This is a genomic window from Pseudomonas sp. GL-B-26, assembly GCF_019947405.1.
Taxonomy (GTDB): domain Bacteria; phylum Pseudomonadota; class Gammaproteobacteria; order Pseudomonadales; family Pseudomonadaceae; genus Aquipseudomonas.
Genome location: NZ_JAGYGJ010000003.1, coordinates 168,900 through 215,980, shown reverse-complemented (window position 1 = coordinate 215,980; position 47,081 = coordinate 168,900). Strand labels below are relative to the sequence as shown.

Genomic DNA, 47,081 nt, shown 5'->3' with positions numbered 1-47,081 from the left:
GGGCTTCATCTCACATTACAACCATCGCCGTTGCCATTCCGCTTCGAACCACCTGCCGCCTGCGCTGTTTGAGCAGCAAGCGGCTTAATGCTCCTACAGAGCGGTTCAAAAAAACTGAACCACTACACCGTAGGCTGCGATCTTTTGATCTTTTCGGCATAACCCCTATTCAAAACCAATCTCCCCACAAACGGCATTCCGTCTATTCGTTAGCGTCCTATCTGGAGAATCTGGCTGATCGGAACTAAATTTCACTTGGCGCCAGTCAGGCACTGAAGCTTCACCTGCGAAAGGATGGAATCGGCTATGAACAGGTTGCTACGCGTTGTATTGCTATTGAAGGTGTTGGTGATGCTGTCTCTCGGCAGTGCGGCGGCGTTGGCCGAGTGTGAGGATCACGAGACGCAGGCGTCGAGCGGGCTGGGTGGGCATGGCGAACTGATGATCGCCAAATCCGAATCGGAGCCCGGTGATCAGGGGCAGGGCGGCAGCGCGGACGATGACGACTCGACCACCGAGGAACCGGACAGCGACGACGAAGCCGGGGCTTAAATGACAGGCAAAAGAAAACCCCTCCTGCCGGACTGATGCGCAGCCCAGGTAGAAGGGGTGTGGTCAACTAGTACGAACGCCGCAAACCCTGTGGGAGCGGGCTTGCTCGCGAAGAGGCCGTGTCAGGCGACATCACTGTTGAATGACACACCGCTTTCGCGAGCAAGCCCGCTCCCACATTTTTATGCCGCGCCGTCGAGGAACTGCTCGGCATAGTGGCAAGCCACCTGGCGGGTGTCGACCAGGCGCAGGAGCGGTTCTTCCGTGCTGCAGCGCTCGGTCGCGTACGGGCAGCGCTTGTGGAAAGCGCAGCCGGACGGCGGGTTCAGCGGGTTGGGCAATTCGCCGACGATCTTGATTTTCGGCTTGTTCGGGTCCGGGTGAATGGTCGGGGTGGCCGACAGCAGCGCCTGGGTGTACGGGTGCAGAGGACGCTCATAGATGTCGTTCTTCGGACCCATTTCCACCGGGCGACCGAGGTACATCACCATCACGTCATCGGCGACGTGTTGCACCACCGCCAGGTTGTGGGAGATGAACACGTAAGCGGTGTTGAACTCTTGCTGCAAGTCCATGAACAGGTTCAGCACCTGCGCTTGAATCGACACGTCCAGCGCCGAGGTCGGCTCATCCGCGACCAGCACTTTTGGTTGCAGCATCATTGCGCGGGCCAAAGCGATCCGCTGACGCTGACCACCAGAGAACATGTGCGGATAACGCTGGTAGTGCTCGGGACGCAAGCCCACCTGCTTCATCATCGCCTGGACTTTCTCGCGACGTTCGGCGGCGGAAAGGTTGGTGTTGATCAGCAGCGGCTCGCCAAGCTGGTCACCGACTTTCTGCCGTGGGTTCAACGACGCGTAAGGGCTCTGGAACACCATCTGCACGTCTTTACGCAGTTGCTTGCGCTGAGCCTTGTCGGCACCGGTGACTTCCTGCCCGGCGATTTTCAAGGAGCCGGAGGATGGCTCTTCGATCAGCGTCAGGGCACGGGCCAGGGTGGATTTGCCGCAGCCTGATTCGCCGACGACAGCGAGGGTCTTGCCGGCTTCCAGTTCGAACGACACACCGTTAAGCGCACGTACGGTCGCATGGCCCTTGAACAGGCCGCGGGACACTTCGTAGTGACGGGTCAGGTCGCGGGCGGTAAGTACGACGGCCATTACGCCACCTCCTGATTCAGCGGGTAGAAGCAGCGGGCGAGGCTGTTACTTTTCGGGTCGAGGGTTGGACGTTGTTGACGGCAGGTGTCCTGCACATACGGGCAACGCGGCGACAGCAGGCAACCCTGCGGACGGTCATAACGACCGGGCACGATGCCCGGCAGCGTCGCCAGGCGGGTGGCGCCCAGGCTGTGTTCCGGAATCGCCTTGAGCAGCGCTTCGCTGTACGGGTGCGCCGGAATGTCGAACAGCTGTGGCACCTGACCCACTTCGACCGCTTGGCCGGCGTACATCACGCACACGCGCTGAGCGGTTTCGGCCACGACCGCGAGGTCGTGAGTGATCAGCACCAGGCCCATGTTCTGCTCTTTCTGCAGGGCCAACAGCAGGTCCATGATCTGCGCCTGAATCGTTACGTCCAGTGCCGTGGTCGGTTCGTCGGCGATCAGCAGTTTCGGTTCGCCGGCAATCGCCATGGCGATCGCAACACGCTGGCTCATGCCGCCGGACAGTTGATGCGGGTAAGCATTCATACGGCTGGCGGCGCCCGGGATTTCAACTTTTTCCAGCAGTTCGATGGCGCGTGCGCGGGCTTGCTTGCCGGACATTTTCAGGTGCAGGCGCAGCACTTCTTCGATCTGGAAACCGACGGTGTAGCTCGGGTTCAGCGCGGTCATCGGGTCCTGGAAAACCATCGCCAGGTCTTTGCCGACAATCTGCCGACGCTGACGGTTGCTCAGCTTGAGCATGTTCTTGCCGTCGAAATTCAGGGCGTCGGCGGTGACGATCCCCGGGTGCTCGATCAGGCCCATCAGCGCCATCATGGTCACGGACTTGCCGGAACCCGATTCGCCAACGATGGCCAGCACTTCGCCCTTGTCCACGGTAATGTCGAGACCGTCGACCACCGGAACGGCGTTCTTGTCGCCGAAGCGAACGTTGAGATTCTTGATTTCTAACAGTGACATTTGAATCTCCTCAGGCGGCGTTCTTGAGTTTCGGGTCCAGCGCATCGCGCAGGCCGTCGCCCATCAAGTTGATTGCCAGCACGCTGAGCAAAATGGTCAAACCAGGCAGACTTACCACCCACCAGGCGCGTTCGATGTAGTCGCGAGCCGAAGCCAGCATGGTGCCCCACTCAGGGGTTGGCGGTTGTACGCCAAGGCCGAGGAAGCCCAGTGCGGCGGCATCGAGGATCGCCGAGGAGAAACTCAAGGTCGCCTGAACGATCAGCGGCGCCATGCAGTTAGGCAGCACGGTGACGAACATCAGGCGTGGCAGACCGGCACCGGCCAGGCGCGCGGCAGTCACGTAGTCGCGGTTCAGTTCGCCCATCACCGCGGCGCGGGTCAGACGAACATAGGACGGCAACGAAACCACGGCGATGGCAATAATGGTGTTGATCAGGCCAGGGCCGAGGATGGCGACAATTGCCACTGCCAGCAGCAGAGACGGCAGGGCCAGCATGATGTCCATCAGACGCATGATGGTCGGGCCGAGCAAGCGCGGGAAGAACCCGGCGAACAGACCCAAAAGGATGCCCGGAATCAGCGACATTACCACCGACGACAAGCCGATCAGCAGGGACAGGCGCGAACCGTGGATCAGCCGCGACAGCAGGTCGCGACCCAGTTCATCGGTGCCGAGCAGGAACTGGATTTGCCCACCTTCCAGCCAGGACGGCGGGGTCAGCAGGAAGTCGCGGTACTGCTCGCTCGGGTTATGCGGCGCAACCCAAGGGGCGAACAGGGCGCAGAAAATTACCAGCAGCATGAACATCAGGCCGGCGACGGCGCCTTTGTTCTTGGAGAACGCTTGCCAGAATTCTTTGTATGGAGACGGATACAGCAGGCTTTGATCGACTGCTACCGCTGGAATTGAAGTGGTCATGGTCATAATAATCTCAGCGCTGGTGACGAATGCGTGGGTTGGCAAAGCCGTAGAGGATGTCCACCACGAAGTTGACCAGAATCACCAGGCAGGCGATTAACAGGATGCCGTTTTGCACCACGGGATAGTCCCGTGCGCCAATGGCTTCGATCAGCCATTTGCCGATGCCGGGCCAGGAGAAGATGGTTTCGGTCAGGACCGCACCGGCCAGCAATGTGCCGACTTGCAGGCCGACCACGGTCAGTACCGGAATCAGCGCGTTACGCAGGCCGTGAACGAACACCACGCGCGACGGCGACAGGCCTTTGGCGCGGGCGGTACGGATGTAGTCTTCACGCAGCACTTCGAGCATCGAAGAACGGGTCATCCGCGCGATCACTGCCAGCGGAATGGTACCGAGCACAATGGCCGGCAGGATCAGGTGATGCAGGGCATCGAAGAACGCACCGACGTCATCGGCCAGCAGCGTGTCGATGAGCATGAAGCCGGTCCGCGGCTCGATGTCATAGAGCAGGTCGATCCGCCCGGACACCGGGGTCCAGCCCAGTGACACCGAGAAGAACATGATCAGGATCAGGCCCCACCAGAAGATCGGCATCGAGTATCCCGCCAGGGAGACGCCCATCACCCCGTGGTCGAACAGGGATCCTCGCTTGAGTGCCGCGATCACCCCGGCCAGAAGGCCCAGGATGCCGGCGAACAACAGGGCGGCCATGGACAGTTCCAGGGTCGCGGGGAATAGAGAAGTGAATTCGCTCCAGACACTTTCACGGGTACGCAGGGATTCGCCAAGGTCGCCATGGGCCAGTTTGCCAACGTAATCCAGGTATTGGGCATACAGGGGTTTGTTCAGCCCCAGGCGTTCCATTGCCTGAGCATGCATTTCGGGGTCGACTCGACGTTCGCCCATCATTACTTCCACGGGGTCGCCTGGAATCATGCGAATCAACGCGAAAGTCAGCAAGGTGATGCCGAAGAACGTGGGGATCAATAACCCCAATCGGCGGGCAATAAAACTAAACATCTTGTGGTGTACCTCATCAGCCGGTTAGGCGTGCCTGGCGTCCCTGGGGTCAGGGACGCCGGGAGTTTTCTTATCTACTTCACCTGGGTGGTGGCGAAGTTATTAGTGGTGAGCGGGCTAATGTGATAGCCCTCTACGTTGTTGCGCATTGCGGTGAACATACGGGTGTGCGCCATGCTGATCCAAGGCTGGTCCTGGTTAAAGACTTCTTGGGCTTGCTCATAGAGCGCTGCGCGTTCCGCCGGGTTTACTTTGGCCCGGGCTTCATCGATCAGCGCCTGGAACTTTTCATTGCACCAACGTGCGTAGTTTTCGCCGTTTTTGGCGGCCTCGCAACTGAGCATAGGCGTCAGGAAGTTATCCGGGTCGCCGTTATCGCCCGCCCATCCGGCAGAAACCATGTCGTGCTCGCCGTTTTTCGCGCGCTTGAGCATTTCGCCCCACTCCATGACGCGAATATCGACCTTGATCCCGACCTGGGCCAGGTCAGCCTGCATCATCTGTGCGCCGAGCATCGGGTTCGGGTTGGTTGGACCGCCTCCGTTACGGGTGAACAGGGTGAATGTGGTGCCTTCCGGTACACCGGCTTCCTTGAGCAGGGCGCGAGCCTTGTCCAGATCACGCGGCGGATTCTTCAGGTCGTGGTTGTAGCCCAGCAGGGTGTCCGGGTACGGATTGACCGCCACGGTCGCATTGCCTTTGCCGAACAGCGCGTTGACGTATGCGGCCTTGTCGAAGGCGATATCGATGGCTTTACGTACGCGCACATCGCTCATGTACTTGTGCGAGGTGTTCATGGCGATGTACGAGACCGTCATCGCGTTCAGTTCATCGACACTCAGTTTGGCGTCTTTCTTGATGCTCGGGATGTCATCTGGCTTGGGATACAGCGCAATCTGGCATTCGTTGGCTTTCAGTTTTTGCAGGCGCACGTTGTTGTCTGTGGCGATGGCCAGGATCAGCGAATCAGCCGGTGGCTTGCCACGGAAGTAATCCGGGTTGGCCTTGAAGCGGACTTGAGCGTCCTTGTTGTAACGCTGGAAAACGAACGGGCCGGTGCCGACAGGCTTGTTGTTCAGGTCGCCGGTCTTGTTGGCCTTGAGCAGTTGGTCAGCATATTCGGCAGAGTAGATCGAGGAGAAGGCCATGGCGATGTCGGCCAGGAACGGCGCTTCGCGGCGGGTCAGGGTGAAGGTGACCGTGTTGTCGTCGATCTTCTCGACACTTTTGAGCAGTTCCTTGAAGCCCATGCTTTCAAAGTACGGGAAGCCCACGCTCGACAGTTTGTGCCACGGGTGATTCGGGTCCAGCTGACGCTGGAAGCTCCAGACCACGTCGTCGGCGTTCATGTCGCGGGTCGGCTTGAAGTATTCGGTGGTGTGGAACTTGACGCCTTTGCGCAGGTGGAACGTGTAGGTCAGACCGTCTTCGCTGATGTCCCAGGAGTCGGCCAGTGCCGGAATCACTTCAGTGGTGCCAGGCTTGAAGTCCGCCAGACGATTGAAGATGGTTTCGGCCACCGCATCGGCTGTGACTGCAGTCGTGTACTGGACCATATCGAAGCCTTCCGGACTGGCTTCGGTGCAGACCACCAGGGGTTTGGCCGAGACGCCAACAGCGACACTCAGCAACGCGGCCGCGATGGCCGCACGTAGGGGAAGCATTTTCATCAAAGAACCCTCTGCAATCGGTTAAAGGACAAAAGCCGAACGGCCGATTCGTCACTGAATCAGCCGTTCGGCAGGTGCATTACAGGATGTTGAACGGGATGGTGGTCACGAGACGGAACTCGTTGATGCTGCCGTCACCCTGGTTTTCACTGGCGCGGTGAGCGGTGTAGGTCGCGCGAACAGTGGTGGCCTTGAGTGGGCCGCTCTGAATGGCGTACGTAGAACCGATGCCGTATTCGTAGTGGGTCTCGCCGTCCATGTTTTTCACGTCATAGGCGGTACCGGTGTAGTGAGTACCGTCGATGCCCCAGCCACGCGCCTGGTAGATGTTGAACTTCAGGCCTGGCACGCCGTATTCAGCCATGTTCAGGCCGTAGGCGATCTGGAAGGATTTCTCGTTCGGGCCGTTGAAGTCCGACAGCAGGGAGTTGGCCAGGTAGATGCCGTTGGTTTCGTGCAGGTAGTCGAAGTACTCGTTACCGTTAATTTCCTGGTACGAGAAGCTCAGGGTGTGAGCCTGGTGAGTCAGGCCGAACGACAGGGAGCCAGCTTGGTTGTCGATTTCGCCCAGCAGTTTTTTGCCTTCGTCGACGGTTTTGTAGTAGTTCAGGCCGGTGGTCAGGCTCAAAACCGAACTGTCACCCAACACGTGGCTGGCGCCGAAGTAGTACTGGTTCCACAGGTCTTCAGCCTGGGTGCCCCAGAGGCTGGTGGTCAGGCTGGCGAACGGCTGGTAGGTGATACCGCCGGTGTTGACGTGATCGGTTTCAGCGTTGGAGTCGCCGTATTCGGAGCGGAATTTGCTCAGGCTTTCTTCGGTACGCGGCGAAACGCGGTCAAAGGTCCCCAGGTCGAAAGCCAGGTTATTCAGCTCTTCGCTGTGGATCGCCACACCTTCGAAGCTCGAAGGCAATGGACGGTTGCCGATCACATCGACTTGCGGGCTGCTGAAGTTCATGCGGCCGGCGGTCAGGGTGGTGTTGGAGACACGGGCCTTGACGTTGGCCAGGCCGATTTTGCTCCACTGACCTTGAGCGTCGCCGCCTTCTTTGGTCAGGGTACGGTTGTTGCCCGCGCCTGGACGCGTGCCCGGTGCGCCGCCGTTGTTGGACGCCAGGTTCTCGCGGTCACGTTCCAGAGCAATGGCGTTGTAGGCCGCTACTTCTGTGCTGAAACCCACGGTGCCTTCGGTGAAGCCCGAGTTGTACTTGACGATGGTGCCCTGGAGCCAGTTGATACGACGATCAGTCGGGGTCGCTACACCGTCTTTACGGTAAGTGAACTTGCCACCACGTTTCAGTTGTTCGTTGGCGTACCAGTTACGCGTGGTGCCGGTGACCGTACTGCCTTCGATAAAGCCTGTTGCATCGGCTTGAGCGCTTTTGGTGTTGACCGTAACCGGGGTGAATTCCTGGCTTTGGGTTTCTGCGTACGCCGAGGCGGTTACGCTGCTGATGGCCAGGGCCAATAACGCGGTGCTACTCAGTTTCATGGGGTGAAGCTCCTTTCTTTCTTTTATTAATGCCGGTCTTTTTTGGTGATCCGGCTATTTGGTTTGGAACTCATACAAGGCATCGCAAACGTTTGCTGTAGGCCGAATTGACGAATTACGGCAATACGCTTGCGTGAGGGCGAAATGCGCCCCCAGCGTTTCTGGCTAATCGGTTATTTTTCTATGCTGACGCCCGAGAACACGTTACGACCGAAAGGACTCACCTTGAATCCTTCGATTTTGGCGCTCAACGGCTGGTTGACCGTCGAGTGGGCGACCGGCGTAATCGGCACCTGCTGCTTGAGGTACTGTTGCGCCTGTTTGTAAAGCACGGTGCGCTGGTCGCGGTCAGTGACGACCTTGGCCTGCTTGATCAGCTTGTCGTAAGCCGGATCACACCACATGGAGTAGTTGTTGCCGCCAATGGCGTCGCAGCTGTAAAGCGTGCCGAGCCAGTTGTCCGGGTCCCCGTTGTCACCGGTCCAGCCAATCAGGCTGACGTCGTGCTCGCCATTCTTGGTGCGCTTGATGTACTCGCCCCATTCGTAGCTGACGATCTTCACTTTGAGGCCGATTTTTGCCCAGTCAGCCTGGAGCATTTCGGCCATCAACTTGGCGTTGGGGTTATACGGGCGCTGGACCGGCATGGCCCAGAGGGTAATTTCAGTGCCTTCCTTCACACCGGCAGCCTTGAGCAATTCCTTGGCTTTTTCCGGGTTGTAGGCGGCGTCTTTAATGGTCTCATCGTAGGACCATTGGGTCGGTGGCATGGCGTTGACCGCCAGTTGACCGGCACCTTGATAGACGGCGTTGAGAATCCCTTGCTTGTTCACCGCCATGTCCAGCGCCTGGCGCACTTCGAGCTGGTCGAAAGGCTTGTGACGCACGTTGTAGGCGATGTAGCCGAGGTTGAAACCGGGCTTCTCGATGAGCTTGAGTGTCGGGTCGTTCTTCAGCGCGGTCACGTCGGCAGGGCGCGGGTGCAGGGTGATCTGGCACTCGTTGGCCTTGAGCTTCTGCACCCGCACCGAAGCATCGGTGTTGATGGCGAAAATCAGGTTTTCAAGCTTGACCCGGTTCGGGTCCCAGTACTGCTTGTTGCCGGTGTAACGGATGTTGGAATCTTTCTGGTAGCTCTTGAACACGAACGGCCCGGTGCCGATCGGCTTCTGGTTGATGTCGCTCGGCTTGCCTTCGGCCAGCAGTTTGTCGGCGTATTCGGCGGACAGGATGGCGGCGAAGCTCATGGCGATGTTCTGGATGAACGCGGCGTCCACGCTGTTGAGCGTCATGAGCACGGTCAGCGGCCCGGTCTTCTCGACCTTGGCGATGTTCTTGTTCAGGCTCATCCCGTTGAAATACGGGAACTCGGTCGGATAAGCCTTTCGGAAAGGTTGCTGCGGATCGAGCATGCGATTGAACGTGAACAGCACGTCATCGGCATTGAAATCACGGGTCGGCGTGAAGTATTTGGTTGTGTGAAATTTCACCCCTTCGCGCAGGTGAAAAGTGTATTTGAGGCCGTCCTCGGAAATATCCCAGCGAGTGGCCAGGCCTGGTACGACGTTGGTGGCGCCTTTTTCGAACTCTGCCAGTCGGTTGTACAACGGCTCGGCGGCGTCATTGTCGGTCGCGGTCGTGTACTGCGCGGTGTCGAAGCCAGCGGGGCTGCCTTCGGAGCAGAACACCAGGCTGTTATTGGCGGCCTGGCTGATGGAAGTGGCGGCCAGCAGACCGGTGCCCAGCAATGCGGATAAAACCAAGGTATGGCGCATGACGCTCCCTTTTCTCTTTCTCTAAGTGTTTTTCAATGACCCGCCACCTCGTCCGGGGACGTGGAGGCATCACTGATCTCAAGCCATGACAGGCAGCAAAAACCGAGAGCCCACGCACGAACTGGTCAGATCCCGACGGTAGGAGCCGTGGGTCTGGCAGTAAATGCGTAGAGTCCTAAAGACTCGTAGGAAAAGGCAACGCGTCCGACGCCGCTGCTGTAATACTCAGCGGAATTGGATGTAGGTGGTTTCCTACTTTCTCGGCAGATAAAACAACGGCGACGTCAAAAACGTCGCCGCTGCAAAACCTTATTTGCTGACGCTGACGCCGTAGAAGGAGTTCAAGCCAAACGGGCTGATCTTGAAGTCCTGCACGTTGTCGCGCATGGGTTGGAACACCGTCGAGTGAGCGATAGGTGTCATTGGAACGGCATCTTTGAGGACGTGTTGCGCCTGCTTGTACAGTTCGGTGCGCTTGGACTGATCGGTCGTGCGCTTGGCTTCTTTCACGATGCCGTCAAACTTCTTGTCGCACCACTTGGAGAAGTTGTTGCCTTGCAGAGAGTCGCAGCCGAACAGCACGTTCAGCCAGTTGTCCGGGTCACCGTTGTCGCCGCTCCAGCCAATCAGCATCGCGCCGTTTTCGCCGCCTTTGGAGCGCTTGATGTACTCGCCCCACTCGTAGGTCACGATCTTGGCCTTGATACCGACCTTGGCCCAGTCGGACTGCAGCATTTCAGCCATCAGCTTGGCGTTCGGGTTGTACGGACGCTGCACCGGCATCGCCCACAGGTTGATCTCGGTGCCTTCCTTGATGCCAGCTTCCTTGAGCAGCTCTTTGGCTTTCTCAGGGTTGTACGGCGCATCCTTGATGGTGGTGTCGTAAGACCACTGGGTTGGCGGCATGGCGTTGACGGCCAGTTGACCAGCACCCTGGTAAACGGAATCGATGATCTGCTGTTTGTTGACGGCCATGTCCAGTGCCTGACGCACTTTCAGTTGGGCCATCGGGTTCGGCTGATCGCTGCCCTTGATCTTGTCCATCACGTTGTAGGCGATGTAACCCAGGTTGAAACCAGCCTGGTTAGGCACTTTCAGAGTCTTGTCTTCCTGAAGAGCCTTCAGGTCGGCCGGACGTGGGAACAGAGTGATCTGGCACTCGTTCTTCTTCAGCTTCTGGATACGCACCGACGGGTCGGTGGTGATGGCGAAGATCAGGTTGTCGATCTTGACGTCGTCAGGCTTCCAGTAGTCCTTGTTCCCGGTGTAGCGGATGTTGGAGTCTTTCTGGTAACTCTTGAACACGAACGGGCCAGTGCCGACCGGCTTCTGGTTGATGTCGGCGGCTTTGCCTTCTTTCAGCAGCTGGGCGGCGTACTCGGCGGACTGGACGGAAGCGAAACTCATGGCCATGTTCTGGATGAACGCGGCATCAACTTCTTTCAGGGTGAACTTGACAGTTTTGTCGTCGACTTTATCGATCTTGGTGATGTTGGTGTCCATCCCCATGTCGGTGAAGTACGGAAATTCGGTTGGGTACGCCTTACGGAACGGATCATCCTTGTTAATCATGCGATTAAAGGTGAACAGCACGTCGTCGGCGTTGAACTCACGAGTCGGCTTGAAGTACGGGGTGGTATGGAACTTGACGCCTTCACGCAGGTGGAAGGTGTAAGTCAGGCCGTCATCGGAGATGTCCCACTTGGTCGCCAGACCAGGAATGACAGCAGTGCCGCCACGTTCGAACTGAGTCAAACGGTTGAACATGGTTTCTGCAGAGGCGTCGAAGTCGGTTCCGGTGGTGTACTGACCAGGATCAAAACCGGCCGGGCTCCCTTCGGAGCAAAACACCAGGTTAGTCGCCGCTTGGGCGAAAGGTGCGCTAGCTAACAAGCCTGCGCCGACTAAAAACGGAATGACCGCGTGTTTAAGCATGGTGGCCTCATGATTTGTTGTCATTTTTGGAATTAGAGGACGACCTCGTGAGTCGTGCCTGCGGATACTTATGCAGGGGCCATACCCATTGCAAGATCCGGAGCGACCACAGGCGTTAAACAGTGGCACGAACGTACCTTAATGTCGCATTTGTATAAAATCAGGCGCATTTGACCGTTTGCGCAGGTTTTTTTCAGTGCAAATCGCGCACCGACAGAGGGCAGCCGGGGCGCCTGGCGCACCCGGTTGGAGCGTGGTGTTACTTATTTATACCCACACCATAGAAGGGTGTGAGGCCGAACGGGCTGATTTTGAAGTCGGTGACTTCCTTGCGCAGCGGCTGGAACACCGTCGAGTTGGCAATCGGTGTGATAGGTACTTGTTGCTTAAGGATTTGTTGTGCCTGTTGGTACAAATTGATCCGTTGCTGTTTGTCCGTGGACACTTTGGCCTGCTGAATCAATTTGTCGTACGCCGGGTCGCACCACTTGGCGTAGTTGCTACCTTTCACCGCGGCGCAGCTGTAGAGCACGCCGAGCCAGTTATCCGGATCGCCGTTGTCGCCGGTCCAGCCGTAAATCATCGCGTCATGTTCGCCGCTCTTGGCGCGCTTGATGTACTCGCCCCATTCATAGCTGACGATGTTGGCCTTGATCCCGACTTTCTCCCAGTCCTGCTGGATCATCTGCGCCGACATCCGGGCGTTGGGGTTAGATGCGCGTTGCACGGTCATGGCCCACAAATTAATAGTGGTACCGGGTGCAACCCCTGCTTCTTTCAGTAGCGCCTTCGCTTTCGTCGGGTCGTGAGGCGCGTCCTTGATGCTCGGGTCATACGACCATTGGGCAGGAGGCAGGGCGTTCTGCGCCAGTTGGCCGGCACTTTGGTAGACGGCTTTGATGATCGCGGGTTTGTCGATGGCCATGTCCAGCGCCTGGCGGACCTTGAGCTGGTCCAGCGGTGGATGAGTCACGTTGTAAGCCAGGAAACCGAGGTTGAAGCCGGCTTGCTTGAGTACGGTGAGATTCGGGTCATTCTCCATGACTTCGATGTCTGCCGGACGTGGGTAACCGCTGACCTGGCATTCGCCGGCCTTGAGTTTTTGCAAGCGTACGGCGGCGTCGGGGGTGATCGAGAACACCAGGTTGTCGAGTTTCACGTCCTCGGGTTTCCAGTAGGCCTTGTTGGCGGCGTAGCGGATCTGCGAATCCTTTTGATAACGCTTGAACACGAACGGGCCGGTGCCGATCGGCTTTTGGTTAATGTCCGCCGCTTTGCCTTCTTTTAACAACTGCGCGCCGTACTCGGCGGATTGCACCGAAGCGAAGCTCATGGCCAGGTTTTGGATGAAGGCGGCGTCGATGTTGTTCAGGCTGAAACGCACGGTGTGGTCGTCGATTTTGTCGACGCTCTTGATCGTTTTGTTCAGGTCCATGTCGGTGAAGTACGGCGACTCGGCGGGGTAGGCTTTGCGGAACGCACTTTCTGGATCGAGCAGGCGTTGGAAAGTGAACAGCACGTCATCGGCGTTGAAGTCGCGGGTCGGGGTGAAGTAGTCGGTGGTGTGGAACTTCACGCCGTCGCGCAGGTGGAAGGTGTAGGTGAGGCCGTCCGTGGATACTTCCCATTTTGTTGCCAGACCGGGTTCGACTTCGGTGCCGCCGCGTTTGAATTGGGTGAGACGATTGAAGATGGTTTCGGCCGAGGCATCGAAGTCGGTGCCGCTGGTGTATTGGCTGGGGTCGAAGCCGGCGGGGCTGGCTTCGGAGCAGTAGACCAGGGTGGTGGCGGCTTGGGCCAATGGGGCGGTTGTTGCGAGGGCAAGAGCGAGCAGGAGTGGTTTGACGGTGGTTCTTTCCATGGAGTCCCCGAGGGTTTGTGCGGTGGTGTTTTCCTGAGAGTAGCGGTGTTGGCGGGAGTCGCGGAAATACCCGTTTGTGAGGGGGACCCCTCTATCTCGGCATATTCAAGCGGGTTGTTGGCTTGGCGGCCTTATTGCCGAGTAATATTTTTCTGCTGTGTTCGATTGATCGTTCCCACGTTCTGGTCTGCACCCCAAAAGTTGGACACAACTGATGGGGTTTGGTCTGGCATAAAAAACGGCGATCACTTCGGTGATCGCCGTTTTTGTGTTCGGGTTATCGAATCAAGGCATCAACACTTCAATCGAACCATCCGCCGTCATGCTGACCTGACTCGTACCAGCTTCAACTTCCGGCGTCACCGGCGCTCCATCCATGCTCGCCGCTTTCATCATCATCGGCGCGCGCATGTACGGTTGTGGATAACCGTTGCTGTTCAAGTTCAGGCTAACGATTTTGTAACCCTTGCCACCCAATGCATCGGTCGCCAATTGCGCACGGGCCTTGAAAGCCGTCACGGCTTCTTTAAGCAGCGCATCTTCGCTGGCCTTGCGGGTTGGTGTGGCGATGGCGAAGTCCATGCCACCCATTTTCAGGTCGGTGAGCAGTTCGCCGGTCAGTTTCGACAGCGCGGCGAAGTCGGAGCTTTCCAGGCGCAGTTCGGCGCGTTCGCGCCAGCCGGTGATTTTCTGGCCCTTGGTGTCGTAGATCGGGTAGCTGTTGCGGCTGCCCTGGCGCAGGGTGACTTCCTTGACCTGTTTGGCCTGGGCCAGCGCTTTGTTCATGGTAGTGCTGACGTCGGCGGCGAGTTTGGCCGGGTCGGTGTTTTGTTCTTCGGTGTAGAGGGTCACGATCATCAGGTCGCGGGCCACTTCCTGACTGACTTCGGCACGCAGGGCGATCTGGTTGTAATGAAGTTCGTCGGCGGCCAGGGCCGGGAGGCTGGCGACGGCGCCAACGCTGAGGGCAAGAAGGGCGGCGCTGCGGCGGAAACTGTGCATGAAAACTCCTTGGACGATGCGCAGGGGTTAAGGTCCGAGCCTGCGTGAAACCATCAGACTCTAGCTTTTATGATCCGGTTCGCACAGTTACAACTTCTATACAGATCGACGCGATCTCTTGTAGCAGCTGCCGAAGGTTCGGGCCGCGTTCGGACGTTCGAGCGCGAAGCGGTCGCCATTGGGCTGACGCGTTTTGCATGAAGGAATGAGGTCTCAGGTTTTATGACCGCTTCGCAGCCGAACGCAGGCTTCGCCAGCTGCTACAAGGGCTTTGTGTTGCCTGAAGGCCTGTGGCCGTTTGCCGCACTTTTGCCTGCCAGCCCCCGTGCTTGGTTATACTCCGTGCGATCCGCCTGGAGCGCTCATCAGGAGAGCTCATGCTCGCCCCCGTTCAAATCACTTCCGCAACTCGCCAGAATCTCTGGCGGCTGACGTTCATCCGCACATTGGTGTTGGCCGCTCAGGCCGGTTCCGTGGGCCTGGCCTACTGGCTCGACTTGCTGCCGCTGCCTTGGTTCCAACTGGCCGCGACCCTCGGTTGCTCGATGCTGCTGTGTGCGTTCACGGCGATTCGCCTGCGCACCTCATGGCCGGTTACCGAACTCGAATACGCTGTGCAACTGGCTTGCGACCTGTTTATCCACAGTGCCTTGCTGTATTTCTCCGGCGGCTCGACCAACCCTTTCGTCTCTTATTACCTGGTGCCGCTGACCATCGCCGCCGTGACCTTGCCGTGGCGTTATTCGGTGATTCTGTCCGGTATCGCGTTGACGATGTACACCCTCCTGCTGGCGCGCTTCTATCCGCTGCAAACCTTCCCGATCGCTCGGGAAAACCTGCAGGTTTACGGGATGTGGCTGAGTTTTGCCCTGGCCGCGGCGGTCATCACCTTCTTCGCGGCACGCATGGCCGAAGAGCTGCGCCGTCAGGAAGAACTGCGTGCCATTCGTCGCGAAGAGGGCCTGCGCGATCAGCAACTGCTGGCCGTCGCCACCCAGGCCGCCGGTGCTGCCCATGAACTGGGCACACCGCTGGCGACCATGAGCGTGTTGCTCAAGGAAATGCGTCAGGACCATCACGACCCGATGTTGCAGGACGATCTGAGCGTGCTGCAGGATCAGGTCAAACTCTGCAAAGAAACCTTGCAGCAACTGGTGCGCGCCGCCGAGGCCAATCGTCGATTGGCGGTGGAAATGCAGGACGTCACCGATTGGCTCGACGAAGCCCTGAACCGCTGGCACCTGATGCGCCCGGAAGCCAGTTATCGCTTCCAGCGCTTGGGCCAAGGGACCGTGCCGCGCATGGCGCCGCCGCCAGACCTGACCCAGGCGCTGCTGAATTTGCTCAACAACGCCGCCGACGCTTGCCCCGAAGGGCTGCAAGTGACGCTGGACTGGAATGCCGAGGACCTGACCATCAGCATTCGCGACCACGGCGCCGGTGTGCCGCTGGCCATCGCCGAGCAGATCGGCAAACCATTTTTTACCACCAAGGGCAAAGGTTTCGGCCTGGGCCTGTTTTTGAGCAAGGCCAGCGTGACACGCGCCGGCGGCTCAGTGAAACTCTACAGTCATGAGGAAGGCGGCACGCTCACCGAGCTGCGCCTGCCCCGTGTCGCCCGAGGAGACGAACATGAGTGACGAGATCCAAGTCGAAGGCGAAGGCGAAGAACTGCCGCATTTGCTGCTGGTAGACGACGACGCAACGTTTACCCGGGTGATGGCCCGTGCCATGGCCCGCCGTGGCTTTCGCGTCAGCACCGCCGGTTCCGCCGAAGAAGGCCTGACCATTGCTCAGGCCGACCTGCCGGACTACGCCGCGCTGGACCTGAAAATGGACGGCGATTCCGGTCTGGTGCTGTTGCCCAAGCTGCTTGAGCTGGACCCGGAAATGCGCGTAGTGATCCTCACCGGTTACTCGAGCATTGCCACCGCCGTCGAGGCGATCAAGCGCGGCGCCTGCAATTACCTGTGCAAACCGGCGGACGCCGATGACGTGCTGGCCGCGCTGCTCTCCGAGCACGCCGATCTCGACACGCTGGTGCCGGAAAACCCGATGTCGGTGGATCGCCTGCAGTGGGAACACATCCAGCGCGTGCTGACCGAGCACGAAGGCAACATCTCCGCCACTGCCCGCGCCTTGGGCATGCACCGCCGCACGCTGCAGCGCAAACTGCAGAAGCGTCCCGTTCGTCGCTGAACCTGCGCTGAACGAATGCGGGCCGCTCCTCGCGACAAACCGAACCGATCATCTATGATCGGTTCGTGTGTGTTGTTTTCTTTATCGAGCCTTATCCATGAATCAGAACGCTGAATATTCCGCGGTCAACGATGCTGTGCGCGGGCAGTTTTTTCGCAAAGTCTGGGCGATGACCACGCCTTACTGGCGCAGCGAAGAGAAGGGCAAGGCCTGGACGTTGCTGATCGCGGTAATCGCGCTGTCGCTGTTCAGCGTGGCGATTTCGGTGTGGGTCAACAGTTGGTACAAGGACTTCTACAACGCCCTGCAGAAAAAGGACGAAGCGGCCTTCTGGCAGTTGATCCTGTATTTCTGCGGCATTGCGGCGGTGGCCATTCTTGGCGCGGTGTATCGGCTCTACCTGACCCAGATGCTGACCATCCGCTGGCGGGCCTGGCTCACCGAGAAGCATTTTGCCCGTTGGCTCGACAACAAAAATTACTACCAGCTGGAGCAGGGCGGTTACACCGATAACCCGGACCAGCGGATTTCCGAAGACCTCAATAAATTCACCACCAACACCTTGGGCCTGGGGCTCGGGTTGATTCGCAACATTGTCAGCCTCGTATCGTTCTCGATCATTCTGTGGGGCGTGTCCGGCAGTATCGAAGTATTTGGTTTCACGATTCCCGGTTACATGTTCTGGTGCGCGCTGGTTTACGCCGCCGTGGCCAGTTGGCTGACGCATTTGATCGGCCGTCGCTTGATCGGTCTCAACAACAACCAGCAACGCTTCGAAGCCGACCTGCGTTTCTCCATGGTGCGGGTTCGCGAGAATGCCGAAAGCATTGCGCTGTACAACGGCGAGCCTAATGAGAACCGCCGCTTGAGCAGCCGTTTCGGGATGGTCTGGCACAACTTCTGGGACATCATGAAAGTGTCCAAGCGCCTGACCTTCTTTACGTCCGGTTATGAGCAGATCGCCGTCATCTTCCCGTTCATGGTCGCCGCACCGCGTTACTTCACTGGCAAGATCGAGCTGGGTGAGCTGATGCAAATCAACTCGGCGTTCGCTAACGTCCAGGACAACTTCAGTTGGTTCATCACGGCGTACCAGGACCTTGCCGAATGGCGCGCCACCTGTGATCGTTTGCTGAGTTTCCGCCAGGCCATGACCGACAACGAAGAGCGTGCGCCGGCGATTGATGTGCAAAACCATGGCTCGGCGTTGAAGGTGCATAACCTTGGCCTCGATCTGGCCGACGGTCGTCACCTGCTGAGCAACGCCGACATGACCGTGGAGGAGGGTGAGCGCGTCATGCTCAGCGGTCGCTCCGGCAGCGGTAAATCCACGTTGTTTCGAGCGATGGGGCACCTTTGGCCCGCTGGCCACGGCAGTATTCGTCTGCCGACAGGGCGTTATCTGTTCCTGCCGCAAAAACCCTATCTGCCAATTGGCACGTTGCGTGAAGCGCTAAGTTATCCACAGCCGGGCGATACGTATCCGCACGAGCACTACGTTCATGTGCTGGAAGCCTGCCGTTTACCGCACCTCGTTGCCCGTCTGGACGAAGCCAATCACTGGCAGCGCATGTTGTCGCCGGGTGAGCAGCAACGTCTGGCCTTCGCTCGTGCGCTGCTGTACGCACCGCAGTGGCTGTACATGGACGAAGCGACCTCGGCGATGGACGAGGAGGACGAAGCGTCGCTGTATCAGACCTTGATCGATGAAATTCCGGGATTGAGCATTGTCAGCGTCGGGCATCGCAGCAGCCTGAAGCGCTTCCATCCACGGCATGTGCGTATCGAGAATGGGCATCTGGTGGACCAGACCGTGACCGCATAACACCACAAACCCTGTGGGAGCGGGCTTGGTCCGGGCGGCGTTCCGACGAAAGCGGTCTGACATCTAGCATTGATGGTGTCTGACACTCCGCCTTCGTCGGAACGCCGCCCGGACCAAGCCCGCTCCCACAGGGATAGTATTTACCGACGGTGATCGTACAACCGCGTTGAGCTATGATGCGGTTTCAGCCGCAACTTTCGAGAAAGACGTTCACCATGGAAAACCCGATCGACGCACCACGCCTCCCTCGCAAGCGCCGCAGCCTCGCTCAGGAACTGGTGACGGTGCTGTCCGAGCAGATCCGCGACGGTCACCTCAAGCGTGGCGACAAGTTGCCCACCGAGTCGGCGATCATGGATGCCCATGGCGTCAGCCGCACCGTGGTGCGCGAAGCGATTTCCCGTTTGCAGGCGGCGGGGCAGGTTGAAACCCGCCACGGCATCGGCACCTTCGTGCTCGACACCCCAAGCCCGAGCGGTTTCCGTATCGACCCGGCGACCGTGGTCACGCTGCGTGACGTGCTGGCGATTCTGGAACTGCGCATCAGCCTCGAAGTGGAGTCCGCCGGCCTTGCCGCGCAACGCCGCAGCCCCGAGCAGCTGGCATTGATGCGAGCTGCGCTGGATGCATTGAATGAAAGTGTTTCCCATGCCAGTGATGCCGTGGCGTCCGACTTCCAGTTCCACCTGCAAATCGCCTTGGCGACGGGCAACCGCTATTTCACCGACATCATGACCCACCTGGGCACCAGCATCATTCCGCGTACGCGCCTCAACTCCGCGCGTCTGGCCCATGACGACCAACAGCACTACATGAATCGTCTGAGCCGTGAGCACGAAGAGATTTACGATGCGATTGCTCGCCAGGATTCGGATGCGGCGCGGGCGGCGATGCGTTTACATCTGACGAACAGCCGCGAGCGGTTGCGCCATGCGCATGAAGAGGCAGAAGCTCAGCGGGGGTAAGTTTTCTGTCTGCGGATGATTTATTGCCTGGCAGACCGCTTTCGCGAGCAAGCCCGCTCCCACACTAGATCGTCTGTGAACACAAAATGAGTGAACACCAGACATCAAATGTGGGAGCGGGCTTGCTCGCGAAGGGGCCAGCAGCCATTACGCTATGGCTTCAGTCGGTCCTGAGAATCGAACGATCCACCCTCACGGCGCACTCCGAAGCCCCAGCCTTGGCATCGAACGCCACATGCCCATGCTCATCCACCACCGCCCGAGCAATCGGCACTCCCTTGGCCAACAACTCCAACGGCGCACCCTTCAGCGATTGCCCCGACGCCAGTTCCAGTTTCAATTTGATAGTCATCATCGATCTCCTTATCAGGCAACGTTGCCAGTGGGTTTGTAATCCTTGAGCAGCAAATAAGTGCTCCAGCCCCACCAGTCATCGACGGTGGCGGTATCGTTCAGGTTGTTGACGTCCTTGCGCCGCAGCACCTTGTTACCCTCGACCCTGAACAGCGGCGAGAAGTTGGTCGCCAGGTTCAGTACCGCTTGCAGATCAGGCATCTTTTTCAAGGCGCCGAAATTGGCGGCCGACGGGGCGATTCCACTGAGATAAGCCGCGAACACCTCATCCGCAGACACCTGAACCGCCTGATTCACCTGGGCGCGATTGGCGCTGTCGATAGCGTCGAAGTAGCGTTTGTCCCCATACGCGCGCCATTGATCGCCATTGCCATTGCGCACGTTGAGGCCGAACTTGCTGTCTTCGTCGTGCATGAATCGCGTGATCAACGAACCCAGATCGCTTGGCGTGACCACCGCTGCCAATTGTTTGCGCGGCACTCGCAGGTGGCCGGCGGAAAACAGGTCGGTCAGGTAGTGATCGGCAAAAGCGTTCATCGCATAGGCCAGTTCCAGCTGCTTTTCATCGCCGCTGGCGTGGGCCAGCACCGCGTGTTGCACCGCCGCGGTGTGCCCGGCGATGTAGGCCAGCAGCGCCCATTCGGCGAAGTGATCGGCATTGTTGGCGGCCAGTTTCAGGTAGCGGCCAAAGGGGAACAGCGCCGAGACGACACTGCCGCCGCCGGTGATTTTGTTCCACTCTTCCGACAACGTATCACCGAGGGCGTCGTAAGCCTCGTGAGGTTGTTTACCGTCTTTGATCGCCTGCTTGATCGCGGCGATTTCCTTTTGCATCACGCCGAGGATCAGCTTGGCCTCGGCGTTAGAAGCAGGCAGCACGGCCAGCGAGTTGAAGGCATTGGTAAACCGCTGGATTCGGTCGGCGCCTGTCGCGCCTTCGCTGATCGGTTGATCGGGAATTCCATAGAAATCACCTCCCAGCGCAATGACCTGGCCATAGGTCAGCGCCAGCCCATTGGGCAAATGCAGCTCCACCTGTGAAGCGGGGATAGCCGGTGCGTCCTTGACGAAACGCAGCAGGGTGCTGTCGCCGATGGCGGTGTGTTCGCCACCCTCGAACCTCAGCTGTGGCTTGCCTTTCAGGGCTTTACCGGAGGCGGTGGGTAGCGACGCGGGAAGGGCAGACGCAGAGTTGTGATGATCAGCAATCTGCAAGACCACGTGTTGGTTTTTCCCGATGAGAGGGATGCCATGCTCGGTAAAAAGATCATCCAGTTCGGCGATGACCTGGTTCGGTTTTTCCTTCGGTTGTGTGTGTAGACCTGACATTTCTATCTCCTTGATATGTCGTCGGTACGATCAAAAAATAACTGTATGTATATACAGTTGTCTGGATCATAGATGAGAAATTTCCTACGTCAAGAAAATACCTTTCCGACTCAAATTCTGCGGTTGGCGATGAAATGCAGTTGACGGTTATTATTTAAGTTGTACGATGACCTACAACTTCGGCGAAGGCTGAACGGTTTCCTCACACACATACGTCGCTATCCAGGGTGTTCGAATAATGAATCCACAAGAACTGAAGTCCATCCTCTCTTCCGGTCTGCTGTCTTTCCCGGTTACCGATTTCAATGCTCAGGGCGACTTCCATCGCGCGGGCTACATCAAACGTCTCGAATGGCTGGCCCCATACGGCGCCTCGGCATTGTTCGCCGCGGGCGGCACCGGTGAGTTCTTCTCTCTGGCGGCCAGCGAATATTCGGAAATCATCAAGACTGCCGTCGACACCTGCGAAACCAGCGTGCCGATCCTGGCCGGCGTTGGCGGTTCGACCCGTCAAGCCATCGAATACGCACAGGAAGCCGAGCGTCTGGGCGCCAAAGGCCTGTTGCTGCTGCCGCACTACTTGACCGAAGCCAGCCAGGACGGCGTTGCCGCCCACGTTGAAGCCGTGTGCAAATCGGTGAAAATCGGCGTGGTGGTTTACAACCGCAACGTCTGCCGCCTGACCGCGCCGCTGCTGGAACGTCTGGCCGAGCGCTGCCCGAACCTGATCGGCTACAAGGATGGCCTGGGCGATATCGAGTTGATGGTGTCGATCCGTCGCCGCCTCGGTGATCGCTTCAGCTACCTGGGCGGTTTGCCGACCGCCGAAGTCTACGCTGCCGCCTACAAGGCACTGGGCGTACCGGTTTACTCCTCGGCGGTGTTCAACTTCATCCCGAAAACCGCGATGGATTTCTACCACGCCATTGCCCGCGAAGATCACGCCACCGTCGGCAAGATCATCGACGACTTCTTCCTGCCGTACCTGGATATCCGTAACCGCAAAGCGGGCTACGCGGTGAGCATCGTCAAGGCCGGGGCAAAAATTGTCGGCTATGACGCAGGTCCTGTGCGTGCGCCGCTGACCGATCTGACGGGCGAAGAGTACGAAATGCTCGCCGCGCTGATCGACAAGCAAGGTGCGCAGTAACACTTTCGATTAAGCAAGGCCGCTGAGTATTCAGCGGCTTTTTGCGTAAGGTCTATTTGTTTTGAGGGACTGCCCGTGACAAATGCAAAGCGTTTTGATAACTACATCAACGGTGAATGGGTTGCGGGTAGCGATTACTCCAACAACATCAACCCGTCCGAACTGACCGATACCATTGGCGAATACGCCAAGGCTGATCTCGCTCAGGTCCACGCCGCCATCGACGCCGCTCGCGCTGCGTTCCCGGCCTGGTCCACTTCGGGCATTCAGGCGCGTCACGATTCCCTGGATAAAGTTGGCAGCGAAATCCTCGCCCGCCGCGAAGAGCTCGGCACCTTGCTGGCTCGGGAAGAGGGCAAGACCCTGCCCGAAGCCATCGGCGAAGTGACGCGCGCCGGTAACATCTTCAAGTTCTTCGCCGGTGAATGCCTGCGTCTGTCCGGCGACTACTTGCCGTCGGTGCGTCCGGGTGTGAACGTTGAAGTGACTCGCGAAGCGCTGGGCGTGGTCGGTCTGATCACACCATGGAACTTCCCGATCGCGATCCCTGCGTGGAAAATCGCCCCGGCCCTGGCCTACGGCAACTGCGTCGTCCTGAAACCGGCCGATCTGGTGCCGGGTTGCGCCTGGGCGCTGGCCGAAATCATCTCCCGCGCAGGCTTCCCCGCCGGCGTGTTCAACCTGGTGATGGGCAGCGGTCGTGTGGTGGGCGATGCGCTGGTGCAGAGCCCGAAAGTCGACGGCATCAGTTTCACCGGTTCCGTGGGTGTCGGTCGTCAGATCGCAGTCAACTGCGTGTCGCGCCAGGCCAAGGTTCAGTTGGAAATGGGTGGCAAGAACCCGCAGATCATTCTCGACGATGCCGACCTCAAGCAAGCGGTCGAGCTGTCGGTACAGAGCGCGTTCTACTCCACTGGCCAGCGGTGCACCGCCTCGAGCCGCTTCATCGTCACCGCCGGGATTCACGACAAGTTCGTTGAAGCCGTGGCTGAGCGCATGAAGTCGATCAAGGTCGGTCACGCGTTGAAAACCGGCACCGACATTGGTCCGGTCGTCTCGCAAGCGCAACTTGAACAGGACATGAAGTACATCGACATCGGCCAGTCCGAAGGTGCGCGTCTGGTCAGCGGCGGCGGTCTGGTGACCTGCGATACCGAAGGCTATTACCTCGCGCCAACCCTGTTTGCCGACAGCGAAGCATCGATGCGCATCAGCCGCGAAGAGATCTTCGGCCCGGTGGCCAACGTGGTTCGCGTCGCGGATTACGAGGCTGCGCTGGCCATGGCCAACGACACCGAATTCGGTCTGTCGGCGGGCATCGCCACCACGTCGTTGAAGTACGCCAACCACTTCAAACGCCACTCCCAGGCCGGGATGGTGATGGTCAACCTGCCGACCGCTGGCGTGGATTACCACGTTCCATTCGGTGGGCGTAAAGGTTCATCCTATGGATCCCGCGAGCAAGGTCGCTACGCGCAAGAGTTCTACACCGTGGTGAAGACCAGCTACATCGGCTCCTGACAGAAAAACTGCGGTATCGGCATCGATACCGCAACAGTTTCACCCGCGCATAAAAATAATCAGTGGGAGTACATCTACATGCAAGCGACCAAGCCGACCCACGTCCGCTATTTGATTTTGCTCATGCTTTTTCTGGTGACCACGATCAACTATGCCGACCGGGCTACCATCGCCATCGCGGGTTCCAGCCTGCAAAAAGACCTCGGCATCGACGCGGTCACCCTCGGTTACATCTTCTCTGCATTCGGTTGGGCCTATGTGGCCGGGCAAATTCCCGGTGGCTGGTTGCTGGACCGTTTCGGCTCGAAAAAAATCTACGCGCTCAGCATCTTCACCTGGTCGCTGTTCACCGTGTTGCAGGGCTATGTCGGTGAGTTCGGCATGTCCACGGCGGTGGTTGCGCTGTTCATGCTGCGCTTCCTGGTGGGCCTGGCCGAAGCGCCATCCTTCCCCGGCAACGCACGCATTGTGGCGGCCTGGTTCCCGACCGCTGAACGCGGTACGGCGTCGGCGATTTTCAACTCGGCGCAATACTTCGCCACGGTGCTGTTTGCGCCGCTGATGGGCTGGATCGTTTACAGCTTCGGCTGGCAGCACGTGTTTATCGTCATGGGCGTGATCGGCATCATCTTCTCGGGGATCTGGCTGAAGGTTATCCACAGCCCGCGTCAGCACCCGATGATCAATGACGCCGAGTTCAAGCACATCGCCGATAACGGCGGCATGGTCGACATGGACCAGGACAAAGGCAAAGGTAAAAAGGGCGACGGTCCGAAGTGGGACTACATCCGCCAGTTGCTGACCAACCGCATGATGCTCGGTGTGTATCTGGGGCAGTACTGCATCAACGGCATCACCTACTTCTTCCTGACCTGGTTCCCGGTGTACCTGGTGCAAGAACGCGGCATGACCATCCTCAAGGCCGGTTTCATCGCCTCATTGCCGGCGATCTGCGGCTTCATTGGTGGCGTGCTCGGCGGCGTGATTTCCGACTACCTGCTGCGCAAAGGCCATTCCCTGACCTTCGCCCGCAAGGCGCCGATCATTGCTGGCCTGCTGGTCTCCAGTAGCATCGTGGCCTGTAACTACGTGGACGTTGAATGGATGGTCGTCGGCTTCATGGCCCTGGCATTCTTCGGTAAAGGCGTGGGTGCGCTGGGTTGGGCCGTGGTGTCTGACACCTCGCCAAAACAGATCGCCGGTCTCAGCGGTGGCTTGTTCAACACCTTCGGCAACATCGCTTCGATCACCACCCCGATTGTCATCGGCTACATCATCAGCTCCACTGGTTCGTTCAAATGGGCGCTGGTGTTTGTCGGTTGCAACGCACTGGTCGCAGTGTTCAGTTACCTGGTGATCGTCGGTCCGATCAAACGTGTGGTACTCAAGGAGCCGCCCGTCAGCGGTCCTGAAACCAATAACAAATTGTCTCAAGCGCATTCCTGAGGAGCGGCGTCATGCAGTTGATTGAACATTCCGACTCGCCGCGCTACATCCGCCTGCACGAGCGGGACAACGTAGTGATCGTGGTCAATGACCAAGGCGTGCCGGCCGGCACTGAGTTTCCGGACGGCCTGGTCACCGTGGACTTCGTGCCACAGAGCCACAAGGTCACCCTGGAAGACATTCCCGTGGGTGGCCAGGTGATTCGTTACGGGCAGACCATTGGCTACGCGTTGCAGCCGATTCCGCGTGGCAGCTGGGTCAAGGAAGATCAACTGCGCATGCCCACCGCACCACCGCTGGACAGCTTGCCGCTGTCCACCGAAGTGCCGGCGGCGCAGGCACCGCTGGAAGGCTTCACGTTCGAGGGTTATCGCAACGCCGACGGCACCGTCGGCACGCGTAACATTCTCGGGATTACCACGACAGTTCAGTGCGTCACCGGCGTGCTGGACCATGCGGTCAAGCGCATCAAGGACGAGTTGCTGCCCAAGTATCCGCACGTCGATGACGTGGTCGCGCTGACCCACAGTTATGGCTGTGGCGTGGCGATTACGGCGACTGACGCGTACATCCCGATCCGTACCGTGCGCAACCTGGCGCGTAACCCGAACCTGGGTGGCGAAGCGTTGGTGATCAGCCTGGGCTGCGAGAAATTGCAGGCCGGGCAGGTGATGCACGAGAACGACAGCTCGGTGGATTTGAGCGATCCGTGGTTGTACCGCTTGCAGGATTCGAGTCACGGTTTCACCGAGATGATCGAGCAGATCATGGCGCTGGCCGAGACCCGTTTGAAGAAGCTCGATCAGCGTCGCCGGGAAACCGTGCCGGCGTCCGAGCTGATTCTGGGCATGCAGTGCGGCGGCAGCGATGCGTTTTCCGGCATCACCGCCAACCCGGCGCTGGGTTATGCCTCGGACCTGTTATTACGCGCGGGTGCGACGGTGATGTTTTCCGAAGTCACCGAGGTGCGCGATGCGATTTACCTGCTGACTTCCCGCGCAGAAACTGAGGAAGTCGCTCAGGAACTGGTGCGCGAGATGGACTGGTACGACCGTTACCTGGCCAAGGGCGAAGCGGATCGCAGCGCCAACACCACGCCGGGCAACAAGAAGGGCGGGTTGTCGAACATTGTCGAGAAGTCCCTGGGCTCGATCGTCAAATCCGGCAGCAGCGCGATCAACGGGGTGCTTGGCCCGGGCGAGCGCTTCAAGCGCAAAGGGTTGATCTTCTGTGCGACCCCGGCCAGTGATTTTGTCTGCGGGACGTTGCAATTGGCGGCGGGGATGAACCTGCACGTGTTCACTACCGGGCGTGGCACGCCGTATGGTTTGGCGATGGCTCCGGTGGTGAAGGTGTCGACCCGGACCGAGCTGGCGCAGCGTTGGCCGGACTTGATCGACATCGATGCCGGACGGATTGCGACCGGGCGGGCCTCGATTGAAGACCTCGGCTGGGAGTTGTTTCACTACTACCTGGATGTGGCTAGCGGCAAGAAGCAAACCTGGGCGGAGAAGCACAAGCTGCATAACGACATCACCTTGTTCAACCCAGCGCCGATCACGTAAGACTGTGGCGAGGGAGCTTGCTCCCGCTGGACTGCGTAGCAGTCCCAACTTTGGGGCCGCTTCGCGGCCCAGCGGGAGCAAGCTCCCTCGCCACAGGTTCCCCATCACTTGCTCGACCAGACGCCGATGTCCTCCGTGGCTTATCATTAGCCCCCTAACGACGCTCACCCAAGGTTATCCCCGGCATGCTGGCTATCTTCCTCGAAACCCTGAACATCACCGCGCCGGTGTTTGCCATGCTGTTTCTGGGGGCACTGCTCAAGCGCATCGACTGGATTAACGACAACTTCATCCACACAGCGTCGGCCTTGGTGTTTAACGTCACCATGCCGGCGTTGCTGTTTCTGGGCATCCTGCATGCCGACCTGCACGCCGCGTTGCAACCGGCGCTGCTGATCTATTTCTCGCTGGCGACGCTGGTGTGTTTTGCCATCGCCTGGGGCTGGGCGATCTGGAAGTGTCCGCGGGAAGACCGGGGGATCTACACCCAGGGCGCCTTTCGCGGCAATAACGGGGTGATCGGCCTCGCACTGGCGGCAAGCATGTACGGCGACTACGGGATATCCCTCGGGGCGATTCTCGCGGCGTTGGTCATCCTGTTTTACAACACGCTCTCGACCATCGTGCTGGCGGTGTATAGCCCGGTGATCAAGTCCGACCCCTGGAGCATCTGCAAAAGCGTGATGGTCAATCCGCTGATCATCAGCGTGTTTGCGGCGGCGCCGTTTGCCTACTTCCAGATCAGCTTGCCGGGATGGCTTGAGAAGTCCGGTCAATACCTGGCGCAAACCACCTTGCCGCTGGCGCTGATCTGCATTGGCGGCACGCTGTCGCTGGCGGCCCTGCGCAAAAGCGGCAACATGGCGCTGAGCTCAAGTCTGGTGAAGATGATCGGCCTGCCGATTCTGGCGACGCTGGGGGCGTGGCTCTGGGGCTTTCGTGGTGCGGAGTTGGGAATTCTGTTCCTGTACTTCGGCAGCCCGACCGCCGCGGCCAGTTTTGTCATGGCTCGTCAGGCCAATGGCAATCATGAACTGGCGGCAGCGATCATCGTGATCACCACGTTGATGGCGGCGATCACCACCAACATCGGGATCTTCCTGTTGCAGTGGGGCGGGTGGATCTAGTCGGCCTTCTGGTAACTGTCGATCACTTCCTGCGCCGCCCGAAACGCATCGATGGCCGCCGGTACACCGGCATACACCGCGCAATGCAGCAGCGCTTCACGAATCTCTTCCACGGTGCAGCCATTGTTCAGCGCACCGCGCACGTGACCTTTCAATTCCTGCGGGCACTTCAACGCGGTCAGCGCGGCGAGGGTGATCAGGCTGCGGGTTTTCAATGGCAGGCCTTCGCGGTTCCAGACGCCGCCCCAGGCGTGCTCGTTGACGAAATCCTGCAGCGGTTGAGTGAACTCGGTGGCATTGCCCAGCGCGCGGTCGACGAAGGCGTCACCCATCACTTGGCGGCGGACTTCAACCCCAGGCTTTTTATCATCGGTCATGGCAATTCCTTATTGTGGTGTTGGCGACGCCAGGCGCGCAGCGACGTGAACAGCAAAAACGCCATCAGCGCCGGCAGGACAAAAAACAGCATCAGGTGTTCAAGCTTGCCGGCCAGCGGCATGCCGGTGGTGAACGACACCACGTGCAGACCGTAAGCCAGATACAAACCCAAAAACAGCAGACCTTCGGCACGGGTCACCCGGTAACCGGAATAAAACACCGGCAGGCACAACACCGCGACGCCGAGCATCACCGGCAAGTCGAAATCCAGGGCGTTTGGCGATACCGACAGCGGCGTCGGAGCGATCAGTGCGGTGAAACCCAGCACGCCCAAGAGGTTGAACAGGTTGCTGCCGATCACGTTGCCCACGGCGATGTCGCGTTGACCGCGTAACGCGGCGATCAACGAGGTCGCCAGTTCCGGCAGGGAGGTGCTGACAGCAACAATGGTCAGGCCGATGATCCGCTCCGACAACCCCAGATCGGTCGCGACCGAAACCGCCGCGCCCAACAGCAAGTGCCCGGCGTAGACCAGCATCGCCAAACCCACGGCGATCATCAGCAGACTGCTGAGCCATGGCGCTTGCGGGACTTCGTGGGTCGTCGATTGCGGGCGGGTCGAGTGCCGCGACTGGCGCAGCAGCAGGCCCAGATATAGCACCAGTGCCGCGAGCAGCAGCACGCCATCGGCGCGGGTCAGTTCTTCGTTCCACGCCAATACGAACACCAGCAGGCTGGCGCTGATCATCAGCGGAATATCCAGGCGCACCAGTTGCCGTGAAACCCGCAGCGGGATGATCAGCGCCGAGAGCCCGAGGGTGACGAGGATGTTGAAGATGCTACTGCCGATCACGCTGCCGACGGCGATGTCGGCGTTCTGTGCCAGGGTCGCTTGCAGGCTGACCGCCATCTGCGGTGCGCTGCTGCCGAGGGCGACGATGGTCAGGCCGATAATCAGCGGTCGTACATGCAGGCGCGCGGCGAGGCGAACGGCGGCGCGCACCATCAGCTCAGCGCCGGCGATCAGCAACAGCAAACCGCTGAGCAATTCAATCACGCTGATCAGGGGTATATCGGCAAGTCCGAAAATGGTTGGCGCTCCGTCTATCAGTCGTCGAGGGCTTGCACGCGAACCTTCGCGGTGCCGCTTCTGAGCATACCCAGTTGTTCGGCCGCTTCATGTGAAACATCGATCAGACGCCCACGAGAGTACGGCCCGCGGTCGTTGATGCGCACCACGCAGGATCTGTCGTTATTCAGGTTGGTAATCTTCACCCGGGTGCCGAACGGCAACTGGCGATGGGCGGCGGTCAGGGAATTCTTGTTGAAACGCTCGCCACTGGCGGTGCGTTTGCCATGGTGTTTGGCGCCGTAATAGGACGCCGTGCCGGTCTTGTCGTAGCCGTGTGGATCGATGACATCGGTGCTGGCGCAACCGGCCAGCAAAGAGAGCAGGGCGCAGGCACTGAGCAGACGCTTCATAGGCGGTGTTCCCAAAACAAATGTGGGAGCGGGCTTGCTCGCGAAGGGGGTATCACATCCAACATCAATGTTGACTGATACACCGCTTTCGCGAGCAAGCCCGCTCCCACAAGGATCAGAGCCAGTTTTGAGTGCTGGCTCCATTCTCATCAGCCTTCGAGCTTGCTTTTCAGCAGTTCGTTGACCTGTTGCGGGTTGGCCTTGCCTTTGGAGGCTTTCATGGCCTGGCCGACGAAGAAGCCGAACATCTTGCCGCGTTTGGCTTCGTCTGCCGCGCGGTACTGTTCAACCTGTTCGGCGTTGGCTGCGAGCATTTCGTCCAACACTGCCGAAATCGCGCCCGTGTCGGTCACTTGCTTCAGGCCTCGCTTGTCGATGATCTCGTCCGCGCTGCCTTCGCCGTTGGCCATGGCTTCAAATACCACCTTGGCGATTTTGCCGGAGATGGTGTTGTCGGTGATGCGCAGCAGCATGCCGCCCAGTTGCTCGGCCGAGACCGGCGACTGATCGATGTCCAGGCCCTGTTTGTTCAACAGGCTGCCCAATTCAACCATCACCCAGTTGGCCGCCAGCTTGGCGTCGCCGCCGATGCTCACGACTTTCTCGAAGTAATCGGCTTGCTCGCGGCTGGTGGCCAGGACGCTGGCGTCGTAGACCGACAGACCGAACTGCGCCTGGAAGCGCTCGCGTTTCTGCGGTGGCAATTCCGGCAGGGTGGCGCGCACGTCGTCGAGGAACGAGTCTTCGATGACCACCGGCAGCAGGTCCGGATCGGGGAAGTAACGATAGTCGTTGGCTTCCTCTTTGCTGCGCATCGGACGGGTTTCGTCCTTGTTCGGATCGTACAGTCGGGTCTGCTGGATCACCCTGCCGCCGTCTTCGATCAGTTCGATCTGACGCTGCACTTCGGTGTTGATCGCCTTCTCGATGAAACGGAACGAGTTCACGTTCTTGATCTCGCAGCGCGTGCCGAATTCAACCTGGCCTTTCGGGCGGATCGACACGTTGCAGTCACAACGCAGCGAACCTTCGGCCATGTTGCCGTCGCAGATGCCGAGGTAACGCACCATCGCGTGGACAGCCTTGACGTAAGCCACGGCTTCCTTGGCGCTGCGCATGTCCGGCTCGGAAACGATTTCCAGCAGCGGCGTGCCGGCACGGTTCAGGTCGATGCCGGTGGCGCCGCTGAATTCTTCGTGCAGGCTTTTACCGGCGTCTTCTTCCAGGTGCGCGCGGGTGATGCCGACGCGTTTGACCGTGCCGTCTTCCAGCGCGATGTCCAGGTGGCCCTTGCCAACGATCGGCAATTCCATCTGGCTGATCTGGTAGCCCTTGGGCAGGTCCGGGTAGAAATAGTTTTTACGCGCGAACACGTTGTGCTGGCCGATCTCGGCATCAATCGCCAGACCGAACATCACCGCCATGCGCACTGCTTCCTGGTTCAGCACCGGCAATACGCCAGGCATACCGAGGTCAACCAGGCTGGCCTGGGTGTTCGGCTCGGAACCGAAAGTGGTGGAGCTACCGGAAAAGATTTTCGACCGGGTGGTGAGCTGGGTATGAATCTCCAGCCCGATCACGACTTCCCATTGCATGTGTTTCTCCTCAGAAGCCGGTTGGGGTGCGGGTGTGCCAGTCAGTGTTCAACTGATACTGGTGCGCAACGTTGAGCAAGCGGCCTTCCTGGAAATACGGGGCGAGCAACTGCACGCCGACCGGCAGGCCATCGACAAAACCTGCTGGCATGGACAAGCCCGGCAGACCGGCGAGGTTGGCGGTGATGGTGTAGACGTCTTCCAGGTACGCAGCGACCGGGTCGCTGTTCTTGGCGCCGAGCTTCCAGGCCGGGTTCGGCGTGGTTGGGCCGAGGATGATGTCGACCTCATTGAAGGCAGCCATGAAGTCGTTCTTGATCAGACGACGGATCTTCTGCGCCTTCAGGTAGTAGGCATCGTAGTAGCCGGCCGACAGGGCGTAGGCGCCGACCATGATCCGGCGCTGTACTTCCGGGCCGAAGCCTTCGCCACGGGAACGCTTGTACAGGTCTTCCAGGTTTTTCGGGTCTTCGCAGCGATAGCCGAAACGCACGCCGTCGAAACGCGACAGGTTGGAAGACGCTTCCGCCGGGGCGATCACGTAGTACGCAGGGATCGCGTGCTGCATGTTCGGCAGGCTGATTTCCTTGACCACGGCACCGAGCTTTTTCAGCTCTTCAACGCTGGCCATGACCAGGTCGGCGATGCGCGGGTCGAGACCGGCGCTGAAGTATTCCTTCGGCACGCCGATGCGCAGGCCTTGCAGCGAACCGTTGAGGCTGGCGCTGTAATCAGGCACAGGTTCGTCGATGCTGGTGGAGTCCTGTGGGTCGAAACCGGCCATGCCTTGCAGCAGGATCGCGCAGTCTTCGGCAGTGCGCGCCAATGGACCGCCCTGATCGAGACTGGAAGCGTAGGCGATCATGCCCCAGCGCGAAACGCGACCGTACGTCGGTTTCAGACCAGTGAGGTTGGTCAGGGCGGCGGGCTGACGGATCGAACCGCCCGTGTCGGTGCCCGTGGCCGCAGGCAGCAGGCGTGCGGCAACCGCAGCCGCCGAACCGCCGGACGAACCGCCGGGCACGTGTTCCAGGTTCCACGGGTTTTTCACTGCGCCGTAGTAGCTCGACTCGTTGGCCGAACCCATGGCGAATTCGTCCATGTTGGTCTTGCCCAGCGTCACGGCGCCGGCAGCGGCCAGTTTGGCGACCACGGTGGCGTCGTACGGTGCTTTAAAGTTGTCGAGCATCTTCGAGCCGCAACTGGTGCGAATGCCCTGGGTGCAGAACAGGTCTTTGTGGGCGATCGGCGCACCGAGCAGGGCGCCGCTCTCACCATTGGCCCGGCGTGCGTCAGCGGCTTTCGCCTGCGCAAGCGCCAGGTCTTCGGTGAGGCTAATGAAACTGTTGAGCTGAGGGTCGAGCTGGGCGATACGCGCCAGCAGGGTTTTGGTCAGCTCTTCGGAAGAAAACTTTTTATCGGCGAGACCGCGGGCGATCTCGGCCAGAGTCAATTGATGCATTGCAGGCTCTTTCCCTTTAGTCGATGACTTTCGGAACCAGGTACAGGCCGTTTTCGACCGCTGGTGCGATGGACTGATAGGCCTCGCGATGATTGGTCTCGGTCACGACGTCTGCACGCAGGCGCTGGCTGGCTTCCAGTGGGTGGGCGAGCGGCTCGATACCGTCGGTATTGACCGCCTGCATTTCGTCGACCAGCCCCAGAATGCTGTTCAGGGCCGAAGTGATGTGTGGAAGATCGGCATCATTAAGGCCCAGACAGGCCAGATGAGCGATTTTTTCCACGTCGGAGCGTTCAAGCGTCATGGGATTCTCCAGTGGAAGGAAAACAGAACGGATGCTATCCGTGTGTTAGATTGTCGGAACACTACCGCATTTCTACGGTCATAAGGCCGCGATTGTGGGGGTTGGTGCACAGAAAAGCGGCCAATTTAACATATTGGCGCCTTGCCCAAAATCCCTGTCGTTGTTAGAGTTTGCCGCACTTTTTTACCCACGCGTTGCCTAGGGTCCCTTTCCCATGTTCAAGAAACTGCGTGGCATGTTTTCCAGCGATCTTTCCATTGACCTGGGCACTGCCAACACCCTTATTTACGTGCGCGAGCGCGGTATCGTCCTGAATGAGCCATCGGTTGTGGCTATTCGGACACACGGTAACCAGAAAAGTGTCGTTGCTGTCGGCACCGAGGCCAAGCGCATGCTCGGCCGTACGCCGGGCAACATTGCTGCCATTCGTCCGATGAAGGACGGTGTGATCGCCGACTTCAGCGTTTGCGAAAAGATGCTGCAGTACTTTATCAACAAGGTTCACGAAAACAGCTTCCTGCAGCCTAGCCCTCGTGTGTTGATCTGCGTTCCGTGCAAATCCACCCAGGTTGAGCGTCGTGCCATCCGTGAGTCGGCCCTCGGTGCCGGTGCCCGTGAAGTGTTCCTGATCGAAGAGCCAATGGCTGCTGCGATCGGTGCCGGCCTGCCGGTTGAAGAAGCTCGCGGTTCGATGGTTGTCGATATCGGTGGCGGTACCACTGAAATCGCGCTGATCTCCCTGAACGGTGTGGTTTACGCCGAGTCCGTACGGGTTGGCGGCGACCGCTTCGACGAAGCGATCATCACTTACGTGCGTCGCAACTACGGCAGCCTGATCGGCGAATCCACTGCCGAGCGCATCAAGCAGGAAATCGGTACTGCCTACCCGGGCGGCGAAGTTCGCGAAGTCGACGTTCGCGGCCGTAACCTGGCCGAAGGCGTTCCACGCGCATTCACCCTGAACTCCAATGAAGTGCTGGAAGCTCTGCAAGAGTCCCTGGCCACCATCGTTCAGGCTGTGAAAAGTGCGCTGGAGCAATCGCCTCCGGAACTGGCTTCCGATATCGCCGAGCGTGGTCTGGTACTGACCGGTGGTGGCGCCTTGCTGCGTGACCTCGACAAGTTGCTGGCACAGGAAACCGGTCTGCCGGTAATCGTCGCTGAAGACCCGCTGACCTGCGTTGCTCGCGGCGGTGGCCGTGCGTTGGAAATGATGGATAAACACACCATGGACCTGCTGTCGAGCGAGTGATCTCGCCCGACGCATCTATGCTGTTGGCGCGCAGGCAGCACTTTGCAGTGCTGCCTGTTGGCGTTTATCTTCTGTCAGTCTGCATCCAGGCCGGTTTGATGCCGTATGAATAAAGAGAACATTTGCCTGGGAGGAGCGGCTTATTAAACCGCTTTTCACCAAAGGGCCTTCACTGGGCGTGCGCTTGTTGGTGCTGGTCGTGCTATCGGTCGCGCTGATGGTGGTCGATGCCCGCTTCACACTGCTCAAGCCAGTGCGTAGCCAAATGTCGCTGGTACTGATGCAGTCTTACTGGATCACCGACCTGCCACAGCGGCTATGGCAGGGTGTGGCCAGCCAATTTGGCAGCCGTACCGAGCTCGTCGCCGAAAACGAAAAACTCAAAACCGAAAACCTGCTGTTGCAGGGCCGCATGCAAAAGCTTGCCGCCCTCACCGAGCAGAACGTTCGGCTGCGCGAGTTGCTCAACTCCTCCGCGCTGGTCAACGAGAAGGTCGAAGTGGCCGAGCTGATCGGCATGGACCCCAACCCCTTCACCCACCGCATCATCATCAATAAAGGTGAGCGCGACGGTGTGGTCCTCGGTCAGCCGGTGCTCGATGCCCGCGGCCTGATGGGACAGGTGGTCGAGTTGATGCCGTACACCTCTCGTGTGCTGCTGCTGACCGACACCACTCACAGCATTCCGGTACAGGTGAACCGCAACGGTCTGCGGGCGATTGCCAGCGGCACCGGTAACCCGGAACGCCTGGAGCTGCGTCACGTAGCCGATACCGCCGACATTAAAGAAGGCGATCTGCTGGTCAGCTCCGGCCTGGGGCAGCGGTTCCCGGCGGGTTACCCAGTGGCGACGGTCAAGGAAGTGATTCACGATTCCGGTCAGCCGTTCGCTATTGTGCGCGCCGTGCCGACCGCCGCCTTGAACCGCAGCCGTTACCTGTTGCTGGTGTTCACCGACGGCCGCACAGCCGAAGAGCGCGCCAACGAAGCTGCCCAGGCTCAAGAGGCTTTGGACCAGCATGGTGGTGGACCGATCATTCCAGCGACCGTGCCGAAACCTGCCATCGTCCCGGCTGCTGTTGCTGCGCCCGTGACGCCGGTTGCACCGACGGCTGTCCCTGCTGCCCCTGCTGCCACAACCCCGCCCAAACCTGCGGCTACTCATCCTGCTCCTGCGAAACCTGCCGCCAGCAAGCCGCCCGCGACGCAACCTGCGGCCGCTAAACCGCCCGCTGCCGTGAAGCCTGCTGCCAAACCGCCTGTCTCTGCGCCGGCTACCACTGGGGGACGAGAATAATGGTTGGTGCTACTGCATCCCGAAACGGCTGGATGGTCTGGCTGACATTCGCCATAGGCATGCTGCTCAGCGTTTCGCCGCTGCCGCAATTCATGGAAATCCTCCGTCCACTGTGGCTGGCCTTGCTGTTGGCATTCTGGGCGTTAGCCATGCCGCAGAAAGTCGGGATGGTCACCGCGTGGTGCCTGGGCCTGGCCGAAGACGTGCTTTATGGCACGCTGCTGGGCCAGAACGCGTTGATCCTGACATTGATCACGTACCTGGTGCTGGCGCTGCAACAACGCCTGCGCATGTTCCCGATGTGGCAACAGAGCCTGGTGATCCTGGTGATCTTCGGCCTCGCGCAGCTTGTTCAACTATGGCTCAGCGCCCTGACCGGCAATCGTCAGCCGACGCTGGCGCTGGTCTTGCCGGCATTGGTCAGTGCATTGCTCTGGCCATGGATCAGCTACGGTTTGCGCGGTTTGCGTCGACGTTACAAAATCAATTAATTCGGTCAGGCATTTGCCCGCACCGGTGCCCTGTCTCGCAAATATGTTTCTTTTTTGGCGAGTGGCTGTTGTTGCCAGGCAAGGCGCCGCGACAAGTCATAGCTGGCTATGGCGAGGAGCGGCAACGCAGTATGGCAACAACAGACGCCGCCAAAAAGGAACAGTATTTGTGAGGCGGGGCACTAAACAAGGGAGATGTCTTGATGAAACAGCTGTACCTCGCCTCAGGCTCGCCGCGTCGGCGTGAACTGCTCACGCAGATCGGCGTGCCGTTCTCCGCCATCAGTGCGGAGATCGATGAAACCCCTTTAGAAGATGAATCCCCGTCGGCCTATGTCGAGCGCCTGGCGCGCGGCAAAGCCGAGGCCGGGCGCGGGACTGTCGTGTCCGACGCAGATTTTTGCGTGCTGGGCGCCGACACCGCCGTGGTGCTGGATGGAAAAATTCTCGGCAAGCCGGTTGATGAAGCCGAGGCGTGCGCCATGCTTATGATGTTGTCCGGGTGTGAACATGAAGTCCTGACGGCGATTGCGGTGCGAGAAGGTGAGCGTTGCGAGTCTCGGGTGGTGCGCAGTCTGGTGCGTTTTCGCAACATCAATCGCGATGAAGCGGTGGCCTACTGGGCCAGCGGCGAGCCGCAAGACAAGGCCGGCGGTTACGGCATTCAAGGACTCGGCGCGGTGTTTGTCGCCGGGCTCAATGGCAGTTACTCGGCGGTAGTCGGGTTACCGCTGTGCGAAACCGCTGAGCTGCTTGGCCATTTCGGCATACCCTGTTGGCAAACCCTTAACGCGCGTTGAGCGTCGTACTGACAAGATGCGGCCATTATCGTGAACATGCCTGAACGAGACCCTGCCATGAGTGAAGAGATCCTGATCAACATCACGCCGATGGAATCGCGCGTGGCGGTGGTTGAAAACGGTGTTCTGCAAGAGGTCCACGTCGAGCGCACGCAAAAGCGCGGGATCGTCGGCAACATCTATAAAGGCAAGGTCGTGCGGGTATTGCCGGGCATGCAGGCGGCATTCGTCGACATTGGTCTGGACCGCGCAGCGTTCATTCACGCCTCGGAAATCTCCCTGCGCGAAGGCCCTGCGGTCGAGAGCATCAGCGCTCTGGTTCACGAGGGTCAGAGCCTGGTGGTGCAAGTCACCAAGGACCCGATTGGCTCCAAAGGCGCACGCCTGACGACTCAGTTGTCTATCCCGTCGCGTTATCTGGTGTACATGCCGCGCACTGCACACGTCGGCATTTCGTTGAAGATCGAAGACGAAGCCGAGCGCGAACGACTCAAGCAAGTGGTCACCGATTGCGTGGCCAAAGAAGGCATCCAAGAGGCCGGTGGCTTCATCCTGCGTACCGCTGCCGAAGGTGCCGGTGCCGATGAAATCCTGATGGACATTCGCTACCTGCGTCGTCTCTGGGATCAGATCAACGAGCAAATCAAAACCATCAGCGCGCCGAGTGTGATCTACGAAGACCTCGGCCTGGCGCTGCGCACCTTGCGTGACCTGGTGAGCCCGAAGATCGAGAAGATCCGGATCGACTCCCGGGAAACCTTCCAGAAAACCACGCAGTTCGTCGCCGAGCTGATGCCGGAAATCGCCGATCGTCTTGAGCATTACCCTGGCGAACGGCCGATCTTCGACCTGTACGGCGTCGAAGACGAAATCCAGAAAGCCCTGGAGCGTAAAGTCCCGCTGAAATCCGGCGGTTATCTGGTGGTCGATCCGGCGGAAGCCATGAGCACCATCGATGTCAACACCGGGGCGTTCGTCGGTCATCGCAACCTCGAAGAAACCATCTTCAAGACCAACCTCGAAGCCGCGACCGCCATCGCTCGTCAGCTGCGCCTGCGCAACCTGGGCGGGATCATCATCATCGACTTCATCGACATGGAAGATGAAGAGCACCAACGTCAGGTGCTGCGCACGCTCGAGAAGCAACTGGAGCGCGATCACGCCAAGACCAACATCATCGGCATCACCGAGTTGGGCCTGGTACAGATGACTCGCAAGCGCACCCGCGAAAGTCTTGAGCAAGTGCTGTGCGAACCGTGCAGCAGCTGTCAGGGACGCGGCAAGCTCAAGACGCCGGAAACCGTTTGCTACGAGATTTTCCGCGAAATCCTCCGAGAAGCTCGCGCCTATCAGGCGGAAGGCTATCGTGTATTGGCAAACCAGAAAGTGGTCGACCGTTTGCTCGATGAAGAGTCGGGCAATGTCGCCGAGCTCGAAGGTTTTATCGGACGCACCATCCGGTTCCAGGTGGAAACCATGTATTCCCAGGAACAATACGACGTGGTGCTGCTCTGAATCGCTGTATTTCAACCCTGCTAGAACGGCTGGCCTCAGCTTTTTGCAGCATTTTTGCCATGGGAGCCAACTGACATGGAACGTCTGACACGCATTTTGGCCGCACTGACCCGCTGGGGTCTGGGGCTGTGTGCGTTGGTATTGGTGTTGATGGCGTTGTACGTCAGCCTCGGCCGAGAGCTGACGCCGCTGGTGGCCGAGTACCGTGCCGAAGTCGAAGCCAAAGCCAGCGCTGCCTTGGGCATGCCGCTGAACATCGGCGAACTGGAAGGCAACTGGAGCGGCTTTGCTCCGATCATGCTGGCTCACGACGTGATGGTCGGCGAGGGCGCCAATGCCCTGCGTCTGGATCAGGTGCGCGCGGTGCCGGATCTTTGGGCCAGTCTGATGGCTCGCGAAGTGCGCATCGCTCACCTGGAACTCAGGGGCCTGAAGATCAGCCTCAAAGAAGGCGAGGACGGCCATTGGGCGCTGGAAGGTTTGCCGGTGCAGCAGGATCAGCCGCTGGATCCTGAGCAATTGCTCAATCGCATGCAGATGGTTCAGCAACTGTCGGTACTCGATAGCCAGGTCACTTTGCAGCCACTGCAAGAGCAACCGCTGACCCTGACTTACGTCGGCTTGAATCTGAAAACCGGCGTCTCCCGCCAGCGCCTCGACGCCCGTTTGACTCTGCCCGACGGACAACCGGTGGCCATCAGTCTGCGTACTCGTCTGCGCGCCAGCGAATGGAAAGACGGCGAGGCCGAAGCGTATTTGAGCCTGCCGCAAAGCGACTGGTCGAAATGGTTGCCTGAGCGCGTGACCCAACAATGGAATTTTTCCGAGTTCAAGGCCGGCGGCGAGCTTTGGGTGAACTGGAGCAAGGGTGCCCTGCAAAGTGCTGCGATTCGCTTGAACGCGCCGCAACTCAAGGGCGCGTACGCCGAGCGCAAGCCGATCCAGATCAACAATCTGGCGCTCAATGGCTATTTCCAGCGCAGCTCTGAAGGCGTGCTGGTAACCCTGGATTCGCTGGCCATGAGCCTTGGCGAGACTCGTTGGGAATCGCATCTGCAATTCAAACAAAACGCGGCGACCGACAAGACTGAAGAGCTTTGGCATCTGCAAGCCGACCGCCTCGATCTCACCCCGATCACCCCGATACTGAATGCATTGGGGCCGCTGCCCGAGGGCGTCGCCACCGCCGTCGAGCGACTCAAAGTGACGGGTGGCCTGCGCAACGTACTGATCGACTTCCGACCCACTGCCACCGACGACAGCAAGTTCAGCTTTGCCGCCAACCTGGATCGGGTCGGCTTCGATGCCTATCACGGTGCTCCGGCGGCGCGAAATGTCAGTGGCAGCATCAGCGGTGATCTGGGCGGTGGTGAGCTGCGCATGGACAGCAAGGATTTTTCCCTGCACCTGGACCCGATTTTCGCCAAGCCATGGCAGTACATTCAGGCCAATGCCCGACTGACCTGGAAACTCGATAAAGACGCCTTCACTTTGATCGCGCCGTACCTGAAGGTGCTGGGCGAGGAGGGCAAGATTGCCGGCGACTTCCTGATCCGTCTGCATTTCGACCACACCCAGGAAGACTACATGGACCTGCGGGTCGGTCTGGTGGACGGCGACGGGCGCTACACCGCCAAGTACTTGCCTACACTGCTCAGCCCGGGGCTGGACGAATGGCTGCGTACGGCGATTCTCAAAGGTGCGGTGGACGAAGGCTTCTTCCAGTACCAGGGTTCGCTGAACCACGGGGCCGCCGAGACGGCCCGCAGCATCAGCCTGTTCTTCAAGGTTCACGACGCCGAACTGGCCTTCCAGCCAGGCTGGCCACATGTCAGCAAAGTCACGGGGGACGTGTTTGTTGAAGACAGCGGTGTGCGGATCCTGGCCAGCAAGGGGCAGTTGCTCAATACCCAGGTCAGCGACATTTACGTCAATATTCCCCGTGCGCCAGCGGGGCAAAACGTCCATCTGTTCCTCGACGGCGGATTCGCCGGCGGGTTGGGCGATGGCCTGAAGATTCTCCAGGAAGCACCGATCGGCACCGCCGCCACCTTTGCCGGTTGGGAAGGCGAGGGCGATCTGCGGGGCAAACTGAAACTGGACATTCCATTGGTCAAAGGCGAGCAGCCGAAGATCCTCGTCGACTTCAAGACCGCCAACGCCCGTCTGAAACTGGCCGAGCCAACTCTGGAGCTGACTCAGCTCAAGGGCGATTTCCGTTTCGACAGCACCAAGGGTTTGAGCGGGCAAAACATCACCGCGCGCGCCTTTGATAAACCGGTTACTGCACAGATTTTCGCCGATGGCGGTCCCGGCACCCTCAAGACTCGCGTCGCCGCCTCGGGCCAGGTCGAGGTCAAGAAACTGACTGATTGGCTGAGTGTGACTCAGCCGTTGCCAGTGTCCGGTGTGATCCCTTATCAGCTGCAATTGAACCTTGATGGGGCCGACAGTCAATTGATGGTCAGCTCCAACCTCAAGGGCGTAGCAATCGATTTGCCGGCACCGTTCGGCATGGCGGCCGACGTCGGCCGCGACACCACGTTCCGCATGACCCTGCAGGGGCCCGAGCGGCGCTACTGGGTCAACTACGGTGAGCTGGCGAACTTCACGTTTGCGGCGCCGCCCGGCAATTTTGCCGACGGTCGTGGCGAGTTGTTCCTGGGTGGCGGTAATGCCGTGCTACCCGGCGCCAAAGGCCTGCGGGTGCGCGGCGTGCTGTCGGAACTGGACGTCGGCCCCTGGAAGGACCTGGTAGACAAGTACGCCGGCCAGGATGCGGGCGGCAACGCCAAACAGTTGCTCAGCGGTGCGGATTTCAAGATTGGCAAGCTCAGCGGTGTCGGCACTACGCTCGATCAGGCTTCCGTACAGTTGAACCGCAAACCCGCCGCGTGGGCCTTGCAACTCGACAGTCAGCAGGTCAAGGGCAGCGCCAGCATCCCCGATGCGAAAGCCGCGCCGATTGCGATCAATCTGCAATACGTGCGTTTGCCGGCGCCTGACCCGACGGTCCTGGCCGACGAAAATTCGCCGGATCCGCTGGCCTCGGTGGATCCGACGAAGATCCCGGCAATGGATATCACCATCAATCAGCTGTTCCAGGGCAAAGACCTCGTCGGGGCCTGGTATCTGAAAGTCCGTCCGACCGCCAAGGGCATTGCGCTTAATACGCTGGATCTGGGCCTCAAGGGCATTCTCCTGCAGGGCAGCGGCGGTTGGGAAGGCACGCCCGGATCCAGCAGCAGTTGGTACAAGGGCCGGATCAGCGGCAAGAACCTCGCCGATGTACTGAAGGGCTGGGGCTTTGCGCCGAGTGTCACCAGCGAAGATTTTCATATGGATGTCGATGGTCGCTGGCCCGGTTCGCCGGCCTGGCTGGCCAGCAAGCGCTTCTCTGGAACCCTCGATGCTTCGCTGAAAAAAGGCCAGTTTGTTGAAGTTGAGGGCAGCGCCCAGGCGTTGCGAGTGTTTGGCTTGCTGAACTTCAACTCCATCGGCCGCCGGCTGCGTCTGGACTTTTCTGACTTGTTTGGCAAAGGCCTGAGTTATGACCGGGTCAAGGGTTTGTTGGTCGCGACCAACGGCGTTTACGTGACCAAGGAGCCGATCCAGATGACCGGCCCGTCGAGCAATGTTGAGCTCAACGGCACTCTGAACCTGGTGGGTGACCAGATCGACGCCAAGTTGCTGGTGACTTTGCCAGTAACCAACAACCTGCCGATTGCCGCGCTGATCGTCGGTGCACCGGCTATCGGCGGCGCGCTGTTCCTGATCGACAAGCTGATCGGTGACCGTGTGGCGCGTTTCGCCAGCGTCCAATACACCGTCAAGGGGCCGTGGAAAGAGCCGAAAATCACCTACGACAAGCCTTTTTGACCTTCTTTCTCAGAGCCCACGTCCTTGGCCGATGGAGTAGCATGGCCATACATAGCGGCGCAGATCCCCTGTAGCAGCTGGCGAAGCCTGCGTCCGGCTGCGCAGCAGTCGTAAATCCGGGATGCACGGTTTATCTGAAAGACCGCGGTGTCTGATTTTACGACTGCTGCGTCCGAACGCGGCCCGAACCGGACGCAGCCTTCGGCAGCTGATACAGGTCGGTGTACAGATTTCAAAAAGGAAAGGCCATGTCTGTAGCGGTGATTCAAATGGTCAGCCAGAGCGATGTGCTGGCCAATCTGGCCCAGGCCCGTCGGCTGCTTGAGCAAGCGGCAGCCGGTGGTGCGCAGCTTGCCGTACTGCCGGAAAACTTCGCCGCCATGGGCCGTCGCGACATTGCCGACATCGGCCGCGCCGAGGCATTGGGTGAAGGCCCGATCCTGCCATGGTTGAAACAGACCGCCCGCGACCTCAAGTTATGGATAGTGGCCGGCACCTTGCCGTTGCCGCCGGTGGATCAACCGACGGCCAAAGTGCATGCCTGCTCGCTGCTGGTGGATGACCGCGGCGAAACCGTTGCACGGTATGACAAGTTGCACCTTTTCGACGTCGATGTGGCGGACAATCGCGGGCGTTATCGCGAATCCGATGACTATGCTTATGGCAGTGGGGTAGTCGTGGCGGACACGCCCGTCGGTCGAGTCGGGCTGACGGTGTGTTACGACCTGCGCTTCCCGGAGCTGTACAGCGAATTACGCGCTGCCGGTGCAGAGTTGATTACCGCGCCGTCGGCCTTTACCGCGGTGACCGGCGCGGCGCATTGGGATGTATTGATTCGCGCGCGAGCCATCGAAACTCAATGTTATATGCTCGCGGCTGCCCAGGGTGGGACGCATCCGGGGCCACGAGAAACCTTTGGCCATGCCGCGATTATCGACCCGTGGGGACGTGTGCTGGCGCAACAGGATCAAGGCGAGGCCGTGCTGCTGGCCGAACGCGATAGCAGCGAACAGGCGTCCATCAGGGCGCGGATGCCGGTGTCCAGTCACCGGCGCTTTTTCTCGCAGGGCGCCCGGCGACCTGCCTCAGAACGATGAATTTAAGGCGTAAAGCATATGAGCGAGTTGTTGTCCTCAGTCAGTGAACACCTCCTGGCGCCCGGCGGCGTAACGATCGAGAGCCTGCAAGGTGTACTCGGCGATCTGGCCGGCCCGGGCATCGATGCTGCCGACCTGTATTTCCAGGGGCAGATTTCCGAGTCTTGGGCGCTGGAAGACGGGATCGTCAAGGAAGGCAGCTTCAATCTTGACCAAGGTGTCGGTGTGCGAGCGCAATCGGGTGAAAAAACCGGTTTTGCCTACAGCAATGCCATTACCCTGGAAGCCCTCGGCGCCGCGGCCCGTGCTGCACGTTCGATCTCCCGCGCTGGTCAGAACGGCACGGTGCAAGCCTTCACGACTCAGGATGTCGCCCAGTTGTACGGGCCGGACAATCCGTTGGAAGTGATGACCCGTGCCGAGAAGGTCGAACTGCTCAAACGCATCGACGTCGCGACTCGCGCCCTCGACACGCGTATCCAGCAAGTCACCGTGAGCATGGCTGGCGTCTGGGAGCGAATCCTCGTGGCTTCTACCGACGGTGGCCTGGCCGCCGATGTTCGGCCGTTGGTGCGCTTTAACGTCAGCGTGATCGTCGAGCAGAACGGCCGCCGTGAGCGCGGCGGTCATGGCGGTGGCGGTCGTACCGATTACCGTTATTTCCTCAGCGATGACCGCGCCATGAGCTACGCCCGTGAAGCGCTGCGTCAGGCGTTGGTGAATCTGGAAGCCATTCCTGCGCCGGCCGGTACGTTGCCGGTGGTATTGGGTTCGGGCTGGTCCGGTGTGTTGCTGCACGAAGCGGTCGGCCACGGTCTGGAAGGCGACTTCAACCGCAAGGGCAGTTCGGCGTACAGCGGTCGTATGGGCGAGATGGTTGCGTCCAAGCTTTGCACCATCGTCGATGACGGCACGCTGGCCGGTCGTCGCGGTTCCCTGAGCGTCGATGATGAAGGCACCCCGACCGAGTGCACGACACTGATCGAAAACGGCGTACTCAAGGGCTACATGCAGGACAAGCTCAATGCCCGTCTGATGGGCGTGGCCCGAACCGGTAACGGTCGTCGCGAGTCCTATGCGCACCTGCCGATGCCGCGCATGACCAACACCTACATGCTGGCGGGCGAAAGCGACCCGGCAGAAATCATCGCTTCGGTGAAGCGGGGCATCTACTGCGCCAACCTCGGCGGCGGTCAGGTGGATATCACCAGCGGCAAATTCGTGTTTTCCACCAGCGAGGCGTACCTGATCGAAGACGGCAAAATCACTGCCCCGGTCAAAGGCGCGACGTTGATCGGCAACGGGCCGGAAGCCATGAGCAAAGTGTCGATGGTCGGTAACGATCTGGCGCTGGACAGCGGCGTGGGGACGTGTGGCAAGGATGGGCAGTCGGTGCCGGTGGGTGTCGGCCAGCCAACGCTGAAAATCGATGCGATCACTGTGGGTGGCACGGGGTCGTAAGGAAATACAACTCCTGTAGGAGCTGCCGCAAGCTGCGATCTTTGCTTTTTAAGATCAAAAGATCGCAGCCTGTGGCAGCTCCTACAAGGGCTGCGGTGACTTAACGCAGACCGCGTTGAGTCTCGTCCAGCTCACGGATGTACTTGAAGATTTTACGGCTCGATGCCGGTGGCTTGTTGGTCGCCAGTTCGTGCTGGGCCTGACGGATCAGGGAGCGCAATTGCTGACGATCAGCCTCCGGGTAGTCGAGCACGAACTTCTCCAGGACTGCATCGTCGCCCGCGATCAAGCGATCGCGCCAGCGTTCCAGACCATGGAAACGTTCGTTGTACTGCCGAGTGGAGGCATCCAGTTGATCGAGCAGAGTCAGAATGGCGTCAGTGTCCTGATCGCGCATCAGTTTGCCGATGAACATAAGGTGCCGTTTACGCGCGATATTCGCGGTGTGCTTTGGCGCATCGGCCAGGGCCCGGCGCATAGCGTCGGTCAACGGCAGTTTTGCCAGCAAGTCAGGCTTGAGTGTTGTAAGGCGCTCGCCAAGGTCAACCAGAGCATGAAGCTCGCGTTTAACCTGGGATTTGCTTTTTTCTCCCGTATCGAGGGAGTCGTCGTAAGAATCAACCATGGTGGCCGTCCGCAAAGAAACGCCGCCATGATAACCAGTCGGGGGCCGCTTGTCCGGCCCGGTCGCTCGAAGGCCCTAGCCGAAAGCAGAATTTGAGTGGAGAACAGCATGAGTGCAGTTGAAAGCGTCGGCCCACAAGCGTTGCCGGCACTGCAAGAACAAGTCGAGCAGATCATCGCTGAAGCCAAGCGCCAGGGTGCCAGTGCCTGTGAAGTGGCGGTGTCCCTGGAGCAGGGCCTGTCGACCTCGGTGCGTCAGCGTGAAGTCGAAACCGTCGAATTCAACCGCGATCAGGGCTTCGGCATCACCTTGTACGTTGGCCAGCGCAAGGGCTCGGCCAGCACGTCCGCCAGTGGTCCGGAGGCGATTCGCGAAACCGTCGCCGCCGCATTGGCCATCGCCAAGCACACGTCTGAAGACGAAGCTTCGGGCCTGGCGGATGCTGCGCTGATGGCCAAGGATCTGCAGGATTTCGACCTGTTCCACCAATGGGACATCACCCCGGAGCAAGCCATCGAGCAGGCCCTGGCCTGTGAAGCGGCGGCGTTTGCCACCGACAGCCGGATCAAGAACGCCGATGGCACCACCCTCAGCACCCATCAGGGCTGCCGCGTTTACGGCAACAGCCACGGTTTTATCGGCGGATACGCGTCGACCCGGCACAGCCTGAGTTGCGTGATGATCGCCGAGGCCGACGGCCAGATGCAGCGCGATTACTGGTACGACGTGAACCGTCAGGGCAATTTGCTGGCCTCTCCGGAGAGCATCGGCCAACGTGCTGCGCAACGGGCGGCGAGCCGTCTGGGCGCGCGTCCAGTGCCGACCTGCGAAGTGCCGGTGTTGTTTTCCGCAGAGCTGGCCGGTGGTTTGTTCGGGAGTTTTCTGTCGGCGATTTCCGGCGGCAGTCTGTATCGCAAATCCTCGTTCCTTGAAGGCACGCTGGGGCAGAAACTGTTCCCGGAATGGCTGACCATCGATGAGCGTCCGCACTTGATGCGCGCCATGGGCAGTTCGGCGTTCGATGGCGATGGTCTGGCCACTTACGCCAAACCATTCGTCGAAAAAGGCGAGTTGGTCTCGTACATTCTCGGCACGTACTCGGGCCGTAAGCTCGGGATGCCGAGCACTGCCAACGCTGGTGGCGTGCACAACCTGTTCGTCACCCATGGCGACGAAGATCAGGCAGCCTTGCTGCGCCGCATGGGCCGCGGCCTGCTGGTGACTGAATTGATGGGCCAGGGCCTGAACATGGTCACGGGCGATTACTCCCGTGGCGCGGCGGGTTACTGGGTCGAGAATGGCGAAATCCAGTTTGCGGTTCAGGAGGTGACCATCGCCGGCAACATGCGTGACATGTTCAAACAGATCGTTGCCGTCGGTAATGACCTGGAACTGCGCAGCAACATTCGTACAGGTTCGGTGCTGATCGAGCGGATGACGGTAGCCGGCAGCTAACGCTTAACCGTTACGCAAAAAGGCGCGTCACCCATCGTTGGGTGACGCGCCTTTTTTTGTGCCGATTTTCTCGAGGTTGTTTTGGTTCTCATTATCATCTAATAATAAATCTCATTACCGAATGAGCCCGGATCATGAGTTCT

At 59.5% G+C, this 47,081-nt stretch carries 39 protein-coding genes (1 of these 39 only partly in view); 20 read left to right on the top strand and 19 right to left on the bottom strand.

All coding sequences use genetic code 11. The annotated features are described in order from the left end of the window. Positions 1 to 306: 306 nt before the first annotated feature. Positions 307 to 552 carry a hypothetical protein gene (locus KGB23_RS03555; protein WP_223429888.1) on the top strand — a complete coding sequence of 82 codons (246 nt, stop codon included), beginning with the start codon at positions 307 to 309 and terminating at the stop codon, positions 550 to 552. A 182-nt stretch (positions 553 to 734) separates the two neighbouring features. Here KGB23_RS03555 and KGB23_RS03545 read toward each other — a convergent pair whose 3' ends face one another. The 10 genes from KGB23_RS03545 to KGB23_RS03500 form a co-directional block, all read right to left on the bottom strand. Next, a complete protein-coding gene (locus KGB23_RS03545) occupies positions 735 to 1,715 on the bottom strand; it encodes a peptide ABC transporter ATP-binding protein (RefSeq protein WP_095129475.1) in 981 nt (326 codons plus the stop codon). Then, positions 1,715 to 2,683, bottom strand: a complete 969-nt coding sequence (locus KGB23_RS03540; protein ID WP_223429887.1) for an ABC transporter ATP-binding protein — start codon at positions 2,681 to 2,683, stop codon at positions 1,715 to 1,717. The genes KGB23_RS03545 and KGB23_RS03540 overlap by 1 nt, the downstream gene beginning before the upstream one ends. Before the next feature lie 10 nt (positions 2,684 to 2,693). Next, entirely contained in the window at positions 2,694 to 3,605 is a 912-nt protein-coding gene (locus tag KGB23_RS03535) for an ABC transporter permease subunit (RefSeq protein WP_150658847.1), read from the bottom strand. 13 nt (positions 3,606 to 3,618) lie between these two features. After that, positions 3,619 to 4,629: an ABC transporter permease subunit gene (locus KGB23_RS03530; protein ID WP_008148942.1), complete on the bottom strand. Its 1,011-nt coding sequence runs from the start codon at positions 4,627 to 4,629 to the stop codon at positions 3,619 to 3,621. 74 nt (positions 4,630 to 4,703) lie between these two features. Further along, positions 4,704 to 6,299: an ABC transporter substrate-binding protein gene (locus tag KGB23_RS03525; RefSeq protein WP_223429886.1), complete on the bottom strand. Its 1,596-nt coding sequence runs from the start codon at positions 6,297 to 6,299 to the stop codon at positions 4,704 to 4,706. A gap of 79 nt (positions 6,300 to 6,378) precedes the next feature. Continuing rightward, positions 6,379 to 7,791 carry an OprD family porin gene (locus tag KGB23_RS03520; protein WP_150658776.1) on the bottom strand — a complete coding sequence of 471 codons (1,413 nt, stop codon included), beginning with the start codon at positions 7,789 to 7,791 and terminating at the stop codon, positions 6,379 to 6,381. Between the two features lie 173 nt (positions 7,792 to 7,964). Next, on the bottom strand, positions 7,965 to 9,566 hold the full coding sequence (locus KGB23_RS03515; protein WP_223429885.1) for an ABC transporter substrate-binding protein: 1,602 nt from the start codon (positions 9,564 to 9,566) through the stop codon (positions 7,965 to 7,967). Between the two features lie 309 nt (positions 9,567 to 9,875). Next, a complete protein-coding gene (locus KGB23_RS03510) occupies positions 9,876 to 11,501 on the bottom strand; it encodes an ABC transporter substrate-binding protein (protein ID WP_150658778.1) in 1,626 nt (541 codons plus the stop codon). Between the two features lie 259 nt (positions 11,502 to 11,760). Next, complete coding sequence (locus KGB23_RS03505) at positions 11,761 to 13,362, bottom strand: ABC transporter substrate-binding protein (RefSeq protein WP_223429884.1); 1,602 nt, start codon at positions 13,360 to 13,362, stop codon at positions 11,761 to 11,763. 285 nt (positions 13,363 to 13,647) lie between these two features. Further along, positions 13,648 to 14,364, bottom strand: coding sequence for an SIMPL domain-containing protein (locus KGB23_RS03500; RefSeq protein ID WP_223429883.1), 717 nt, complete (start codon positions 14,362 to 14,364; stop codon positions 13,648 to 13,650). Between the two features lie 377 nt (positions 14,365 to 14,741). Between KGB23_RS03500 and KGB23_RS03495 the strand changes: the two genes are divergently transcribed. The 4 genes from KGB23_RS03495 to KGB23_RS03480 all read left to right on the top strand — a co-directional run bounded on the left by KGB23_RS03495 (position 14,742) and on the right by KGB23_RS03480 (position 19,353). After that, positions 14,742 to 16,004: an ATP-binding protein gene (locus KGB23_RS03495; protein ID WP_095129467.1), complete on the top strand. Its 1,263-nt coding sequence runs from the start codon at positions 14,742 to 14,744 to the stop codon at positions 16,002 to 16,004. Then, entirely contained in the window at positions 15,997 to 16,563 is a 567-nt protein-coding gene (locus KGB23_RS03490; RefSeq protein ID WP_008148925.1) for a response regulator transcription factor, read from the top strand. Before KGB23_RS03495 ends, KGB23_RS03490 begins: the two co-directional genes overlap by 8 nt. A 97-nt stretch (positions 16,564 to 16,660) precedes the next feature. Next, positions 16,661 to 18,388, top strand: coding sequence for an ABC transporter ATP-binding protein/permease (locus KGB23_RS03485; RefSeq protein ID WP_223429882.1), 1,728 nt, complete (start codon positions 16,661 to 16,663; stop codon positions 18,386 to 18,388). A gap of 215 nt (positions 18,389 to 18,603) precedes the next feature. Further along, positions 18,604 to 19,353, top strand: a complete 750-nt coding sequence (locus tag KGB23_RS03480; RefSeq protein WP_046045828.1) for a FadR/GntR family transcriptional regulator — start codon at positions 18,604 to 18,606, stop codon at positions 19,351 to 19,353. Between the two features lie 160 nt (positions 19,354 to 19,513). On the opposite strand, the gene KGB23_RS03475 is transcribed toward KGB23_RS03480, so the two are convergent. Beyond that, entirely contained in the window at positions 19,514 to 19,705 is a 192-nt protein-coding gene (locus KGB23_RS03475; protein WP_223429881.1) for a hypothetical protein, read from the bottom strand. 14 nt (positions 19,706 to 19,719) lie between these two features. Next, positions 19,720 to 21,036: a phospholipase gene (locus KGB23_RS03470; protein ID WP_223429880.1), complete on the bottom strand. Its 1,317-nt coding sequence runs from the start codon at positions 21,034 to 21,036 to the stop codon at positions 19,720 to 19,722. A gap of 238 nt (positions 21,037 to 21,274) precedes the next feature. Here KGB23_RS03470 and kdgD point away from each other — a divergent pair, with 238 nt between their 5' ends. The 5 genes from kdgD to KGB23_RS03445 all read left to right on the top strand — a co-directional run bounded on the left by kdgD (position 21,275) and on the right by KGB23_RS03445 (position 27,845). Beyond that, positions 21,275 to 22,186 (top strand): 5-dehydro-4-deoxyglucarate dehydratase, encoded by a 912-nt coding sequence (gene kdgD, locus KGB23_RS03465; RefSeq protein ID WP_046045831.1) that lies wholly within the window; start codon positions 21,275 to 21,277, stop codon positions 22,184 to 22,186. A 75-nt stretch (positions 22,187 to 22,261) separates the two neighbouring features. Beyond that, positions 22,262 to 23,707, top strand: coding sequence for an aldehyde dehydrogenase family protein (locus KGB23_RS03460; protein ID WP_223429879.1), 1,446 nt, complete (start codon positions 22,262 to 22,264; stop codon positions 23,705 to 23,707). Positions 23,708 to 23,785: 78 nt separating this feature from the next. Further along, positions 23,786 to 25,153, top strand: a complete 1,368-nt coding sequence (locus KGB23_RS03455; RefSeq protein ID WP_223429878.1) for an MFS transporter — start codon at positions 23,786 to 23,788, stop codon at positions 25,151 to 25,153. Positions 25,154 to 25,164: 11 nt separating this feature from the next. Then, positions 25,165 to 26,718 carry a galactarate dehydratase gene (gene garD, locus KGB23_RS03450; RefSeq protein ID WP_046045834.1) on the top strand — a complete coding sequence of 518 codons (1,554 nt, stop codon included), beginning with the start codon at positions 25,165 to 25,167 and terminating at the stop codon, positions 26,716 to 26,718. 185 nt (positions 26,719 to 26,903) lie between these two features. Beyond that, positions 26,904 to 27,845, top strand: a complete 942-nt coding sequence (locus tag KGB23_RS03445) for an AEC family transporter (protein WP_223429877.1) — start codon at positions 26,904 to 26,906, stop codon at positions 27,843 to 27,845. Here KGB23_RS03445 and KGB23_RS03440 read toward each other — a convergent pair. The 6 genes from KGB23_RS03440 to gatC all read right to left on the bottom strand — a co-directional run bounded on the left by KGB23_RS03440 (position 27,842) and on the right by gatC (position 33,066). Further along, positions 27,842 to 28,222 carry a carboxymuconolactone decarboxylase family protein gene (locus KGB23_RS03440; protein WP_223429876.1) on the bottom strand — a complete coding sequence of 127 codons (381 nt, stop codon included), beginning with the start codon at positions 28,220 to 28,222 and terminating at the stop codon, positions 27,842 to 27,844. The genes KGB23_RS03445 and KGB23_RS03440 overlap by 4 nt on opposite strands. Further along, positions 28,219 to 29,280: a calcium/sodium antiporter gene (locus KGB23_RS03435; protein WP_223429875.1), complete on the bottom strand. Its 1,062-nt coding sequence runs from the start codon at positions 29,278 to 29,280 to the stop codon at positions 28,219 to 28,221. Before KGB23_RS03435 ends, KGB23_RS03440 begins: the two co-directional genes overlap by 4 nt. A 50-nt stretch (positions 29,281 to 29,330) precedes the next feature. After that, on the bottom strand, positions 29,331 to 29,705 hold the full coding sequence (locus KGB23_RS03430; RefSeq protein ID WP_223429874.1) for a septal ring lytic transglycosylase RlpA family protein: 375 nt from the start codon (positions 29,703 to 29,705) through the stop codon (positions 29,331 to 29,333). A 149-nt stretch (positions 29,706 to 29,854) separates the two neighbouring features. Further along, entirely contained in the window at positions 29,855 to 31,300 is a 1,446-nt protein-coding gene (gene gatB / locus KGB23_RS03425) for an Asp-tRNA(Asn)/Glu-tRNA(Gln) amidotransferase subunit GatB (protein ID WP_095129458.1), read from the bottom strand. A 10-nt stretch (positions 31,301 to 31,310) separates the two neighbouring features. Next, positions 31,311 to 32,762 carry an Asp-tRNA(Asn)/Glu-tRNA(Gln) amidotransferase subunit GatA gene (gene gatA, locus KGB23_RS03420; RefSeq protein WP_223429873.1) on the bottom strand — a complete coding sequence of 484 codons (1,452 nt, stop codon included), beginning with the start codon at positions 32,760 to 32,762 and terminating at the stop codon, positions 31,311 to 31,313. A gap of 16 nt (positions 32,763 to 32,778) precedes the next feature. Continuing rightward, positions 32,779 to 33,066, bottom strand: coding sequence for an Asp-tRNA(Asn)/Glu-tRNA(Gln) amidotransferase subunit GatC (gene gatC, locus KGB23_RS03415; RefSeq protein ID WP_008026876.1), 288 nt, complete (start codon positions 33,064 to 33,066; stop codon positions 32,779 to 32,781). A gap of 214 nt (positions 33,067 to 33,280) precedes the next feature. Between gatC and mreB the strand changes: the two genes are divergently transcribed. From mreB to tldD, 8 genes are all read left to right on the top strand, one after another. Further along, complete coding sequence (mreB, locus tag KGB23_RS03410; RefSeq protein ID WP_002555108.1) at positions 33,281 to 34,318, top strand: rod shape-determining protein MreB; 1,038 nt, start codon at positions 33,281 to 33,283, stop codon at positions 34,316 to 34,318. A 142-nt stretch (positions 34,319 to 34,460) separates the two neighbouring features. Continuing rightward, positions 34,461 to 35,615, top strand: a complete 1,155-nt coding sequence (gene mreC, locus KGB23_RS03405) for a rod shape-determining protein MreC (protein ID WP_223429893.1) — start codon at positions 34,461 to 34,463, stop codon at positions 35,613 to 35,615. Then, a complete protein-coding gene (gene mreD / locus KGB23_RS03400; RefSeq protein ID WP_008148886.1) occupies positions 35,615 to 36,106 on the top strand; it encodes a rod shape-determining protein MreD in 492 nt (163 codons plus the stop codon). Before mreC ends, mreD begins: the two co-directional genes overlap by 1 nt. 203 nt (positions 36,107 to 36,309) lie before the next feature. Further along, positions 36,310 to 36,906 (top strand): Maf family protein, encoded by a 597-nt coding sequence (locus tag KGB23_RS03395; RefSeq protein ID WP_223429872.1) that lies wholly within the window; start codon positions 36,310 to 36,312, stop codon positions 36,904 to 36,906. A gap of 57 nt (positions 36,907 to 36,963) precedes the next feature. Beyond that, positions 36,964 to 38,421 carry a ribonuclease G gene (rng, locus tag KGB23_RS03390; RefSeq protein WP_033058026.1) on the top strand — a complete coding sequence of 486 codons (1,458 nt, stop codon included), beginning with the start codon at positions 36,964 to 36,966 and terminating at the stop codon, positions 38,419 to 38,421. A gap of 75 nt (positions 38,422 to 38,496) precedes the next feature. After that, the gene (locus KGB23_RS03385; protein WP_223429871.1) at positions 38,497 to 42,300 is read left to right on the top strand and encodes a YhdP family protein; all 3,804 of its coding nucleotides are present in this window, start codon (positions 38,497 to 38,499) and stop codon (positions 42,298 to 42,300) included. A 248-nt stretch (positions 42,301 to 42,548) separates the two neighbouring features. After that, the gene (locus KGB23_RS03380) at positions 42,549 to 43,397 is read left to right on the top strand and encodes a carbon-nitrogen hydrolase family protein (RefSeq protein ID WP_223429870.1); all 849 of its coding nucleotides are present in this window, start codon (positions 42,549 to 42,551) and stop codon (positions 43,395 to 43,397) included. An 18-nt stretch (positions 43,398 to 43,415) separates the two neighbouring features. After that, entirely contained in the window at positions 43,416 to 44,858 is a 1,443-nt protein-coding gene (gene tldD / locus KGB23_RS03375) for a metalloprotease TldD (RefSeq protein ID WP_095129451.1), read from the top strand. A 100-nt stretch (positions 44,859 to 44,958) separates the two neighbouring features. Here the strand turns inward: tldD and yjgA are convergent, their stop codons facing one another. Then, entirely contained in the window at positions 44,959 to 45,483 is a 525-nt protein-coding gene (gene yjgA / locus KGB23_RS03370) for a ribosome biogenesis factor YjgA (protein ID WP_007901505.1), read from the bottom strand. A 108-nt stretch (positions 45,484 to 45,591) separates the two neighbouring features. On the opposite strand from yjgA, the gene pmbA reads away from it, so the two are divergent. Together pmbA and KGB23_RS03360 are read left to right on the top strand one after the other, a co-directional pair. After that, positions 45,592 to 46,938 (top strand): metalloprotease PmbA, encoded by a 1,347-nt coding sequence (gene pmbA / locus KGB23_RS03365; protein ID WP_046045848.1) that lies wholly within the window; start codon positions 45,592 to 45,594, stop codon positions 46,936 to 46,938. A 134-nt stretch (positions 46,939 to 47,072) separates the two neighbouring features. Then, positions 47,073 to 47,081 carry the beginning of a FagA protein gene (locus KGB23_RS03360; RefSeq protein WP_150658797.1) on the top strand. It continues 399 nt past the right edge of the window, so only the first 9 of its 408 coding nucleotides appear in the window; it begins with the start codon at positions 47,073 to 47,075; its stop codon lies off the right edge, out of view.

Excerpts from the sequence above, each read along its gene's own strand:
- KGB23_RS03555 (WP_223429888.1), top strand. The coding sequence starts at position 307 with ATGAACAGGTTGCTACGCGTTGTATTGCTATTGAAGGTGTTGGTGATG.
- KGB23_RS03545 (WP_095129475.1), bottom strand. The coding sequence starts at position 1,715 with ATGGCCGTCGTACTTACCGCCCGCGACCTGACCCGTCACTACGAAGTG.
- KGB23_RS03540 (WP_223429887.1), bottom strand. The coding sequence starts at position 2,683 with ATGTCACTGTTAGAAATCAAGAATCTCAACGTTCGCTTCGGCGACAAG.
- KGB23_RS03535 (WP_150658847.1), bottom strand. The coding sequence starts at position 3,605 with ATGACCACTTCAATTCCAGCGGTAGCAGTCGATCAAAGCCTGCTGTAT.
- KGB23_RS03530 (WP_008148942.1), bottom strand. The coding sequence starts at position 4,629 with ATGTTTAGTTTTATTGCCCGCCGATTGGGGTTATTGATCCCCACGTTC.
- KGB23_RS03525 (WP_223429886.1), bottom strand. The coding sequence starts at position 6,299 with ATGAAAATGCTTCCCCTACGTGCGGCCATCGCGGCCGCGTTGCTGAGT.
- KGB23_RS03520 (WP_150658776.1), bottom strand. The coding sequence starts at position 7,791 with ATGAAACTGAGTAGCACCGCGTTATTGGCCCTGGCCATCAGCAGCGTA.
- KGB23_RS03515 (WP_223429885.1), bottom strand. The coding sequence starts at position 9,566 with ATGCGCCATACCTTGGTTTTATCCGCATTGCTGGGCACCGGTCTGCTG.
- KGB23_RS03510 (WP_150658778.1), bottom strand. The coding sequence starts at position 11,501 with ATGCTTAAACACGCGGTCATTCCGTTTTTAGTCGGCGCAGGCTTGTTA.
- KGB23_RS03505 (WP_223429884.1), bottom strand. The coding sequence starts at position 13,362 with ATGGAAAGAACCACCGTCAAACCACTCCTGCTCGCTCTTGCCCTCGCA.
- KGB23_RS03500 (WP_223429883.1), bottom strand. The coding sequence starts at position 14,364 with ATGCACAGTTTCCGCCGCAGCGCCGCCCTTCTTGCCCTCAGCGTTGGC.
- KGB23_RS03495 (WP_095129467.1), top strand. The coding sequence starts at position 14,742 with ATGCTCGCCCCCGTTCAAATCACTTCCGCAACTCGCCAGAATCTCTGG.
- KGB23_RS03490 (WP_008148925.1), top strand. The coding sequence starts at position 15,997 with ATGAGTGACGAGATCCAAGTCGAAGGCGAAGGCGAAGAACTGCCGCAT.
- KGB23_RS03485 (WP_223429882.1), top strand. The coding sequence starts at position 16,661 with ATGAATCAGAACGCTGAATATTCCGCGGTCAACGATGCTGTGCGCGGG.
- KGB23_RS03480 (WP_046045828.1), top strand. The coding sequence starts at position 18,604 with ATGGAAAACCCGATCGACGCACCACGCCTCCCTCGCAAGCGCCGCAGC.
- KGB23_RS03475 (WP_223429881.1), bottom strand. The coding sequence starts at position 19,705 with ATGACTATCAAATTGAAACTGGAACTGGCGTCGGGGCAATCGCTGAAG.
- KGB23_RS03470 (WP_223429880.1), bottom strand. The coding sequence starts at position 21,036 with ATGTCAGGTCTACACACACAACCGAAGGAAAAACCGAACCAGGTCATC.
- kdgD (WP_046045831.1), top strand. The coding sequence starts at position 21,275 with ATGAATCCACAAGAACTGAAGTCCATCCTCTCTTCCGGTCTGCTGTCT.
- KGB23_RS03455 (WP_223429878.1), top strand. The coding sequence starts at position 23,786 with ATGCAAGCGACCAAGCCGACCCACGTCCGCTATTTGATTTTGCTCATG.
- garD (WP_046045834.1), top strand. The coding sequence starts at position 25,165 with ATGCAGTTGATTGAACATTCCGACTCGCCGCGCTACATCCGCCTGCAC.
- KGB23_RS03445 (WP_223429877.1), top strand. The coding sequence starts at position 26,904 with ATGCTGGCTATCTTCCTCGAAACCCTGAACATCACCGCGCCGGTGTTT.
- KGB23_RS03440 (WP_223429876.1), bottom strand. The coding sequence starts at position 28,222 with ATGACCGATGATAAAAAGCCTGGGGTTGAAGTCCGCCGCCAAGTGATG.
- KGB23_RS03430 (WP_223429874.1), bottom strand. The coding sequence starts at position 29,705 with ATGAAGCGTCTGCTCAGTGCCTGCGCCCTGCTCTCTTTGCTGGCCGGT.
- gatB (WP_095129458.1), bottom strand. The coding sequence starts at position 31,300 with ATGCAATGGGAAGTCGTGATCGGGCTGGAGATTCATACCCAGCTCACC.
- gatA (WP_223429873.1), bottom strand. The coding sequence starts at position 32,762 with ATGCATCAATTGACTCTGGCCGAGATCGCCCGCGGTCTCGCCGATAAA.
- gatC (WP_008026876.1), bottom strand. The coding sequence starts at position 33,066 with ATGACGCTTGAACGCTCCGACGTGGAAAAAATCGCTCATCTGGCCTGT.
- mreB (WP_002555108.1), top strand. The coding sequence starts at position 33,281 with ATGTTCAAGAAACTGCGTGGCATGTTTTCCAGCGATCTTTCCATTGAC.
- mreD (WP_008148886.1), top strand. The coding sequence starts at position 35,615 with ATGGTTGGTGCTACTGCATCCCGAAACGGCTGGATGGTCTGGCTGACA.
- KGB23_RS03395 (WP_223429872.1), top strand. The coding sequence starts at position 36,310 with ATGAAACAGCTGTACCTCGCCTCAGGCTCGCCGCGTCGGCGTGAACTG.
- rng (WP_033058026.1), top strand. The coding sequence starts at position 36,964 with ATGAGTGAAGAGATCCTGATCAACATCACGCCGATGGAATCGCGCGTG.
- KGB23_RS03385 (WP_223429871.1), top strand. The coding sequence starts at position 38,497 with ATGGAACGTCTGACACGCATTTTGGCCGCACTGACCCGCTGGGGTCTG.
- KGB23_RS03380 (WP_223429870.1), top strand. The coding sequence starts at position 42,549 with ATGTCTGTAGCGGTGATTCAAATGGTCAGCCAGAGCGATGTGCTGGCC.
- tldD (WP_095129451.1), top strand. The coding sequence starts at position 43,416 with ATGAGCGAGTTGTTGTCCTCAGTCAGTGAACACCTCCTGGCGCCCGGC.
- yjgA (WP_007901505.1), bottom strand. The coding sequence starts at position 45,483 with ATGGTTGATTCTTACGACGACTCCCTCGATACGGGAGAAAAAAGCAAA.
- pmbA (WP_046045848.1), top strand. The coding sequence starts at position 45,592 with ATGAGTGCAGTTGAAAGCGTCGGCCCACAAGCGTTGCCGGCACTGCAA.